The organism is Paenibacillus sp. J5C2022 (assembly GCF_025567625.1).
In the GTDB taxonomy this organism is placed as follows: Bacteria; Bacillota; Bacilli; order Paenibacillales; family Paenibacillaceae; genus Pristimantibacillus.
The window spans coordinates 1-57671 of sequence record NZ_JAOQJC010000035.1; the positions used below are offsets into that span (position 1 = coordinate 1).

51 protein-coding genes and 1 other annotated feature (1 of these 52 running past the window's edge) are annotated in these 57671 nt (G+C 52.3%); of the genes, 42 read left to right on the top strand and 9 right to left on the bottom strand.

All coding sequences use genetic code 11. The features are described 5' to 3' along the window. Positions 1–1048: 1048 nt before the first annotated feature. From M6D81_RS23095 to M6D81_RS23125, 7 genes are all read right to left on the bottom strand, one after another. Positions 1049–2059: a Gfo/Idh/MocA family protein gene (locus M6D81_RS23095; RefSeq protein WP_262679478.1), complete on the bottom strand. Its 1011-nt coding sequence runs from the start codon at positions 2057–2059 to the stop codon at positions 1049–1051. Positions 2060–2061: 2 nt separating this feature from the next. Next, positions 2062–3081 carry a Gfo/Idh/MocA family protein gene (locus M6D81_RS23100; protein WP_262679479.1) on the bottom strand — a complete coding sequence of 340 codons (1020 nt, stop codon included), beginning with the start codon at positions 3079–3081 and terminating at the stop codon, positions 2062–2064. A gap of 81 nt (positions 3082–3162) precedes the next feature. Beyond that, entirely contained in the window at positions 3163–4539 is a 1377-nt protein-coding gene (locus tag M6D81_RS23105) for an ABC transporter substrate-binding protein (protein ID WP_262679480.1), read from the bottom strand. Positions 4540–4651: 112 nt separating this feature from the next. Continuing rightward, entirely contained in the window at positions 4652–6265 is a 1614-nt protein-coding gene (locus M6D81_RS23110; protein ID WP_262679481.1) for a response regulator, read from the bottom strand. Next, entirely contained in the window at positions 6258–8042 is a 1785-nt protein-coding gene (locus M6D81_RS23115) for a sensor histidine kinase (protein ID WP_262679482.1), read from the bottom strand. Before M6D81_RS23115 ends, M6D81_RS23110 begins: the two co-directional genes overlap by 8 nt. 70 nt (positions 8043–8112) lie before the next feature. After that, the gene (locus M6D81_RS23120) at positions 8113–8946 is read right to left on the bottom strand and encodes a carbohydrate ABC transporter permease (RefSeq protein WP_262679483.1); all 834 of its coding nucleotides are present in this window, start codon (positions 8944–8946) and stop codon (positions 8113–8115) included. Continuing rightward, positions 8936–9838: a carbohydrate ABC transporter permease gene (locus tag M6D81_RS23125; RefSeq protein WP_262679484.1), complete on the bottom strand. Its 903-nt coding sequence runs from the start codon at positions 9836–9838 to the stop codon at positions 8936–8938. Before M6D81_RS23125 ends, M6D81_RS23120 begins: the two co-directional genes overlap by 11 nt. A gap of 351 nt (positions 9839–10189) precedes the next feature. On the opposite strand from M6D81_RS23125, the gene M6D81_RS23130 reads away from it, so the two are divergent. The 7 genes from M6D81_RS23130 to pssA all read left to right on the top strand — a co-directional run bounded on the left by M6D81_RS23130 (position 10190) and on the right by pssA (position 18300). Then, entirely contained in the window at positions 10190–10651 is a 462-nt protein-coding gene (locus M6D81_RS23130) for a CtsR family transcriptional regulator (RefSeq protein ID WP_262679485.1), read from the top strand. Between the two features lie 24 nt (positions 10652–10675). Then, a complete protein-coding gene (gene mcsA / locus M6D81_RS23135; protein WP_262679486.1) occupies positions 10676–11206 on the top strand; it encodes a protein-arginine kinase activator protein McsA in 531 nt (176 codons plus the stop codon). A 21-nt stretch (positions 11207–11227) separates the two neighbouring features. Continuing rightward, positions 11228–12328, top strand: coding sequence for a protein-arginine kinase McsB (gene mcsB, locus M6D81_RS23140; RefSeq protein ID WP_262679487.1), 1101 nt, complete (start codon positions 11228–11230; stop codon positions 12326–12328). After that, complete coding sequence (gene clpC / locus M6D81_RS23145; protein ID WP_262679488.1) at positions 12325–14769, top strand: ATP-dependent protease ATP-binding subunit ClpC; 2445 nt, start codon at positions 12325–12327, stop codon at positions 14767–14769. Before mcsB ends, clpC begins: the two co-directional genes overlap by 4 nt. A gap of 237 nt (positions 14770–15006) precedes the next feature. Beyond that, positions 15007–16374, top strand: a complete 1368-nt coding sequence (gene radA / locus M6D81_RS23150; protein ID WP_262679489.1) for a DNA repair protein RadA — start codon at positions 15007–15009, stop codon at positions 16372–16374. Positions 16375–16386: 12 nt separating this feature from the next. After that, on the top strand, positions 16387–17463 hold the full coding sequence (disA, locus tag M6D81_RS23155) for a DNA integrity scanning diadenylate cyclase DisA (protein ID WP_262679490.1): 1077 nt from the start codon (positions 16387–16389) through the stop codon (positions 17461–17463). Between the two features lie 87 nt (positions 17464–17550). Further along, positions 17551–18300 carry a CDP-diacylglycerol--serine O-phosphatidyltransferase gene (pssA, locus tag M6D81_RS23160; protein WP_262679491.1) on the top strand — a complete coding sequence of 250 codons (750 nt, stop codon included), beginning with the start codon at positions 17551–17553 and terminating at the stop codon, positions 18298–18300. Positions 18301–18506: 206 nt separating this feature from the next. On the opposite strand, the gene M6D81_RS23165 is transcribed toward pssA, so the two are convergent. Then, positions 18507–19466 carry a tyrosine-type recombinase/integrase gene (locus tag M6D81_RS23165; RefSeq protein WP_262679492.1) on the bottom strand — a complete coding sequence of 320 codons (960 nt, stop codon included), beginning with the start codon at positions 19464–19466 and terminating at the stop codon, positions 18507–18509. Positions 19467–19612: 146 nt separating this feature from the next. On the opposite strand from M6D81_RS23165, the gene M6D81_RS23170 reads away from it, so the two are divergent. Beyond that, positions 19613–20233 carry an HD-GYP domain-containing protein gene (locus tag M6D81_RS23170; protein ID WP_262679494.1) on the top strand — a complete coding sequence of 207 codons (621 nt, stop codon included), beginning with the start codon at positions 19613–19615 and terminating at the stop codon, positions 20231–20233. Between the two features lie 81 nt (positions 20234–20314). Here the strand turns inward: M6D81_RS23170 and M6D81_RS23175 are convergent, their stop codons facing one another. Then, positions 20315–20719, bottom strand: a complete 405-nt coding sequence (locus tag M6D81_RS23175) for a nucleoside triphosphate pyrophosphohydrolase family protein (protein ID WP_262679495.1) — start codon at positions 20717–20719, stop codon at positions 20315–20317. A 171-nt stretch (positions 20720–20890) separates the two neighbouring features. On the opposite strand from M6D81_RS23175, the gene M6D81_RS23180 reads away from it, so the two are divergent. The 34 genes from M6D81_RS23180 to rpsJ form a co-directional block, all read left to right on the top strand. Continuing rightward, complete coding sequence (locus tag M6D81_RS23180; protein WP_262679496.1) at positions 20891–21988, top strand: PIN/TRAM domain-containing protein; 1098 nt, start codon at positions 20891–20893, stop codon at positions 21986–21988. Positions 21989–22047: 59 nt separating this feature from the next. Continuing rightward, a complete protein-coding gene (ispD, locus tag M6D81_RS23185) occupies positions 22048–22752 on the top strand; it encodes a 2-C-methyl-D-erythritol 4-phosphate cytidylyltransferase (RefSeq protein WP_262679498.1) in 705 nt (234 codons plus the stop codon). 1 nt (position 22753) lies between these two features. Beyond that, on the top strand, positions 22754–23242 hold the full coding sequence (gene ispF / locus M6D81_RS23190) for a 2-C-methyl-D-erythritol 2,4-cyclodiphosphate synthase (RefSeq protein WP_262679499.1): 489 nt from the start codon (positions 22754–22756) through the stop codon (positions 23240–23242). Further along, on the top strand, positions 23239–24699 hold the full coding sequence (gene gltX / locus M6D81_RS23195) for a glutamate--tRNA ligase (RefSeq protein ID WP_262679500.1): 1461 nt from the start codon (positions 23239–23241) through the stop codon (positions 24697–24699). The genes ispF and gltX overlap by 4 nt, the downstream gene beginning before the upstream one ends. 528 nt (positions 24700–25227) lie before the next feature. Next, the gene (gene cysE / locus M6D81_RS23200; RefSeq protein WP_262679501.1) at positions 25228–25890 is read left to right on the top strand and encodes a serine O-acetyltransferase; all 663 of its coding nucleotides are present in this window, start codon (positions 25228–25230) and stop codon (positions 25888–25890) included. 4 nt (positions 25891–25894) lie between these two features. Further along, positions 25895–27310, top strand: coding sequence for a cysteine--tRNA ligase (cysS, locus tag M6D81_RS23205; RefSeq protein ID WP_262679502.1), 1416 nt, complete (start codon positions 25895–25897; stop codon positions 27308–27310). Next, a complete protein-coding gene (locus M6D81_RS23210; RefSeq protein WP_262679503.1) occupies positions 27307–27732 on the top strand; it encodes a Mini-ribonuclease 3 in 426 nt (141 codons plus the stop codon). The genes cysS and M6D81_RS23210 overlap by 4 nt, the downstream gene beginning before the upstream one ends. A 65-nt stretch (positions 27733–27797) precedes the next feature. Beyond that, the gene (rlmB, locus tag M6D81_RS23215; RefSeq protein WP_262679505.1) at positions 27798–28568 is read left to right on the top strand and encodes a 23S rRNA (guanosine(2251)-2'-O)-methyltransferase RlmB; all 771 of its coding nucleotides are present in this window, start codon (positions 27798–27800) and stop codon (positions 28566–28568) included. 2 nt (positions 28569–28570) lie between these two features. Further along, positions 28571–29107: an NYN domain-containing protein gene (locus M6D81_RS23220; RefSeq protein WP_262679506.1), complete on the top strand. Its 537-nt coding sequence runs from the start codon at positions 28571–28573 to the stop codon at positions 29105–29107. Positions 29108–29268: 161 nt separating this feature from the next. Further along, positions 29269–29925 (top strand): RNA polymerase sporulation sigma factor SigH, encoded by a 657-nt coding sequence (gene sigH, locus M6D81_RS23225; RefSeq protein WP_262679507.1) that lies wholly within the window; start codon positions 29269–29271, stop codon positions 29923–29925. A gap of 362 nt (positions 29926–30287) precedes the next feature. After that, the gene (rpmG, locus tag M6D81_RS23230; RefSeq protein ID WP_082967189.1) at positions 30288–30437 is read left to right on the top strand and encodes a 50S ribosomal protein L33; all 150 of its coding nucleotides are present in this window, start codon (positions 30288–30290) and stop codon (positions 30435–30437) included. A gap of 18 nt (positions 30438–30455) precedes the next feature. Further along, on the top strand, positions 30456–30665 hold the full coding sequence (secE, locus tag M6D81_RS23235; protein WP_262679508.1) for a preprotein translocase subunit SecE: 210 nt from the start codon (positions 30456–30458) through the stop codon (positions 30663–30665). 23 nt (positions 30666–30688) lie between these two features. Beyond that, on the top strand, positions 30689–31222 hold the full coding sequence (nusG, locus tag M6D81_RS23240) for a transcription termination/antitermination protein NusG (RefSeq protein ID WP_262679510.1): 534 nt from the start codon (positions 30689–30691) through the stop codon (positions 31220–31222). 67 nt (positions 31223–31289) lie between these two features. Beyond that, positions 31290–31715 (top strand): 50S ribosomal protein L11, encoded by a 426-nt coding sequence (gene rplK / locus M6D81_RS23245; RefSeq protein WP_262679511.1) that lies wholly within the window; start codon positions 31290–31292, stop codon positions 31713–31715. A gap of 146 nt (positions 31716–31861) precedes the next feature. Then, complete coding sequence (gene rplA / locus M6D81_RS23250) at positions 31862–32554, top strand: 50S ribosomal protein L1 (protein WP_262679512.1); 693 nt, start codon at positions 31862–31864, stop codon at positions 32552–32554. A gap of 22 nt (positions 32555–32576) precedes the next feature. Next, positions 32577–32735, top strand: a sequence feature (ribosomal protein L10 leader region). Positions 32736–32788: 53 nt separating this feature from the next. Continuing rightward, a complete protein-coding gene (rplJ, locus tag M6D81_RS23255) occupies positions 32789–33292 on the top strand; it encodes a 50S ribosomal protein L10 (RefSeq protein ID WP_262679513.1) in 504 nt (167 codons plus the stop codon). An 80-nt stretch (positions 33293–33372) separates the two neighbouring features. Further along, on the top strand, positions 33373–33741 hold the full coding sequence (rplL, locus tag M6D81_RS23260; protein WP_262679514.1) for a 50S ribosomal protein L7/L12: 369 nt from the start codon (positions 33373–33375) through the stop codon (positions 33739–33741). Positions 33742–33857: 116 nt separating this feature from the next. Further along, positions 33858–34454 (top strand): class I SAM-dependent methyltransferase, encoded by a 597-nt coding sequence (locus M6D81_RS23265; RefSeq protein WP_262679515.1) that lies wholly within the window; start codon positions 33858–33860, stop codon positions 34452–34454. A gap of 401 nt (positions 34455–34855) precedes the next feature. After that, positions 34856–38401, top strand: coding sequence for a DNA-directed RNA polymerase subunit beta (gene rpoB / locus M6D81_RS23270; protein ID WP_262679516.1), 3546 nt, complete (start codon positions 34856–34858; stop codon positions 38399–38401). A gap of 105 nt (positions 38402–38506) precedes the next feature. Beyond that, positions 38507–42136 (top strand): DNA-directed RNA polymerase subunit beta', encoded by a 3630-nt coding sequence (gene rpoC / locus M6D81_RS23275; RefSeq protein ID WP_317259161.1) that lies wholly within the window; start codon positions 38507–38509, stop codon positions 42134–42136. A gap of 161 nt (positions 42137–42297) precedes the next feature. Further along, positions 42298–43539, top strand: coding sequence for an ISL3 family transposase (locus M6D81_RS23280; protein ID WP_262679517.1), 1242 nt, complete (start codon positions 42298–42300; stop codon positions 43537–43539). Positions 43540–43783: 244 nt separating this feature from the next. Next, positions 43784–45529, top strand: a complete 1746-nt coding sequence (locus M6D81_RS23285; RefSeq protein ID WP_262679518.1) for an ABC transporter substrate-binding protein — start codon at positions 43784–43786, stop codon at positions 45527–45529. Between the two features lie 101 nt (positions 45530–45630). Further along, entirely contained in the window at positions 45631–46599 is a 969-nt protein-coding gene (locus M6D81_RS23290; RefSeq protein WP_262679519.1) for an ABC transporter permease, read from the top strand. Continuing rightward, positions 46596–47588: an ABC transporter permease gene (locus tag M6D81_RS23295; protein ID WP_262679520.1), complete on the top strand. Its 993-nt coding sequence runs from the start codon at positions 46596–46598 to the stop codon at positions 47586–47588. Before M6D81_RS23290 ends, M6D81_RS23295 begins: the two co-directional genes overlap by 4 nt. Next, positions 47555–48541 (top strand): ABC transporter ATP-binding protein, encoded by a 987-nt coding sequence (locus M6D81_RS23300; protein WP_262679522.1) that lies wholly within the window; start codon positions 47555–47557, stop codon positions 48539–48541. The genes M6D81_RS23295 and M6D81_RS23300 overlap by 34 nt, the downstream gene beginning before the upstream one ends. Then, the gene (locus tag M6D81_RS23305) at positions 48538–49512 is read left to right on the top strand and encodes an ABC transporter ATP-binding protein (protein WP_317259162.1); all 975 of its coding nucleotides are present in this window, start codon (positions 48538–48540) and stop codon (positions 49510–49512) included. Before M6D81_RS23300 ends, M6D81_RS23305 begins: the two co-directional genes overlap by 4 nt. A gap of 260 nt (positions 49513–49772) precedes the next feature. Then, positions 49773–50192 (top strand): 30S ribosomal protein S12, encoded by a 420-nt coding sequence (rpsL, locus tag M6D81_RS23310; RefSeq protein ID WP_262679523.1) that lies wholly within the window; start codon positions 49773–49775, stop codon positions 50190–50192. A 67-nt stretch (positions 50193–50259) separates the two neighbouring features. Beyond that, entirely contained in the window at positions 50260–50730 is a 471-nt protein-coding gene (gene rpsG, locus M6D81_RS23315; RefSeq protein WP_262679525.1) for a 30S ribosomal protein S7, read from the top strand. 30 nt (positions 50731–50760) lie between these two features. Further along, the gene (fusA, locus tag M6D81_RS23320) at positions 50761–52833 is read left to right on the top strand and encodes an elongation factor G (RefSeq protein WP_262679527.1); all 2073 of its coding nucleotides are present in this window, start codon (positions 50761–50763) and stop codon (positions 52831–52833) included. 108 nt (positions 52834–52941) lie between these two features. Then, positions 52942–54132 (top strand): elongation factor Tu, encoded by a 1191-nt coding sequence (gene tuf, locus M6D81_RS23325; RefSeq protein WP_262679529.1) that lies wholly within the window; start codon positions 52942–52944, stop codon positions 54130–54132. Between the two features lie 325 nt (positions 54133–54457). Next, positions 54458–55513 carry an ABC transporter substrate-binding protein gene (locus M6D81_RS23330; protein WP_262679531.1) on the top strand — a complete coding sequence of 352 codons (1056 nt, stop codon included), beginning with the start codon at positions 54458–54460 and terminating at the stop codon, positions 55511–55513. Between the two features lie 17 nt (positions 55514–55530). Further along, positions 55531–56445: an ABC transporter permease gene (locus tag M6D81_RS23335; protein ID WP_262679533.1), complete on the top strand. Its 915-nt coding sequence runs from the start codon at positions 55531–55533 to the stop codon at positions 56443–56445. Beyond that, positions 56445–57239, top strand: a complete 795-nt coding sequence (locus M6D81_RS23340) for an ABC transporter ATP-binding protein (protein WP_262679535.1) — start codon at positions 56445–56447, stop codon at positions 57237–57239. Before M6D81_RS23335 ends, M6D81_RS23340 begins: the two co-directional genes overlap by 1 nt. 242 nt (positions 57240–57481) lie before the next feature. Further along, positions 57482–57671, top strand: partial view of a 30S ribosomal protein S10 gene (rpsJ, locus tag M6D81_RS23345; RefSeq protein WP_006676490.1) — the 5' portion only. Its footprint extends 119 nt past the window's final position; only the first 190 of its 309 coding nucleotides appear in the window; the start codon lies at positions 57482–57484; the stop codon falls past the right edge of the window.

Genomic DNA, 57671 nt, shown 5'->3' on the forward strand with positions numbered 1-57671 from the left:
GAAGAAGCCTATCGCGAACAAGACGATAGGTTTTTTTGTGCATGTCATGCGACGCTCCTCTCCCGTTGGGAGAGTGTTTGAACCTCCGATCGAAGCAACACGAAGCAGCAGGCCCGGCCCTAGCGGAAGGTTCAAACGCCGACCTCGAAGCTATCTCAAGTAGCACACTCATCCGGTGCGGAATGGGCGTCGCCAAGCACAAAAGAAGCCTATCGTGAACAAGACGATAGTTTTTTTGTGTACGTCAAGTGAAGTCCCACTCCATTTGGGCTATAGCTAAACCTTGAAAAGTAACTAGCTGTGTACGAATAATCGTATAAAACTAACCTATATTTTGCTAGAAGCAATACTTTGATCGGACAATCGTACAAAGTGTCAGGATCGGGAGTAACTTGGCTACATTTGTGTGAAAAATCGTACAAAGTGGCAGGTTTAAGGAGTGGATTGGCTACATTTGTGTGAAAAATCGTACAAAGTGGCAGGTTTCGGGAGTGGATTGGCTACATTTGTGTGAAAAATCGTACAAAGTGTCAGGTTTAAGGAGTGGATTGGCTACATTTGTGTGAAAAATCGTACAAGTGTCAGTTTTCGGGAGTGGATTGGCTACATTTGTGTGAAAAATCGTACAAAGGCGTGTGAATCGCGGTCTGGATTGTGATGTTGAACGAAATTTCGTGAAAGTGGAAAGGAGGAGAGTGGAGACAAATAGTAGATGCAAGAAATGGTGTGTAGGAGTTTAGTGCAACTGGTAAGGGAACGAAATGGTGTGTAAGAGAGGAAGCGAATAGTGGTGGACAGAGTGGTGCGTAAGGGAGGAAGCGAATAGTGGTGGACAGAGTGGTGCGTAAGGGAGGAAGTGAATAGTGGTGCACAGAGTGGTGTGTAAGAGGAAAGAGAGGAAAGAGAGGAAAGAGAGGAAAGGGGAGGCAAGAGAAGATTGAGGGGCGAGATAGGTGGTGCGAAGGAAATAAATCAAGAAAGCAGCAGAGGCACTCCTAAACAGGTTCGCCTGCTGCTGCCATCAGAATGTACGTATTGCATAGTTCATTTACCTTAATGAAGCCAGTTCAATTTCCTGTCTCTGGTTGGAGGATGTATAAGTTCCCAAAATAATCTCCAATGCATGTACGCCGTCTTCTCCAGTCACATTCGGGGAGCGATCTTCGCGGATGGAAAGCGCCATGTCCCGAATCTGCATGCGATGGCCGTCGGGCAATACTTGAAACGGTTCGAAGGTCGGCAGTTGAACAGGTTCGCCATCAGCATGCAAGAGCGTGATCTGATCTTCCGTGTAGATGGCCGTTCCCCTCTCCCCATGAATTTCAATTCGTTGGCCCTGATCCGGATCGGCAGTCGTTGTGACCTCAAGCACTCCCATAGCATCATTCTCATATTGCAGTAAAGCAATTGCTGTATCTTCGACTTCGATCCGGCGCTGCTTGGCTTCCGCTCGCCCATACACCGTCTTAACCTCGCCAACGAGCCATTGCAGCAAATCGATTGTATGAATGCCTTGATTCATCATCGCACCGCCGCCGTCCATCTCCCATGTGCCTCTCCAGCCCGCACTGTCGTAATACTGCTGACTGCGATAGATTTTCACGAAGGCATTGCATAACGTCAGCTTTCCTAAACCGCCACCTGCGAGAAATGCCTTCAAGAACTGTGCGGCGGGCGACATGCGGCGCGGGAATACGGTAGTCAGCTTCACCCCATATTCGTGACAAGCGGCAATCATTCTTCTTGCGTCCTTCAGCTGAATGGCAATCGGCTTCTCGCAGATGACATGTTTGCCCGCTTGCGCAGCCAGAATTGTCTGGTCGGGATGCAGAGCACTCGGCGTGCAAATGTTCACGACTTCTACTTGATTGTCTGCAAGTAATGCCTCATAGCTAGTATAGTATGCAGCACCGTATTTATTAGCAAATGCTCTGCCCTTCTCCTCATCCGTATCATATACCGCAATAAGCTCAGCTTCTTCTACTGCCGCAATGCCAGCCGCATGGATATCCGCAATGATGCCGCAGCCAACTATGGCGTATTTTACAGGATTCTCCACGCTTATCCCTCCTTCATCTCGTGTAAAGCATAAGTTACAGTTGCATCCGCCTCGATGGAGGCGCTGCTGGCCTGTAGGATGGCTTCATGGGTAAGAAGGACGCTCTTGCCGGCAATCCGGGCCAGAAAGTCCTCCGTAATTGTAACGGCGGGCTTCTCAAGCGGTATGTCTCTCCACTCTTCCTGTTCCGTAATGACATGCAGCAGGGGGTTCTCTGTGGAAATGGCGGGATCTCCAGCCAAGCGCAGCTCGGCGCTGCCTTTCGTTCCGGTTATAAAGATGCGGCCGTCGCCCCAAGTCCAGCTTTTTGCAGGCGTATGCCAATCCGCATACAATTGCATAACGCATCCGTCCTCCATCACTACCTGAACTGCTGCCGTATTATAGAAGCTCGGATGTTGCGGTAATATATCCTTGCCGACGTAGCCTTCAGTGCGACTGATTTCTTTGCCTGTGAACCATCGCAGCAAGTCGAAGTCATGGGTAAGCAAGTCGATCAGAATACCGCCGCACCGCACCTTATCAAAAAACCAGTCGGGTCGCAACGAAGCATTCAATTTATGCGGCTTGCGCATCGTCACACTGACAATCTCGCCTAATGTGCCTGCAGCAATGAGCTGCTGCGCCTTATGAATCGCCGGATGAAACCGCTCGGTGAGCAGCATGCCGACCTGAATCCTGCCTCGCTCTACAACGCTGTTAAGGCGGGCCAGTCCCGCTGCGTCGACGACTGCCGGTTTATCGACCATGACAGATTTGCCATATTGCTCGCAAAGCTCGATGACATCGATTTTCTCACTATTGATGGAGGCGCAGCCGACTACTTCAACTGAATCGTCTAGTAATAGCTGCTGATCGTCGGCAAGAGGTATGCCGTACTTCCTGGCAATGGCGCCGGCCAAAGCGATATTCTCCGGTTCATAGATACCTGCACAGCTATGGCCCAACTCCCGCATCTCGGAGATAAATATTTCTATATGGGCATGCTGGCAGCCGATAATCGCGTATTTCATCTCTTCCATCTCCCATCCTGCTATCGGATAAAGTGCCGAATCGGCGGAAGCCCGCCTCACAGCGAGCTCCCATACGGTCTGCCTCATTCATTAGTTGTTTTTCTCGAAAATTTTATCCGCCTCTTGACGGAACTCCGTTATGACTTCATCGATGCTTGTTTTTTTGAATTGCTGTTTTTGAACCAGCTGCTCGAACAGCTTGGTCACTTCGCCCGCGCCTTTCGGACCGGGATCGTACCACGACGGATTGCTGTCGGCGACATGCTCCAGCATGGCAATCATATTACGGTCGCGGTCGGTGAATTTAGGATCAAGGTATTCGCGGATCTTCTTGTTCTCAGGCAGCCCGCGCTCTGTCTCCAGACTATCGGCCGCAGCTTCCTCATTCACCATGAAATCAATAAACATCGCCGCTTCTTTCGGATGCTTCGACTTCGCGGATGCCGACAGGAACATGGCCGTCTGCAACACGCTGCCTGCATGGTCGGCATGAGGATAAGAGATCATATCCACGTTCTCCTTCATAATATTCTCATAGGCCGGGAATGCGGCGACCCAAGTAGGTCCCATTATCGCTACGTTGCCCTTCAGTAGAGCGTCCTTGTTAGGATCTGCATTGCTAAGCGGCAGGAAGGAAGCGGTCATATTGGCTGTCGGCGCAATGCCTTCCTCGCGCGCATCTTCCCACATCTGCAGCCAAGCTCTTAAGTGATCGTCCTGATAGCCCAGACGATTGTCCTGGTATAGCGTGTCGCCTTTCGAGAACAAATAATACATGAAGGCTTCAAGGGAAGCGGAAGCATCGAAGATGCCGTATACACTGTCGCCGATCTTGCCTTTCAGCTCCCGCGATTTCGCGAATAGCTCGTCCCATGTAGAATCGATTGCCGGCGGCTCGACTCCCGCTTGATTGAACATCTCCCGATTAATGAGCAGGACGGACGCATTATCCGACATCGGAATGCCGGTCAGCTTGCCGCTTACCGTGCCCTGATTTTTCAATATGTCGGCGTTCAAGTCTTCGGTGCGCAGTTCATTGCCTGCAAACGCTGTCAAATCGCCAAGAACTCCGCGCTCGGAATATTCCTTAATGTAAAGAATACTCATCTGCATGATATCGGGTGCATTGGACGCTGCCACTTGCGTGGACAGCTTCTCCCAGTAGCCGTCCCAAGAGGAATATTCGGGCTTCACTGTAATGTTAGGATGCAGCGCATTGAATTTCTCGATAGCTTGTAAAGTCCGGTCATGCCGCCCTTGGCTTCCCCACCAGGAGAATCGAAGCTCGACGTTCTCGGCGTCTTCTTTTCCGCCGTCTGTGCTTGCGCCAGGATTGCTTGTCGCGCCTGTATCCGGCTTTTCCGAATTGGATGAATGGCTTTGGCCGCAGGCTGCAAGCAAGCTCATGATCAAGAGCACGGCCATTGCAATAGAGACGCTTTTAAATCGGTAAGAGCGATTGTTCATCTGCATGTCCCCCTATAATTTGTTTGCTTACACCCTTCATTATAGAAACTCTGGATTTGATTAAAATATCATGAATCTACAAAATATGTTGTTTATATATAGAGGTTGTCCATCAAGCGAAGTCTGAGGGGTTGCAGCCGGCATATTTTTTGAACTGTTGACTGAAATAAGCGTTGTTTTTGTAGCCGACCATAAGCGCGACCTCATAGAGCTTGTACTTCCCTGACAGCAGCAATTCTTTGGCCTTCTCCATACGGATGCGCGTTACATAGCTGTTGTAATTTTCACCGGTGACCTGCTTGAAGATCTGGCTCAAATAATTCCGTGTCAAAAACACCTTGTCCGCCATCACATCAAGCGTAATATCCTCATCATAATGGGCTTGTACGTACCGCTTCATATAATCGACGGTTTTCTTGTGCTTATGCGATCCCCGGCTGTTCATTTCCTCGCTTGCAGGCAGCATAACCTCCTGCAGCCAACTTTGAAAATCTTCCAACCCGCTTATTCGCTCCAGTTCCTTATATAGCAGCAACTGAGGGTGAATGTCTTCCAGCAGTACGCCTTGATCGAATAGGCCGATCGTCAGCATGCCGGTCAAATGAATCGCCATCTCGCGAAGGGCGGATACACTTGGCTTATGCTCCATATCCTCCAAATGCCGGATTAGCCGATCGATTCGTTCAAGCACGAGAGAGCTTTGCCCTTCCGTTACCGCCGCAATCAGATTCTGATAATGCTCCACCGGCCTTCTGGACGCCCCCATGACCGGCTTGACGTCTTCGAATTCCTCCGGACACAATATGAATTTCTCGCTAACGGTCTCGCGCTCTGCGAGCAGATTCATGGCCAACTGATAAGACCGATGGACATCGTGAACGGAATCTACGCTAGTGCCGATAGCGGCCCATACTTGCAGCTTTAACAGGGAGCCAATCGTGCTGACCAATTCTCCGGCCAGCCTTTTCACCCGGGCTCTGCTATGTTCATAGCGGACGTCAGAGGGGGTGGTAGCGATGAGGGTGACCACATTTTGCTGGACATCGGCCAGATATACGCCTCGCCAGCTTTCGGTCATTTCGTCCACGATATTTTTCACGGCGTAAGTGAATTTCGCAAGGTCGCTGCGCTTCACATCCAGGCGATCCCTTGTGACGACATATTCAAGCAGCACTACAGTCAGTACTTGTCCGTCGAACTTTAATTTCGTGCGTGCCGACGCCTTCTGGAAGAAGAGGGTATCGGAGAAGTACGGTTCAAGCAGCCCCTTCAATACAAGCTTGCGGGTCTCGGGCAGATGCGATTCAAGCAGTTCCCGAAGCTCTTGCTCTTCCCGGCTAGTCTTCATAGTTGCTCTGATCTTGTCCGCAGTCCCTTTGACCACCTCACAGATTTCATCGATTGTAGCGGGCTTGGATATATAGTCGCTCACATTTAATTTCACGGCCGACTGCGCATATTTGAAGTCTTCATAGCCGCTCAGTATAATAACCTCCGCCGTATTGCCCTCGCTTCGTATATGCTTCAGCATCTCGATTCCGTCCAGCACGGGCATATAAATATCGGTCAATATCAGCTCGGGCAGGTGCTTCTCGATAAGCGCGAGGCCTTCCTTGCCGTCTACAGCCGTGCCTGCCACCTCAATGCCGTACTTTTCCCACGGTACGGAACGCTCCAGACCGTTCAACGTAAGCGTGTCGTCATCGATAATAATCGCTTTAATCATGCGGCTTCTCCTCCTCCTCCAGTTGCTTGAATTCCGCCGGCTCCTGCAACAGCATAGGCAGGCTTAACATGATCTTTGTGCCCAGATCGGGAGTGCTCTCCACTCGCAAGCCGCAGTTCGGGCCGAAGTAGAGTCCGAATCTTTCCTTGATGTTGCGGAGCCCGTGATGCTCCCGGGATGAAGGAAGCTCCTTTGTGTTCATGCCATGTCCGTTGTCCTCTACACACAAGTACAGCGTATGCTCATTCTCATGCCCGCTAATTTTGATATATCCGCTTCGTCTGGAATGAAAGCCGTGAATAATGGCATTCTCCACCAAGGGCTGAAGCGTGAGCTTGGGTAACCAGTAGACGAGAAGTCGTTCATCCATGTCGACCTCGAACTTGATTTGCTGCTGATAGCGAATTCGTTGCAATTCGACATAGCACTTCAAGTGCTCCATCTCGCGTGCCAAGGGAATGAACGTTCCGCCGCCGGACAAGCCGATTCGCAGCATCTTGCCCAGCAGGGACAGCATGCGGCTAATATCGTTTGCCCCGGCATCTATGGCATGCCAATTCATAATATCGAGGGTATTGTACAGGAAATGCGGATTCATCTGCTCTTGCAGCACTTGCAGCTCCGCTTCGCGTTTGCTTTTATTTTGCTCGTTCAGCTGCACAATCAGTTCTTTAATATTTTTCGTCATTTCATTGAAATTTTGATTCAGATAACCGATTTCGTTCTCGTAATCGTTCTCGACCTGGGTAGCGAGCTGGCCCGTCTTGAAGCTGTTCATCGACTTCACGAGCTTGCGGATCGGCTTGACGAATTGCCTGCTCAGCACGTAAGCCATTACCACCGCGAAAATAACGCAAAGCACGGCAGCAATCATAATAATCGTCTGAATTCGCTTGCTTCCTTCTGTAATATAGTCCCATGGGATGATATCGACCGATATCCATTGCGTACGCTGCTGCTTGTTCCAAATGACAAGCTGCTTGTCCTTCCATGAAACAATTGCATGGTTCGTATCCAGATCATCCTGCTTTAAAGTATCCCTCAGCGGCTGTTCTATCGATTCATAAGCGAGCGGGTCGGCATTGCTTCTGTTGGATTCCACAATCAATCTGCGGTTCGTGTCCAGTATATACCGGCCACCTTCCGCCTTGTCTCCGGATATTAATTCGTACATATAAGACAGCTTGATATTAAAGACGAGTATGCCGACCTCTTCTCCGGATGAGGACAACACTTTGCGTACAAAGCTGATGACATTCTCCGGCGAGCCGATATAATCGCCAACTTCAAGGCCATGAGTGCCCAGCCATACGTAATCGGCATGCTGAATGCGTTCATAATAAGGTGAATTTTGCAGGAAATCATACGTAAATACTCCGTTAGCGCCTCTATATCTGCTTGTAAGGCTGTTTTTAACATACAGCTGAACGGAATGCACCGCTTCTTTCACATAGCTGTGCCGGCTTAACATATCAATAATCATATTATACTGGCCTACCCGTTCGAAGGAGTCTTCGGGCTGCTGCAAATATTGCTTCACTTGCGGATTGCTGGCGACAACGAGCGAATCGTACTCAATGGTCTGCAACTGCAGGTCGAGCTGCTTATTGATTTCGTCCAGCAGAAGAATGCGCGAAGAGATCGTCTTGTCGACGACCTCTTGATTGGTAATATAGTAGCCCGTAACGCCCAGCAGCGCGATCAAGACGCCGGACAGGATCATGAAGGAGACGAAAAACGTTGTTTGAAGCGAAAAGACTTTGAGTGGGTTTTTCATAGGCTCATCCTTCTTGTAGTCGGTTTACTTCTCAGCATATAGGACGCCGGGCGGGAGCTCAAGTCCATTATTAACCTTTAATGCCGGTCGTCGCAATTCCTTCTACAAAATACTTCTGCGATGACATGAAGATGACGAAGCAAGGGATGACAGACAGCAACGCCATCGCGTACATCGGCCCCCACGTGACGGCGGACGAATTATCCAGGAACAGCCGCAAGGCGAGCGGTACCGTATACTTCGAAGTGTCCGTCAAGTACAGAAGCTGCGCCAGGAAATCGTCCCATGTCCAGATAAAGCTGAATATGGCCGATGTGATCAGAGCCGGAGTGCATAGCGGCAAAATAATGCGAAATGCGATTCCGGGCACCGAACAGCCGTCGATCTTCGCCGATTCGTCCAAATCGCGCGGAATGCCGCGGATAAATTGCACGATGAGAAAGACGAAGAACGGACTTACCGCCAAATAATGCGGAACGATAAGCGGCAGCGATGTTCCGATCCAGTTAAAGTTCTTGAACAGAATATATTGCGGCACGAGCGTAACTTGGGTAGGCAGCATCAGCGTCAGCATCAATATGGCAAACCATAAGCTCTTCAACGGAAATTTCAAGCGGGCGAATCCGAAGGCGACGATGGCGCTTGAAGCGACCGTTCCAATAACGGAAAGAACCGAGATGAAGAAGGAGTTGTAGAAGAACGTTCCGAAAGTAAAGCCCGGGATCGCATGCCAGCCATCTACAAAATTCTCCCATCTGATTTCGCTGGGCAGCAGCTTGCCGCTAGCAAATTCTTCATTGGGCTTAAGTGCATTGCCGAGCAGTCCGAGAATGGGGTAGGCCATGAATATGCTTCCCAGGAGCAGCACGGCGTACCGTCCGAGTTGATTCATATTAGTTTTCATAATGCACCCACTTACGCGATGTAATAAAGATCAATGCCGTTGCGGCCGCAATCAGCAGCATCAAAATCCAGGCCAGACCGCTCGCATAACCCATCTCGAAGAAGACGAATGCTTTCTGATACAAATACAGTGCGTACACAAGCGTGGAATCGATCGGTCCGCCTTTCGTAATGACGAAAGCCTGGGTGAACATCTGGAAGCTGTTGATCGTCTGCATGACCAGGTTAAACAAGATGATGGGGGTCAGCATCGGTATGGTCACGCTGAAGAATGTTCTGATCTTGGAAGATCCGTCAACGGCCGCAGCTTCGTAGAGATCGTTCGGAATCTGCTTCAAGCCTGCCAGAAAAATAACCATCGCGGAGCCGAATTGCCATACGGCCAGTGCAATTAAGGTCGTTAATGAAGTGTCGGGCAGGTTGATCCAATCCATCGGCGCGACGCCGAAGAAGGCCAGCAGTTTATTCACGACGCCCTCCATGCCGAATATATTGCGCCATATCGCCGCGATTGCCAAGCTGCCGCCGATCAGGGACGGCAAGTAATAGATTGATCGGAATACAGACATGCCCTTTATCGATCGGTAGAGCAGCATGGCGACAAGCAATGCGAAGGCGAGCTTCAGCGGTACGGAGAAGAGGACGTAACGAAAGGTGACTCCGAGCGATTGTACAAATGTGTCGTCTTCAAGGAGAATCTCCTTGTAATTAGCCAGTCCCGTCCACTTCGGGGACTCCAGCAAATGGTATCGGGTCATAGACAAATACAACGATTGCAGCATGGGTCCAAGCGTCAACGCAAACAATCCGATTAACCACGGAGCGACAAAGACATATCCCCAGAACGCTTCCGATAAGCCGCTTCGCTTAGAAGCTTTGGTCAGCAATGCCATAGCGAAACTCCTCCTTTATTAGCCAGTCCACTTGATGATACTCACATTCTAGCCAGCGGAGCGGGCAAAAAAAATAATACAAATCTATAAAGTTTTACGGTTATATACAGAACAATGGAGAAGATGAGGGGAACGTTTCCTTGGCTAGAGGGTATAAAGAAGGAAAAATCGCGTTATGCTAAATAGTGTTGGACCAATTCGGCCTTTATCGTTGAATCGTCAGAAAATTTAAAATCCGTATCTTGACCTTTCATGAAAATCGCGTATAATAAGGTTAAAGTCAAAGAAAGTCAAAGTCAGTTGATTGCGTGACGCTGACCTTTCGATGGCCATATCAGGGAGGTTGCCGATATGCGAAACATATCCGATCTCATTGAACAGTATTTGAAGCAGATGCTGGACGGCAGCGACGAAGGCGCTGTGGAGATTCAGCGCAACGATCTGGCGGATCGCTTCTCGTGCGTGCCTTCTCAGATCAACTATGTCATCAGCACCCGGTTCACGATGGAGAAGGGATACATGGTGGAGAGCAAGCGCGGAGGAGGAGGTTATATCCGCATTCAACGGGTAGACCTTCCGGCGCTGAAGACGATCCGACACCACATCGAGCATACGATCGGCAATTGCGTTGATCAGAGTGCGGCGGAAGGGTTGATCTATCAGCTGCTGGAAGCGGCGCTGATTACGAAGCGGGAGGCGAACTTGCTCCGTTCGGCGGTTAGCCGCGACACGATTGCGCTTAATCTGCCGATGCGAGACGAGATGCGAGCCAGACTGCTGCGGTCTATGCTCATTTCATTACTGGTCAAGTAGGGATTTGAAAAGGAGGGATTAGCCTTGTATTGCCAGGAATGCGGCAAGAGGCCGGCTACACTTCATTTCACGAAAATAGTCAATGGCGACAAGACGGAATTTCACATCTGCGAAAGCTGCGCGCGGGAGAAAGGGGAAGGCATTCCCGGCTCGCCGAACAGCTTCTCCATTCACAGCTTGCTATCCGGCTTGCTGGACTTCCAATCTATGGGCGGCGCATCACCCGGCAGCTTGGGAGCCCCTCCTCAGTCGACGCGATGCGAGGAGTGCGGACTGACCTATGCACAGTTCAGCAAAATCGGGCGATTCGGCTGCAGCTCCTGCTATCAGCAATTCGCCGACCGGTTGGACCCCTTGTTGAAACGGGTGCACGGAAGCACGGTCCATAGCGGGAAAATACCGAAACGTTCCGGAGGGAAAATACAGCGGAAGCGGGAGATCGAGGAGCTGCGGGGAGATATGCAGAAGCATATCGAGAATGAGGAATTCGAACAGGCGGCTTCCTTGCGGGACCGCATCCGAGAGCTTGAGCGTCAAAATTCAAGCATGTCATAGAAGCGGAAGGAGTGAGCGTCCTTGAGCAAGCATCGATTCTCACAGCATGCGCTTAGCGATTGGATGAGGGGCACGGGTCCCGATTCCGATGTCGTCATTAGCAGCAGGGTGCGTCTCGCCCGCAATCTGCGAGAGCAGCCGTTCCCTATGCTGGCGACGAGCCAACAAGCGAACGAAGTGCTGAAGAAGTTGGCCGAAGTGAGCTTGTCCGCCCAACTGAAGGGCTTCGGCGAATTCGAGACCATTATGCTGTCGGAGATTAGCGAGCTGGATAAGCGGGTATTGGTAGAGAAGCATCTGATCAGCCCCAATCTGGCGAATGAATCCCGGGCCGGCGCCGTCGTACTGAGCGACAACGAAGCCGTCAGCATTATGATTAATGAAGAAGACCATCTGCGCATTCAATGTCTGTATCCGGGCTTTCAAGTGGAAGAGGCTTGGCGGCATGCCAGCGCAATTGACGATATATATGAAGAATCTGCCGACTATGCCTTCGATGAAGTGCGCGGCTACTTAACGACATGTCCGACGAATGTAGGCACCGGCATCAGAGCTTCGGTGATGATGCATCTGCCGGCGCTTGTGTTAACGCAGCAGATCAACCGCATACTGACGGCCGTTACGCAAGTAGGTCTGGCCGTACGGGGGCTGTACGGAGAAGGAAGCGAGGCGCTGGGCAATTTGTTCCAGATCTCCAATCAGATTACGCTCGGCCAATCGGAAGAGGAGATTATCGATAATTTGCATGGTGTAGCCAGACAGATTATCGAGCATGAACGGGCGGCGCGCAGACGTCTGGCGGAGGAATCCAGCGTTCGCATTGAAGACCGCGTCAAGCGCTCCTATGGCATTCTGTCCTACGCTTCCATCATGGATTCCAAGGAAGCGGCGCAGCGGCTATCCGATGTCAGGTTAGGCGCGGATCTGGGACTGCTGGACAATGTGTCGCCCGGCATTCTGAATGAATTGCTGGTCATGACGCAGCCAGGCTTCCTGCAGCAGACGTTCAGTGAGCAGCTGAGCGCGGAACAAAGGGATCAGAGAAGAGCCCAGCTGATTAGAATGCAATTAAGAGGAGAAGAAGATATCCATAATGGGGAAAATGGAGGTGCATCCATATGATGTTTGGCAGATTTACAGAACGGGCACAGAAGGTGTTGGCACTTGCACAGGAAGAAGCGGTACGGCTGGGGCATAACAATATCGGCACAGAGCATATTCTGCTCGGCCTCATCCGGGAAGGCGAAGGCATTGCCGCCAAAGCTCTGACGGGCTTGGGGCTTGGGCTGGAGAAGATTCAGGATGAAGTGGAAGCGTTGATTGGACGCGGACAGGAGCAGCCGAACAATATCGCTTACACGCCAAGAGCAAAGAAAGTCATCGAGTTGTCTATGGATGAAGCGAGAAAGCTGGGCCACACTTATGTGGGTACAGAGCATATCCTGCTTGGACTTATTCGCGAAGGCGAAGGGGTAGCGGCGCGTGTGCTGAACAATCTGGGCATCAGCTTGAACAAAGCGCGTCAGCAAGTGCTGCAGCTGCTTGGCAGCAGCGAGGCGGTGTCCAGCAGCCACGGCTCGCAATCGAATGTCAGTACGCCGACGCTGGACGGTCTGGCGCGCGATCTGACGGCTTATGCGAAGGAGGGCAATCTGGACCCCGTCATTGGCCGCAGCAAGGAGATAGAGCGGGTTATTCAGGTGCTCAGCCGCCGGACGAAGAACAATCCTGTCCTGATCGGCGAGCCTGGCGTCGGCAAGACCGCGATTGCGGAAGGTCTGGCGCAGAAGATTATCGCCAATGAAATACCGGAGACGCTTCGCGACAAGCGTGTCATGACGCTGGATATGGGATCGGTCGTTGCCGGTACGAAATATCGCGGTGAATTCGAAGATCGGCTGAAGAAGATCATGGATGAAATTCGTCAAGCGGGCAATATCATCTTGTTCATCGACGAGTTGCATACGCTGATCGGCGCAGGCGGCGCAGAAGGCGCCATCGACGCCTCGAACATTCTGAAGCCGGCGCTCGCGCGCGGCGAGCTGCAATGTATCGGCGCCACGACACTGGACGAATACCGCAAGTATATCGAGAAGGACGCCGCGCTGGAGCGCCGCTTCCAGCCAATTACGGTGGATCAGCCTTCTCCGGAAGAAGCGATTCAGATTCTGCACGGCTTGCGTGACCGCTATGAAGCGCATCATCGGGTGAAAATTACGGATGAATCTATCGAGCAAGCGGTGAAGCTGTCCGATCGCTATATTACGGACCGGTTCCTGCCGGATAAGGCGATCGATCTGATCGATGAAGCCAGCTCCCGAGTAAGACTCAAGTCGTATACGGTACCGCCGAATCTGAAGGAACTGGAGAGCCGTCTGGAGGATATCCGCAAGGAGAAGGATGCCGCGGTGCAAAGCCAGGAGTTCGAGAAGGCGGCGGCGCTTCGCGACACGGAACAGAAGATGCGCGAAGAGCTGGATGTGACGAAGAACCAATGGAAAGAAAAGCAAGGCCGCACCGATTCCGAAGTAACGCCGGAAGATATCGCGCAAGTTGTCGCCAGTTGGACCGGTATTCCGGTGAGCAAGCTGGCGGAGGAGGAAACAGAGCGTCTGCTGAAGATGGAGGATATTCTCCATGACCGCGTCATCGGTCAGGAGGAAGCGGTCAAGTCCGTATCCCGCGCCATCAGAAGGGCAAGAGCGGGTCTGAAAGATCCGAAGCGCCCGATCGGCTCCTTCATCTTCCTGGGACCGACTGGTGTAGGCAAGACCGAGCTGGCGCGCGCGCTGGCGGAAGCGATGTTCGGCGATGAGAATGCGGTCATCCGCATCGACATGTCGGAGTATATGGAGAAGCATGCCACATCCAGACTGGTCGGAGCCCCTCCGGGATACGTTGGCTACGAGGAAGGCGGTCAACTGACCGAGAAGGTGCGCCGCAAGCCGTATTCCGTCGTCCTGCTCGACGAGATCGAGAAGGCGCATCCGGAAGTGTTCAACATTCTGCTGCAAGTGCTGGAGGACGGCAGATTGACGGATTCCAAGGGCCGGGTTGTCGACTTCCGCAATACGCTAATCATTATGACTTCCAATGTCGGCGCCGACCAGATCAAGAAGAACTCCACACTCGGCTTTACAGCGGCGAATGATGCCGGCCGCGACTTCAACAATATGAAGGACAAAGTTATGGCAGAGCTGAAGAAGAGCTTCCGTCCGGAGTTCCTGAACCGGATCGATGAGACGATCGTATTCCACTCCTTGGGCCAAGAGCATATCGCGCAGATCGTGACGCTTATGTCCGACGAGCTGCGCAAGCGTCTGAAGGAGCAGGATGTGGACTTTACACTGACGGACTCCGCGAAGGCGTTCCTGGCGAAGGAAGGCTACGATCCGCAATACGGTGCGAGACCGCTGCGCCGCGCCATTCAGAAGCATATTGAAGATCGTCTGTCGGAAGATCTGCTGATGGGGCTCATCCAGAAGGGCGATACGTTCGTCATTGATGAGCAGGACGGCGCGCTTGTCGTCTCCAAGGCAGTGAAGCAATCGGCGAACAACTAATACGAATTCACCCCGCAATCGCGCCAACCGCAATTGCGGGGTTTTCGTGTCTTCGGGGAACAGAAGCATAGGGAGGGACGGAACAAGTAAAGCTACATCTAATAGGTCCTTTTGCCGATATAAAGAAGAAAGCGTATGAGCGCAAAGAATCATTTTTCAAGAGTGGGTCGGCTTGCTTTCTAAGATGGACATTAAATGGTAAACTTTAAGTAAGAGAGTTGTTAGAGGGAGCTTCACATGGCCAAAATAAAAACGAAATTCATATGTAAAGAGTGCGGGACGGAATCGCCGAAATGGATGGGCAAATGCCCCGGCTGCCATGAGTGGAATACGATGGTGGAAGAGAAAGAAACCGTTGTGAAAACAAAAGGCGTCGGATTATCGTCAATCCATGCGAAAGAAAAACCGCAATCGATCATACATATAGAAAGTGGGCAAGAACCGCGAATCGAGACGCGCATGGCGGAGCTGAACCGCGTGCTGGGCGGCGGAGTCGTGCCGGGCTCGCTCATTCTGGTGGGAGGCGATCCCGGTATCGGGAAGTCGACGCTGCTGCTGCAGACGTCCTATGCACTCTCCTCCAAAGGGCTCAAGGTGCTGTACATATCCGGCGAGGAATCCGTCAGGCAGACCAAGCTTCGAGCGGACCGGCTCGGCGCTCTCTCGGAGAACCTCTTCGTATTGTGCGAGACGAATATGGAGCATATCAACGATGCGATTGAAAGCGTCGAGCCCGACTTCCTGGTTATCGATTCCATTCAGACCGTATACGATCCCCGAGTGGAATCGGCTCCGGGCAGTGTATCCCAAGTCAGGGAATGCACGGCGCACTTCATGCGCACGGCCAAGGTGAAAGGGATTGCAACCGTGCTGGTGGGACACGTCACGAAGGAAGGGGCTATAGCGGGACCGCGGCTGCTGGAGCATATGGTGGATTGCGTACTGTACTTCGAAGGCGAGCGGCACCATACGTACAGGCTGCTGCGTGCCGTGAAGAATCGCTTCGGCTCCACGAACGAGATCGGCATATTCGAGATGGAGGAGTCGGGTCTGCGCGAAGTGTCCAATCCGTCCGAGCTGTTCTTGTCTGAACGTCCGCTGGGTGTGGCGGGTTCTACGGTTGTAGCAAGCATGGAGGGCACAAGGCCGGTGCTGGTCGAATTGCAGGCGCTGGTATCCACGACGAACTTCCCGTCGCCTCGCCGCATGTCTACGGGCATCGATCATCACCGGATGGCGCTCATTATTGCGGTGCTGGAGAAGCGCAACGGCATGTTCCTGCAGACGCAGGATGCATACTTGAATGTGGCGGGCGGCGTGAGGCTGGATGAACCGGCTGTCGACTTGGCCGCGGCCATCAGCCTTGCCTCCAGTCTTCGGGATGCGCCGACGAAGCCTTATGACGTCATCTTTGGTGAAGTGGGGCTGACAGGCGAGGTGCGGGCCGTCTCCAGAGCGGAACAGCGGGTGAAGGAAGCCGAGAAGCTGGGCTTCAAGCGGGTAATCATGCCCGAGAAGAGCTTGAAAGGCTGGACACCGCCGGCACATATAGAAATCATCGGCGTTAATACTGTGGCTGAAGCATTGAAAGCAGCGCTTGAATAGGGGGCATAACCATTGAAAGAACCGAACCAGCAAGAAGTCATGAATAAATTGTTGCAGCTTATTGCGCCAGGTACCCCTTTTCGGGATGGTATGGAGAACGTGCTTCGGGCCAAGACAGGCGCATTGATCGTGGTAGGATACAGTCCCGAGGTGATGGAAGTCGTGGATGGCGGCTTCTCGATCAACTGCGACTTCTCACCCAACTACCTGTATGAACTCGCCAAGATGGACGGCGCCATCATTATGAGCGAGGATATGCGCCGGATTCTGTATGCCAATACGCAGCTTATTCCGAACAGCTCCATTCCTTCCATTGAGACGGGAATTCGTCACCGTACAGCCGAGCGTGTAGCCAAGCAGACAGGCAAGCTTGTCGTATCCATCTCGCAACGGAGAAATATTATTACCTTATACCAGGGCAATCTGCGCTATTCCTTGAAGGATATGGGCGTCATCCTGACAAAGGCCAATCAGGCGATTCAGACGCTGGAGAAATATAAAGCGGTATTGAATCAGGCGTTCACGAATTTGTCCGCACTGGAATTCGAAGAGCTGGTCACCCTGCAAGAGGTGGCCCATGTCATTCAGCGCGTGGAGATGGTCCTGCGCATCAAGATGGAGATTAATCGATATGTGAACGAGCTTGGTACGGAAGGCCGCCTGATCAGCATGCAGATGGATGAGCTTGTCGGCGGAGTGGAGGAGGACGCTTGGTATCTGCTCAAGGATTATGCGAAGGACAATTCGGATGAGAAAATCCGGGAGATTCGGGCAGGTCTGAAGAAGCTGAGTTCTGAAGAACTGCTGGATGCTTCTCCGGTCGTACGCCTGATTGGCTATCCTCAGACGAACAATATGGCGGAGGAATCCGTGTCGCCGCGAGGATATCGTCTGCTCAATAAAATTCCAAGGCTTCCGCTAATCATTATGAACAATCTGGTTGAGCGGTTCCAGCATCTCCCTGTCATCCTGATGGCGACGATCGAGGAACTGGATGAGGTAGACGGCATCGGCGAGGTGCGTGCAAGGGCGATTAAAGACGGATTGAAGCGAATACAAGAGCAAATGTTCATTGACAGACAGATTTAAATCCCATACAATAGGTTGAATGTGTTCCAAACTTTAGGATGCGCAACGGTTGCGTCAATGGGGCATAGTAGAGAAGAGGTGGATAAGATGATTACAAAGTCGATACCGAGCCTTCTCACGGTGGGAAATTTATCACTCGGCATAATTGCCATCATTCTGGTGTTTAACGAGAAACCGGAGCTTGCAGCCATGATGGTCATTATCGCCATGCTGCTTGACGGCGTAGACGGGCGTGTCGCCCGAGCGCTTAATGCCCAGAGTGAATTCGGCAAAGAACTGGATTCGCTGTCCGATGTGATCTCGTTCGGTGTAGCCCCGGCATTCATTATGTATGTCGTTGCTTTCCAAGAGCTGAACCCTGCGCTAGGCTGGATTGTAACGGCTTTGTTCCCGATATGCGGAGCGCTTCGCCTGGCCAGATTCAATGTGGTATCAGGTTCTCCCGGTTACTTTATCGGATTGCCTATTCCGGCAGCCGGCGGAGTCTTGTCAACATTGGCCTTGTTCAAGAGCGACATTCCCGTGGTCGTGCTGATTGCGAGCACTGTTCTGCTCTCCGTCCTGATGGTAAGCACGATTCGTTACCCCAATTTCAAGAAAGTCGGCATTCCCCGCAGCGCTGTATGGGTCGTTCCCATCATTGTCGTTGTTTCCGTTATTCTGGGGATACTGTTTGAGCATCATTTATCGAAAATACTGTTTATCCCGCTGCTTCTATACGCTTTGTACGGACTAAAAAAAAACGTTGACCGTCGAGTGCTGAAGAAGCGTTCCCGCAAGAAGGGAGCGGTCGACGAGGACATGGAAGAGACCGTTCAGTCGGAGAAACCGGCTTAAACGATAAAAAAAACGTTTCCGAATATCGGAAACGTTTTTTATTTTGGGTATTTTATTGCATTGATAAAACAATACCATAATAATATAGCTAGTGGTGTCGCATAATTATAGTTATACGACATGCTGCGTCAGAAAATGAGTAATATTACACAATATTATATAACTATTTTCCCAAATTTACAAATATCCGGCCAGCTCCTGAAGTATTAAGGCAGATACTCGTTAATCATGTCGCTGACATAATCGGAGGCTGATTTTGTTAATTGCTCCACAGTATGCAAATATCGCTGAGTCGTATTGATATGTGCATGACCAAGCGTTTCTTGCACTTGTTGCAATGATGCGCCGTTCAACAACGCAAGCGTTGCATTCGTATGTCTGAGCCAGTGGGGAGTCACTTGCTTGTTTAAGCCGCTGTTTACACAGGAGGATTGAATGATGCGTTCCAACTGACGAGGAGACAGCGGAAAGACGCGGTCGCTTGGCTGCTGAAGATTTGGCTTGTATAAGCCTAATGTATGATACATCTGCCATAGCGTCGCCGGTACTTTAATATCCCTTGATTTTCCCCCTTTGCCCCTCTCTACTGTAAGCCAAATCGATGATTCCAGCGGATCTGTGTAAAAGTCGCTCCAACGTATGCCGCACAACTCCGATACGCGAAGCCCCAACAAGAGAAGTGTGAGGCAGATCAAGTAATCGCGCGGACTGTTCTGGCGCAAATACTGCAGCAGCTTGCCCACTTCGCTCTTCGTAAGAAAGTGTTTTTTGCTGTTAAGCGGGATAATCGGCATTTTAATATTCGTTGTCGGATTGTTTTGGAATAGACCGATATTGGGATCGTTTCCCCATTTATACAACGACTTCAACGGCGCGATTCTGGAGGCGATGCTTGCGGGCGCCAGCGGCTTTCCTGTTAATGGGCTCTTCGTATTCATGAGCATATATTTGTAAGCCTCAATTTCCCTCCAGGTGACTGCATTGAACATTCGATAAGCGATGAACTCCCTGAATCGTGTAATCGCTCTCATATAGCTTTTATAAGTATGGGATGAACCGCTTTTGCTGGATAGGAACATTTGTATTATTTGATCATCCGAGAAGCCTGGTGACTCTCGTCGTTCTACCGGCAGCGACGGTTCCATTTTCTGAAGCTTGACTCGCACTCGTATGCCCCCCTTGTTGTCGTATAACTATAATTATGCGACACCTCTTTTGTGAGTTTGGAACTATCCGTTAGTTCATAGTTACTAAAAAACTGCGATAAAATCAAATATTCAGTCTTTGGAGCAGCAGGGAGAGGCAAAACAAGATGATAAGTACGCACGCATACAATGAGCTATTCCGAACCGTGTCGTCCATGGATACCGTAAATTTGATGAACAGTTTAATGCTCAGAGATCCCGTTACGTATCAGCACAGCGTGAGAGTGGCCCTGCTTGCGGAGAAATTTGCCGATCAGCTGAAGCTGACGGAGGCCGGCAGGCGGCAGTTTACAAGAGGGTGCTTTCTTCATGATGTCGGGAAGCTCCTTATTCCTGAGCAGATTTTAATGAAATGCGGTAAGCTGAACAGTTGGGAATGGGGAGAGATGAAGAAGCATACACTGTATGGCGAAGGCCTGCTGTCTCATGAATTTCAATCGGATAGCGAAGTGATGAATATTGTCCGCTATCATCATGAGCGCTATGACGGCTTAGGTTATCCCTATGGACTTGCGGGCGATAACATTCCGCTGCTAGCCAGAGCGTGCAGCATTATCGACGCTTTCGACGCGATGGCTTACGGTCGCGCCTACCAGACCCGAAAGTCGCTGTCCGATATCTGGCATGAACTGGAAAGGAATGCCGGTACGCAATTCGACAGCGATCTCTTGCTGCAGTTCCTTGAAGCGGCTCCTCGGCTGCTGTATTTGTATCCGCATACGAACTGACAAGGAAGAAAGCTTCGCGCCGTAAGGCACGAAGCTTTCTTCCTTGTTCAATTCAAAAAATGCAAAGATTTTTACACTTGCTTATGTCATGTTGAACAGCCCTAACGTGGAGCACTTGTTGTATTCGTCAGATACGACTTCATCCAGTTGAATATTTAGCTGGTTGCATAATGCGGTCATGTAGAACAAATTGCGTCCAAGCTCATTGCGTACGATTTCGTGACAGTGCTCGCACAAGTCGCCGGAGACATGGCTTTTCAACGTTTCCTTGGCATCCTCCAGATTATGTTCGTCGGAATACTGCTGCTTGCGAGCATGCAGCTCAACACATCCGCAATCGGTTACAGCTTTCGTAACGGCGCGATTGACAGCTGCGCTGGATTGACCCAGCTTTGACATGACATCCAATACGCTGCGATGCCGGAGCAGCAGCTCAGATACTTGCTGTTGAAATTGTTCCAATGTTGGAGCATTTTTAGATCCCACCTTATTCACCCGCCTCTAGTGAAGTAATCTCTCTCTTATTATAATGCTACTGCTTCACAATGACAAAAGCAGATTGTTACGACTGAAGAAAAATAGCGACTTTGTTTTTTCGAGCCGCCTACGGTTAATGATCCATGAATTGGAACATAATTGTAATGGAGGTGAACCTAAATGGTTAAACGAATTATTCAGCTTATCGGTTTTTTCGTCGGAGCAATGGCAGGTGCGCAAGCTCATAGTTGGGTGAACGGCTCCAGCTTGTGGACCAGCTCTTCTATCGGGATGCTGCAGCAATCGGGCACTTATTACATGAATGTGGCGGTTGGCGCCCTCTTGGGGATGATTGCCGCTTCACTGGCAGCCGGTCCATTAATCCGATATATGAATAAAGGTGTGGAGCGAACCGCAGCCATGCCGCTGGGTCAGCTTCTGTCGGGAGCTGCGGGCCTGCTTGCCGGGCTATTGCTCGCCGTATTGCTGTATCCCGCTGTGGCGCGTCTGGAAGGCATCGGAAGCGTGCTGCCGGCGGTAATGTTGCTCTGCATGGGTTATGTCGGGCTGCGCATCGGACTTAGCAAGCAGGAAGAGCTGACCGCGGGTGTAGCCGCCTTGCTGGAAAGACAGCGCATCGTACCGGTGACGGAAGAGGCAAAAGGCTACGAAGAGCATAAAATATTGGACACCAGTGTCATTATTGACGGGCGGATCGCAGATATTTGCAAAACGGGTTTTATTGAAGGCACGCTCGTCATCCCGGAGTTCGTCCTGGAGGAACTGCAGCATATTGCGGACTCATCGGATCTGCTGAAGCGGAATCGCGGCAGAAGGGGGCTCGATATTCTGAACAAAATTCAGAAGGAGCTGGATGTGAAGGTACTGATCTATGAAGGAGACTTCGAGGAGATCAGCGAGGTCGACAGCAAGCTGGTGAAGTTGGCCAAGGCGCTTGGAGGCAAGGTCGTCACCAACGACTTCAATCTGAACAAAGTATGCGAGCTGCAGGGCGTATCCGTATTGAATATCAATGATCTGGCCAACGCCGTGAAGCCGGTCGTACTGCCGGGCGAAGAAATCATTGTTCAAGTGATCAAGGACGGCAAGGAGCATGGCCAAGGCGTGGCTTATCTGGACGACGGTACGATGATTGTCGTAGAGGGCGGCCGGGATTACATCGGGACGACGATGGAGGTGCTCGTTACGAGCGTGCTGCAGACTTCCGCGGGCAGAATGATATTCGCCAAGCCAAAGCTGTTGGAAAAAGCGCTGTAACAAGGTATGATAGTACTTATGTACATAATCGCTAAGGGCGCTTAAGGCAGGTTGGAAGCATGGGAGAAAAATGGGGTGTCGTTATAGTGGCTGCCGGCCGCGGCACGCGCATGGGGACGAAGGAAAGCAAACAGTATCTGCAGCTAGGAGACCGGCCAGTGCTCGTCCACACGCTGGAATTGTTCCAGCGACTGGCTATCGTCGACGAAATCGTGCTGGTCGTAGGTCAGGATGATGTTGGCCGGTGCTCGGAGTGGGTCGGCACGTACGGCATGAGCAAAGTAAATGCGATTGTGCCGGGCGGCGGCGAAAGGCAGCACTCCGTTCTGCTCGGCTTGCGCGCCATCGCGTCAGACTGGGTCATGGTGCATGACGGTGTGCGTCCGTTCGTCTCGGAAGCGGCGGTGGAGGGCTGCTGCCGGTCGGCGCAGAGCAGCGGCGCAGCTGTGCTTGCCGTGCCGGTCAAGGATACGATCAAGCAGGTGGATGGAGCGGGGACGATTGTGTCCACGCCGGACCGCAGAAGCTTGTGGGCGATTCAGACGCCGCAAGCTTTTCGTCGTGCAGAGCTTGTAGCCGCCCATGAGCAGGCGGAAGCGGAAGGCTATCTCGGCACCGATGATGCGATGGTGATGGAGCGGGCAGGTGCGCGCGTCATTGTAGCCAAGGGCGAGTATACCAATATAAAGATTACAACGCCGGATGATCTGCCGCTAGCGGAGTTTCTATTGCAGCAGCGCCGGTCGAAGAGGGGAGAAGAGTAACATGATTCGAGTCGGCCAAGGATTCGATGTGCATCAACTGGTTGAAGGTCGTCCATGCATAATCGGCGGCGTAACAATTCCTTATGAGAAAGGGCTGCTCGGCCATTCTGATGCCGATGTGCTCCTTCATGCCGTAACCGATGCGATACTGGGAGCGCTCGGACTGGGCGATATCGGCAAGCACTTCCCGGATACCGACGAGGCCTATAAGGATGCGGATAGCCTGAAGCTGTTGAAGGCCGTATGGGCAATGGCTGGGGAGCGGGGGTATGCGCTGGGCAATCTGGATGCGACCATTATCGCCCAGAAGCCGAAGATGCTTCCTTACATCCCGCAGATGGCGGAGATTATTGCGGGAGCGCTCGGAGCGGAGGTATCGCAAGTGAACGTGAAAGCGACGACTACGGAGAAGCTCGGCTTCGCAGGCAGGGGCGAGGGCATCGCCGCGCAATGCGTATGTCTCATACATAGAGGAGGAAATGAAGGATGACAGCAGAAGTACGGGTAAGATACGCACCGTCACCGACGGGGCATCTTCATATTGGCAATGCCAGAACGGCCTTATTCAATTATTTATTCGCCAGAAATCAAGGCGGTAAATTCATTATTCGCGTCGAGGATACGGATATGAAGCGCAATGTGGAGGGCGGAGAAGAGAACCAGCTTAAATATTTGAAGTGGCTGGGCATCGACTGGGACGAAAGCACGGATATCGGCGGCGGCTACGGACCGTACCGTCAGTCGGAGCGGCTGGATATTTACCGTGAATACTGGCAGGATCTGCTGGACCGCGGCTTGGCTTACCGCTGCTACTGCACGGAAGAAGAGCTGGAAGCGGAGCGGGAGGAGCAGATGGCGCGAGGCGAGACGCCGCGTTATTCCGGCAAGCACCGCGAATTGACGACGGAGCAGCAGCAGGCTTTCGAAGCGGAAGGACGAGTGGCGAGCATTCGCTTCCGGGTGCCGGAAGGACGTACGTACACATTCGACGATATGGTGAAAGGGCCGATTACGTTCGATACGGCGGAGACGGGCGATTTCGTAATTGTGAAGAAGGACGGTATCCCGACTTACAACTTCGCCGTGGTGCTGGACGATCATCTGATGCGCATCAGCCACGTGCTTCGCGGCGAGGACCATATCTCCAATACGCCGCGGCAATTGATGATCTATGAAGCGTTCGGCTGGGATCCGCCAATATTCGCCCATATGACGCTTATTGTCAATGAGCAGAAGAAGAAGCTGAGCAAGCGCGACGAATCCATCATTCAATTTATCGAGCAATATGATCGTCTGGGCTATCTGCCGGAAGCCATGTTCAATTTCATCGCCCTGCTTGGCTGGTCTCCGGAAGGCGAGCAGGAGATGTTCACCCGCGATGAGCTGATTCAGGTGTTCGCTGCCAATCGCCTGAGCAAGAGCCCTGCCGTATTCGATACGAACAAGCTGAGCTGGATGAACAACGAGTACCTGAAGAATGCGGACGTAGCCCGTGTAGTGGATCTCTGCTTGCCGCATCTGCAGGAAGCGGGACGCATTGCCGACGTGTTGGACGAGGCGGGAAGAGAATGGATTACCGCACTCGTGGCGCTGCATCAGGACAAGCTTCGTTGCGCTTCGGATATCGTACCGGTAACGGAGTTGTTCTTCCGCGATTCCGTCGTGGACGAGGCGGAAGCGGCGGAGGTGCTGGCGGAAGAGACGGTTCCCGCTGTCCTAAGTGCCTTCCTGGAACGAATTGAGGCGGACGGAGCTTCGTTCGATGTGGAGGGCATCAAGGCGATGATCAAGGAAGTGCAGAAGGAGACGGGCTGCAAGGGCAAGGCGTTGTTCATGCCGATCCGTGCGGCGTTAACCGGTCAGACGCATGGACCGGATCTCAATCAGTCCATCGTGCTGCTGGGCAAGGAGAAGGTTGCGGCGCGTCTGCGGGAGCGGCTGGCATAACGTATTTGTTGCGGTTGTCTCTTGTCACTCCATGTCGGATTGAGTATACTAGATTTCATTAGAATAGATCGGCTGAGAACAGGAGAAGTACGCCAGGCTACAGGATGCACAGAGAGAACAACCGATATTTCGCGGCTTGCTGTATACAAGCGACGCAGCGGCGGAATGGGGCTGAAAGTTGTATCATCCACGATGGCGGAACATGCACCTGGGAGCTTTGCTCCGATCCGTTGGCGCCGAAGCTGGCACCATCCTTGCATGATCAGGGATGGCGAAGCTTCCGGTGCAACGGGGTAGGCGGCAACGTATTTCCCGCGTTAAGGGAACAGTAGATGCTCGAGTGGCGCAACGGTTCCATGTTGCTGCCGCAATGAGCAAGCAGAGTGGAACCGCGTCAAGCACGCCTCTGCAGCATGTCATCATGCTGCGGAGGTTTTTTCTTTTTTATCACAGTTATGCGGCTGCGGCAGATCTCGAACGATATGAGCAGGCATGGCGGATGACGCATACGCTGGAGGGGGGATTCCTATGTTCAGTCAGTTTCGTTCAGATATTCAGACGGTATTCGAGAACGACCCCGCTGCTCGCAGCAGATTCGAGGTCGTATTCACCTATTCGGGACTTCACGCGATCTGGGCGCACCGCATCGCACACCGGCTGTACCGCGGAGGGTGGTTCACGACGGCACGTATTATATCCCAGGCAAGCCGGTTCATGACGGGAATCGAGATACATCCCGGTGCGACGATCGGGAAGCGGCTATTCATTGATCATGGCATGGGCGTAGTGATTGGGGAGACATGCGAGATTGGAGACGATGTCGTTATCTATCAGGGCGTCACGCTGGGCGGGACGGGCAAGGAGAAGGGGAAGCGGCATCCCACGATTGGCAATAATGTCGTCATCGGCTCCGGTTCGAAGGTATTGGGTTCCTTCAGTGTCGGGGGTAATTCCAATATCGGTTCCAACGCCGTCGTGCTTCGGGAAGTGCCGGACAACTGCACCGTGGTGGGCAATCCCGGACGTGTCGTTCGGCGCAATGGCGAGCGCGTCGGTGATCGTCTGGACCATACGAACTTGCCTGACCCGATTATCGAGATGTTCCGGGCGATGGGCAAAGAGATTGAAGGACTGAAGAAGGAGCTCGCGGATATGCGGGAGCTCCAACAAACAAGCTATAAAGGGGAGTAGCGTTATGAGCATTAAAATATACAATTCCATGTCGCGATCCAAGGAGGAGTTCCGGCCGCAGCAGCCGGGGAAGGCGAGCATCTACGTATGCGGACCGACCGTGTACGATTACATTCACATAGGCAACGCCCGTCCGGCGATTTTCTTCGATGTGGTGCGCCGGTATATGGAATATGCGGGATACGAGGTCCAGTATGTAGTGAACTTTACCGATGTAGACGACAAGCTGATTCGGCGGGCTGCGGAGATAGGCAGCACCGTGCCGGACGTCTCTGCGCGCTTCATCGACGCTTTCCATAGCGATACGGCGGCGCTGGGCGTTCGGGAGGCGAGTCTGAATCCCCGAGTAACGGAACATCTGCCGGAGATTATCGACTTTATTAGCGGACTGGTCGCAGGCGGGCATGCCTATGCCAGCGAAGGGGATGTGTACTTCCGCACGTCGTCCTTCAAGGATTACGGGAAGCTGTCGCATCAGAACATTGAGGAGCTGCAATTCGGCATCCGCGTCGAGGTCGACGATCGCAAGGAGAGTGCCGGCGATTTCGTATTATGGAAGGGTGCGAAGCCCGGCGAGATCAGCTGGGACAGCCCTTGGGGGCCAGGGCGACCGGGCTGGCATATCGAATGCTCGGCGATGGCGCGCAAATATTTGGGTGATACGATAGATATTCACGGCGGCGGAACCGACCTGCAGTTCCCCCATCACGAGTGCGAGGTGGCCCAGTCGGAGTCGCTGACGGGCAAGCCGCTGGCGAATTACTGGATGCATAACGGCTACATTAATATTGACAATGAGAAGATGTCGAAGTCGCTTGGCAATGGCATCACCGTGCACGAGTTGGTGAAGCGCGTGAAGCCGGAAGCGATTCGCTACTTCATGCTGGCGGCGCATTACCGCGGTCCGCTTAATTTCAGCGACGATGCGATCGCGCAAGCGGAGAACAGCGTGGAGAGGATCAATAATTTCGCCGGCAATCTGAAGCACAGGCTGGCGGCCGCTGACCTTGCAGAGGCGCTTGAAGATGGGCAGCATGAGGAGCTGCAGGAGAAAGTTGCTGGAATCGAGCGGTTGTTCCAGGCGAAGATGAACGATGATTTCAATACGCCGGATGCGATTACTGCCCTGTTCGAATTAGTGATGGCAGGGAATCAATATATGCAAGGGAAGAGCGTGGATGCGAGAGGGCTGAGCTTGCTGCAGGATGCGCTGAGATGCATGGATGACGTATTGGGGCTGCTGTACGCGCAGGAAGGCGATGAGCTGCTGGACGAGGAGATCGATCGTCTTATTGAGGAGCGGACGGAAGCGCGCATGGCGAAAAACTGGGCGAGGGCCGATGAAATACGGGATCTGCTGGCAGAGCGCAATATTGTGCTTGAGGATACGCCGCAAGGCATCCGCTGGCGGCGCAAATGATGGTAAATGCGATGAATCCCCTGGCACTTCATGCGTTGCCGAAGAAGACGGGATTAATGAATCCGGTCGCTCTCGCATATATGGGAGATGCGGTGTTCGAGCTGCTGGTCCGCCAATATCTGCTCTCCCTTCCCAACCATAAGTCGCATCATCTGCATCAAGAGGCAACCAAGCTGGTATCGGCGAAGGCGCAGAGGCTATTGCTGGAGCGGGTGCAGCCTTTGCTGACGGAGGAAGAGGCGGATATCGTGCGCAGAGGGCGCAATGCGAAGTCGGGCGCTCCGCCGAAGAACGCTGATCCGGCGGATTACCGGCAAGCGACGGCGCTTGAGTGTCTGGTCGGTTATTTGTACTATGAGGGGCGATTCGACCGCCTGGCGGTATTCATGGACGCCGCGGTAGGCAATGAGGTTGCGGAGTAGCCGATGGGCAGGGCTGCGGTGATAACCGGCACAATTGTCAGGATGAACAATATAGAGGAGGATGTATGATGTCTCGAGGCACTGGCGGCGAGAATGGAAGCGATGAATTGATTGTAGGGAAGCACCCGGTCTTGGAGGCGCTGCGCTCCGGCAGGGAAATCAATAAAATATGGATGGCGGATGGGGCGCAGAAAAATGCAGCGGGTCCTATCGCGGCGGAAGCAAAAAAGCAGGGAATCGTCATTCAGTTCGTGGACAAGCGCAAACTGGACGGCATGGCGCCCGGCTTGGTGCATCAAGGAGTTGTGGCGCAAGCTGCGGCCTTCGCGTACGCCGAAGTGGAGGAACTGCTGGAAGTCGCAAAGCAGCGCGGCGAGACTCCGTTCCTGCTGCTGCTGGATGAAATCGAAGACCCGCATAACCTGGGCTCCATTCTGAGGACGGCGGAGTGCACGGGGGTGCACGGAGTCATTATTCCGAAGCGGCGTTCGGCGGGCTTGACGGCGACGGTGCTGAAGACATCGGCGGGTGCGGCGGAACATGTGGCTGTGGCGAGAGTGACGAATCTGGCGCAGACGATCGACGGACTGAAGGATGCGGGACTATGGATTGCCGGAACGGACGTGGCGGCGTCCGATGAAGTGTACGATATGAAGCTGGATATGCCGCTCGCGGTCGTGATCGGGAATGAGAATAAAGGGATGGGGCGTCTCATTAAGGACAAGTGCGACTTCCTCGTGAAGCTTCCGATGCGCGGACGCCTGAACTCCTTGAATGCTTCTGTTGCCGCCGGCGTGCTGATGTACGAGGTTGTACGGCAGCGCAGGCCTCTCTAGCGATGAACCGCAAGAACGACGTCTTGCTTGTAGACGGCTACAATATGATCGGCGGCTGGCCGGAGCTGGCGAAGCTGAAGGAGAACGATCTGGAAGCGGCGCGGGACAAGCTGCTCGATATGCTCGCGGAATACCAGGGCTTCACGGGCAGGAGCGTGTACGTCATATTCGACGCGCATCAGGTGCCGGGGCTGGGGGCGACGTACAAGCAGCATAAGCTGACAATTCTGTACACGAAGGAGAAGGAGACGGCGGACGAATGTATCGAGCGGCTCTGTACGGAATTGTATGCCAGAAGGAGGCATATCTACGTCGCGACCTCTGATATGATCGAGCAGCATGTCGTATTCGGTCAGGGAGCGCTCCGCTTGTCCGCGCGCGAGCTTCTGACCGAGATCGCCCAGAACAAGCACGGCATTCAGCAGGCTATTCGCGACAACAGGCAGGGCAAACGGAATACGCTGGATGAGAATGTCAGTCTGGATGTGTGGACGAAGCTCGAGATGATGAGGCGCGGCAATAAACCACCGAAGTCTTGAGCGGTTCGCAGCTCTACCACTAAGTTACAAAATTGCTAGAATATCAACAACATTCGAGGGGGCAATCGGTTGACGCTGTAAGGTTTCTTCATGTATACTGACTCTATATTTCAAGGTTATAAATCTAGCGGTGTACGCCTTGCAGGCCGGAGGGATAGTGTGTGAGTATCGACCTCAAAGAATGGAGTACGCTCGAATATGATCGCAGCTTGGACGAAGACATTGTGGAAGCGGTCCGTAATGGCGACAGCATGGCGCTGGAATACCTGATCAACAAGTATAAGAACTTCGTGAGGGCGAAGGCTCGTTCCTACTTTCTGATCGGAGCGGATCGCGAAGATATCGTGCAAGAAGGCATGATCGGGCTGTACAAGGCGATTCGGGACTTCAAGGGAGACAAGCTTGCAAGCTTTAAAGCCTTTGCCGAACTATGCATTACCAGGCAGATTATTACCGCAATCAAGACGGCCACCCGCCAGAAGCATATTCCCCTCAATTCCTACGTTTCGCTGGACAAGCCCATCTACGACGAAGAGTCTGACCGGACGCTGCTGGACGTCATATGCGGCACAAGGGTATCTGATCCTGAAGAGCTTATTATAAATCAGGAAGAGTTCGTCGGTCTGGAAGACAAGATGTCCGAGATTCTCAGCGATCTGGAGCGCAAGGTGCTTATGCTCTACCTGGACGGAAGATCCTATCAGGAGATAGCGGTTGACCTGGACAGGCACGTGAAGTCTATCGACAACGCGCTGCAGCGCGTGAAGCGCAAGCTGGAACGTTATCTTGAAGTGCGGGATATTGGCGGTTCCCTCTAAGGGATCACATTCATTTGTATAGCGTAAAGTGTCTAATCGACAATGGACTGTCTTTTCTGTCTGACGGTTTTCAGGCAGTGAAGAGGGTCCATTGGTTTTAAAAAGGGATATATTCGCCTATACTGATAGAATCCGAGAAGAGGGAGATTTTGTATTGTCCTGAAGCGGAACGGGAATATGCGGATGCGTCCAAAAATTGCACGCCCGAACCGGTTGTTTTGCGTTGACATGAATGGGCCCGTGTGATAAAGTGTTTAGGTAGGCCTGAAATCGAGGTTTTTTTCGTTGTGGGAAAGGCGTCGATGGATAGAAGTTAGAGTTTTACGCAACGCATTTTGCAGCAGTTCGGGAGGTGTATTAAGGTGCGGGTTATCATCACGTTGGCATGTACAAACTGCAAACAGAGAAACTATGCGACCACAAAGAACAAACGCAATCACCCCGACCGCATCGAGTTGAAGAAGTTTTGCAAGTTCTGTAACGAGCAGACTCCTCATCGCGAGACGAGATAGTGAATTGGAGGTGTGACCGTGGCATTTTTGGCGAAACTGAAGCAAGGCTTTGGTACGACGTTCAGCTTTTTTGCCGACAGCTGGGCGGAACTGAAGAAGGTCCGCTGGCCGAATCGCAAGGAGTTGACGAGTTATTCCATCGTCGTATTGTTGACGGTTGTGGCTGTAACGATTTACTTCTGGCTTCTTGACATCGGGATCTCGTCTCTGGTAGAACTGATCGTTTAGAAGGGTCCAAAGGTGGATTGGTAATGGAAAAAAGATGGTACGTCGTGCATACCTATTCCGGGTATGAGAACAAAGTGAAAACGAATCTGGAGCGTCGCGTGGAATCCATGGGCATGGAAGACAAGATCTTCCGGGTGCTCGTTCCGATGGAGGACGAAGTAGTGGAGAAGGACGGCAAGAAGAAAACCGTCCAACGCAAGGTCTACCCCGGCTATGTCCTCGTAGAGATGATTCAGACAGACGATTCCTGGTATGTCGTGCGCAATACGCCTGGCGTTACGGGATTCGTAGGGTCGACGGGCTCCGGCTCGAAGCCGACTCCGTTGCTGCCTGATGAAGTGGAACAGATTCTGAAGCATATGGGCATGGAAGAGCCTAAGCCGAAGATTGAGTTTGAGCTGAAAGAGACGGTTCGCGTCAAGGTAGGTCCTTTCGCAGATTTTGTCGGTTCGGTAGAAGAAATTCTGCTGGACAAGGCGAAGCTGAAGGTCCACGTCAACATGTTCGGCAGAGAAACCCCGCTTGAGCTGGATTACACGCAAGTGGAGAAGATATAATAATCCGGTTTCTCATGAAGCAGGCGCATACCCGGCGCTTGTATAACAGGGTAAGGAGGTGTGAGTCATGGCAAAGAAGGTCATCAAGTTAGTTAAGCTGCAGGTTCCTGCAGGCAAAGCGAATCCGGCGCCTCCAATCGGTCCGGCACTGGGTCAAGCAGGCGTTAACATCATGGCGTTCTGTAAGGAGTTTAACGCGCGTACTGCGGATCAGGCTGGATTGGTCATTCCGGTTGTTCTCACTGTATTCGAGGATCGTTCCTTCACATTCGAGACCAAGACGCCGCCAGCGGCTGTATTGCTTCGCGTAGCAGCGGGAATCGAGAAGGGTTCCGGTGAGCCTAACAAGAAGAAAGTCGCTACTGTGAAGCGTGACAAAGTTCGCGAAATTGCAGAGAGCAAAATGCAAGACCTTAACGCAGCTTCCGTCGAGGCCGCTATGCGTATGGTAGAAGGTACTGCCCGCAGCATGGGTATTACGATTGCTGACTAATCGGCGTTTCTCGTCCGGACGGGACGAGATTACACGCAAGGATGTCGGATGACATCTCGCTAAGCGAAGCGCGGCTTCGCTGGTGGGAGGATCATCTCCTGCATGCAGGAGGATGCTCCGTTTAACCACATAAGGAGGTAAGATCAATGGCAAAACACGGCAAGAAATATGTTGAAGCTGCCAAGCTGATTGACAGCGAAGCAAGCTATGAGCCTTTGGAAGCGATCGAGCTCGTGAAAAAAGGCGCTACAGCAAAGTTCGATGAGTCCGTCGAAGCGGCGGTTCGTCTGGGTGTAGACCCTCGTAAACAAGACCAAGCGGTTCGCGGCGTAGTCGTTCTTCCGCATGGCACAGGCAAGACAAAACGCGTTCTCGTTTTCGCTAAAGGCGAAAAAGTGAAGGAAGCGGAAGCTGCAGGCGCTGACTATGTCGGCGATGCGGACATGATCAACAAAATCCAACAGGGCTGGTTCGAATTCGACGTCTGCGTAGCGACGCCGGACATGATGGCTGAAGTTGGTAAGCTCGGCCGTATCCTCGGCGGTAAAGGCTTGATGCCGAATCCGAAAGCGGGTACTGTAACGTTCGACGTTGCGAAGGCCGTTCAAGAAATTAAAGCAGGTAAGATCGAGTACCGTCTGGATAAAGCGGGTCAAATCCACGCTCCTATCGGCAAGGCTTCGTTCGACGCTGAGAAGCTGAACGAAAACCTGAAAGCTCTGATCGACGCTCTGGTTCGCGCCAAGCCGGCTGCAGCCAAAGGCGTATACCTGAAAAACATTGCCGTTTCTTCCACGATGGGCCCTGGTGTCCGCGTATCCACAGCGACTTATCGCTAAGGATTGCTGAAGAGACGCAGCTAACATTCGAATACGCATACCGTAGACAGTAGGTGCCCATAGGGGCTTAATTTCCTACCGAGGTGTTATGATAAACGTTAACATCAGCCCGGATGATGATCCGGACTGGAACGACATCATGGCCTTCGCTTCGTCTGCGAAGGCCTTTCTCATGCATCGAGGCCGGGAATCGTCTTAGACACGGGATGTAACAATTTACGGGAGGTGTACAGTTTGGCTAACGCTAAGATCATCCAAGAGAAACAGGAAGCAGTGAAGGTCATTGCGGATAAGCTTGCGAGCAGCCCGTCAGCGATCGTTGCCGACTATCGCGGACTGAACGTTGCTCAAGTAACGGAACTGCGCAAGCAGCTTCGTGAAGCGGGCATCGAATTCCAAGTTCTGAAGAACTCGCTCGTTCGCCGCGCAACTGAAGGTACGGAGATGGCGTCTCTGAATGACGTATTGTCCGGACCTACAGCTGTAGCATTCGGTGGAGAAGACGTTGTCGCTCCAGCGAAAATCCTGAACGACTTCGCCAAGAAGAACGAAGCGCTGAAACTGAAAGGCGGCGTTCTGGAAGGTCAAGTTGTCGACGTTGCACAAATCAAGGCTCTTGCAGAGCTTCCTTCTCGCGAAGGCTTGCTCTCCATGCTCCTCAGCGTGCTTCAAGCTCCTATGCGCAACTTCGCGCTTGCGGTTAAAGCCGTTGGAGAGAAGAAAGAAGCTGAAGCTTAAGTTTTATCGCATCTTGTATGCATAACGCATGATCAATTTTTGCAACATCAAACCAATAAACTAATTTCGGAGGTAATACCATGTCTAAAGAGCAAATCTTGGAAGCTATCAAAGGTATGTCCGTTCTTGAACTGAACGATCTTGTTAAAGCAATTGAAGAAGAATTCGGCGTAACTGCTGCAGCTCCTGTTGCAGTTATGGGCGGAGCAGCAGGCGGCGACGCTGGCGCAGCAGCTCAAACTGAGTTCGACGTAATCCTGACAAGCCCTGGCGCTTCCAAAATCAACGTTATCAAAGTCGTTCGCGAAATTACAGGTCTTGGCCTGAAAGAAGCGAAAGAAGTTGTTGACAACGCTCCTAAAGCAATCAAAGAAAAAGTTAGCCAAGAAGAGGCTGACGCTGTTAAAGCTAAGCTTGAAGAAGCTGGCGCTTCCGTAGAAGTGAAGTAATAAAGCTTTGGTATGAAGCTGGCGTGGCGGCTATTGCAGCCGCCGGGCCGACAAACCCCTTGAAACGTAAGGTTTCAAGGGGTTTGTTGCATACTAAAGAGAGGGAGGTATCTGTGATGAGCAATCATTATTATTCCAAAAGCCAAGATGCCGCGCACGAGCGAAAAACGCATCAGACGACACTTAGAGGCAAAATGTTCAAGTTCGTGACAGATTCCGGCGTTTTCTCCAAGACGGGTGTCGACTTCGGCAGCCGTGTATTAATAGAAGCGATGGAATTTCCACGTACCTCTGAGGTGTTGGATGTCGGCTGTGGTTACGGGCCGATTGGACTGGCTGCTGCTACGCTGGCGGACCAAGGGCGTGTCACCATGATTGATATCAATGAAAGAGCGGTGCAACTTGCAACGGAGAATGCAGTTGTGAACGGCATGCAGAATGTGGACGTTCGCCAGAGTGATGTGTATGAAGCTGTACGCGGCATGGAATTTGATGTCATCTTGACGAATCCTCCTATACGCGCAGGCAAAGCGACGGTGCACCGCATATTCGAGGAAGGCTGCGGATTGCTGCGGGACGGCGGCAGCATGTGGGTTGTTATTCAGAAGAAGCAAGGCGCCCCTTCCGCGAAGGAGAAGCTGGAACAATTATTCGGCGATGTAGAAGAGGTCACGAAGGAGAAAGGGTACCGTATATTTCGGGCGACAAAATAGCAGCTGACTGCTCGATTTTCCTTTTGTTGAGCAATGGCGATGAAATGGATGAAAATCCAGATAAAAGATTTGACTTGACTTTTTGGATATGATAATATTATAAAATGTCAGCATAAAATTGCTTGAAATCTCTTTAGTCAACTAAAATGTCAAGTGTGAATTTTCAGCGCGGCATGCATACTTTTGAAGCATTTGACGTATAATGTTTACATTTTGGGCAAAATTACTTGATATGGGCCTGTCGCGCCCGCGCTGCGACTGGTAAGCTGCCGGAACATGCTCTTTTTTCGAACCTATTCGATAAGGGCTTTTATTTATTTTTCTGATAGACGGTTCTCACTGTCTTGACGATAAGCAGTGAGTATCGATGCTGTGAGACAGACATGAGGGGTGAGGTTAAGTTGGCAGGACAACTTGTTCAGTATGGTCGGCGGACGCGGAGAAGCTACGCCCGGATCAAAGAGGTGCTGGAAGTCCCTAACCTGATTGAAATTCAACAAAAATCTTATCAGAAGTTTCTTGATAACGATTTGATTGAATTGTTTCAGGATATTTCTCCGATTACGGACTTCACGGGCAATCTATCACTTGAATTTATCGACTACAGCTTAGGTGAGCCTAAGTATTCAGTCGATGAGTCGAAAGAGCGCGACGTGACGTATGCGGCTCCTTTGCGCGTAAAGGTGCGTTTGATCAACAAGGAGACAGGCGAAGTTAAGGAACAAGAAGTCTTCATGGGCGATTTCCCGTTAATGACGGAGACCGGCACGTTTATTATAAACGGAGCTGAGCGCGTTATTGTCAGCCAATTGGTTCGCTCCCCAAGTGTGTACTTCAGCACGAAGGTTGATAAGAATGCGAAGAAAACCTATACGGCAACTGTCATTCCGAACCGCGGAGCGTGGCTCGAGCTGGAGACGGATGCCAAGGATATCATCTATGTCCGCATCGACCGTACCCGGAAAATTCCTGTAACGGTGCTATTGCGCGCACTGGGCTTTGGCACGGATGCAGAGATTCTGGATTTGCTCGGTCATGACGAATATATTCGCAATACGCTGGACAAGGACAGCACGGATTCCACGGAGAAAGCGCTGATTGAGATTTACGAGCGCTTGCGTCCGGGCGAGCCGCCTACCTTGGATAATGCGAAGAGCTTGCTTGTCGCTCGATTCTTCGATCCGAAGCGTTACGATCTGGCCAATGTGGGCCGTTACAAAATAAACAAAAAGCTTCATATTAAAAACCGGTTGTTCAATCAACGGTTAGCCGAGAATTTGATCGATCCCGCAACGGGCGAAATTATCGCCGAAACGGGCCAAATGATCGATCGCCGATTGCTTGACGAGATACTGGATAAGTTGGAAAGCGACGTGGGCTTCAAGACTTACCATGTAGCTAACGGCGTGCTGGATGCTGATAGTATTCCACTGCAGGGCATAAGTGTATTCTCGCCTCTTGACGAAAATAAAATCATCAAGATTATTGCCAACGGCATTATCGATAAGAGCGTAAAGCATATTACGCCTGCCGATATTATCGCATCCATCAATTATTTCATTAATCTGCTGCACGGAGTGGGCAGCACGGATGACATCGACCATCTGGGCAACCGTCGTCTCCGTTCCGTCGGCGAGCTGTTGCAGAATCAATTCCGCATCGGTTTGTCCCGTATGGAGCGCGTCGTTCGTGAGCGGATGTCGATTCAGGACGCCAATGCGATTACGCCACAAGCGCTGATCAATATTCGTCCCGTTATCGCATCCATTAAGGAGTTCTTCGGTTCGTCCCAGTTGTCCCAGTTCATGGATCAGACGAATCCGCTCGCAGAGCTGACGCACAAGCGTCGTCTGTCCGCGCTGGGACCGGGCGGTCTGACGAGGGAGCGCGCTGGCTTCGAAGTGCGGGACGTCCATCATTCCCACTATGGCCGGATGTGTCCAATCGAGACGCCGGAGGGACCGAACATCGGTCTGATCAACTCCTTGTCTACATTCGCCCGCATTAACGAATATGGCTTCATTGAAGCGCCATATCGCTGGGTAGACCCCAAGACGGGTGTCGTAACGGAGCAGATCGCTTATCTGACAGCCGACGAAGAGGATAACTACGTTATCGCCCAGGCGAATGCCGAGCTGAACGAGGATTCCACGTTCAAGGATGAGCATACGATCGTGCGTTACAACAAGCAAGCGGACAACATCCTGACCATGCCAAGCGATCGAGTGGATTACATGGACGTTTCTCCGAAGCAGGTTGTATCCGTTGCGACTGCGCTTATTCCGTTCCTGGAGAACGATGACTCCAACCGTGCGCTCATGGGCTCCAACATGCAACGGCAAGCCGTTCCGCTGCTTATTCCGAAAGCTCCGTTCGTTGGTACGGGCATGGAGCACAAGGCGGCGAAGGATTCCGGCGTATGTATCGTGTCCAAGTACGATGGCGTCATTGAACGTTCCTCCGCTAATGAAATCTGGCTGCGTCGCGTAGAGACGGTTGACGGCAAACAGGTCACAGGTGATCTGATTAAGCATAAGCTTCACAAGTTCATGCGTTCCAACCAAGGAACTTGCATTAACCAGCGTCCGCTCGTCCGCAAAGGCGATGTGATCAAACGCGGGGATATTCTTGCCGACGGTCCTTCCACAGAGATGGGCGAATTGGCACTGGGACGCAACGTCGTCGTTGCTTTCATGACGTGGGAGGGCTACAACTACGAGGATGCGATCCTGCTCAGCGAGAAGCTGGTGAAGGAAGATGTCTACACATCTATTCATATTGAAGAATACGAGTCCGAGGCGCGCGATACGAAGCTAGGGCCGGAGGAGATTACTCGCGATATTCCTAACGTGGGTGAAGAAGCTCTCCGCAACCTGGATGAGCGCGGCATCATCCGCGTAGGCGCAGAAATTAGCGCCGGCGACATTCTGGTAGGTAAAGTTACGCCGAAGGGTGTGACGGAGCTTACGGCAGAGGAACGCCTGCTGCATGCGATCTTCGGTGAGAAGGCGCGCGAAGTCCGCGATACTTCGCTGCGTGTGCCGCATGGTACGGACGGCATCGTCGTAGATGTTAAAGTATTCACGCGCGAGAACGGCGACGAGCTGCCGCCGGGCGTTAATCAACTGGTTCGCGTCTATCTGGCGCAGAAGCGTAAAATCTCCGAAGGCGATAAGATGGCGGGACGCCATGGTAACAAAGGTGTTATCGCACGCATTATGCCTGAGGAAGATATGCCGTTCCTGCCGGACGGCACACCAGTCGAGGTTGTCCTCAACCCGCTGGGCGTTCCGTCACGGATGAACATCGGTCAGGCGCTTGAAGTTCACCTTGGCATGGCCTGCAAGCATCTCGGTATTCATGCGGCTACGCCGGTATTCGACGGCGCTCGTGAGAACGACGTATTCGACACGATGGAAGAATCCGGCATGCAGCGGAACGGCAAGACGAGACTGTATGACGGGCGCACAGGCGAAGCGTTCGAACGCGAAGTTACAGTAGGCGTCATGTATATGATCAAGCTGGCGCACATGGTTGACGACAAGATCCATGCACGCTCTACCGGCCCTTACTCGCTTGTTACTCAGCAACCGCTGGGCGGTAAAGCGCAGTTCGGCGGTCAGCGCTTCGGCGAGATGGAGGTATGGGCACTGGAGGCGTACGGCGCCGCCTATACGCTGCAAGAGATTCTTACCGTCAAATCGGATGATGTGGTCGGTCGCGTGAAGACGTACGAATCCATCGTCAAGGGAGAGAACGTGCCTGAGCCAGGAGTTCCAGAGTCGTTCAAAGTATTGATCAAGGAGCTTCAAAGCTTGGGTATGGACGTGAAGATCCTGACTGAGAATGAAGAAGAGATCGAGATGAAGGAAATCGACGATGAAGACGAGGCTACCGGCGACAAGCTGAACCTCAATCTGGAAGGCGCAGAAGCAGGAGTAGAATAAGATGTTGGCTGAGCTTCAGTCCGGGTATGCAGCATGCATAGACATCCGGGTTGAAGTTCAGCTTCTGATAAGACATAGTCATACATGACGAAGGAGGGTTGCTCCTTGTTGGACGTGAACAACTTCGAGTATATGAAAATTGGTCTGGCATCGCCGGATAAAATTCGCTCATGGTCCCGCGGAGAGGTCAAAAAACCGGAAACGATCAACTATAGGACGCTGAAACCGGAAAAAGAAGGTCTGTTCTGCGAAAAGATATTCGGTCCTACGAAGGACTGGGAATGTCATTGCGGCAAATATAAGCGTGTCCGTTACAAAGGCGTCGTCTGCGATCGCTGCGGCGTAGAGGTAACTCGCGCGAAGGTGCGTCGCGAGCGCATGGGCCACATTGAACTGGCAGCGCCTGTATCGCATATTTGGTATTTCAAAGGCATTCCTAGCCGCATGGGTCTGGCGCTGGATATGTCTCCCCGCTCACTGGAGGAGATCATTTACTTCGCCTCTTATGTGGTAACGGACCCTGGCGACACGCCGCTGGAGAAGAAGCAGCTGCTGTCGGAGAAGGAATATCGGAGCTATCGCGAGAAGTACGGTTACGGATTCCAGGCCGGTATGGGCGCGGAAGCCGTGAAGAAGCTGCTTCAGGATATCGACGTCGAGCGCGAGCTGGAGATGCTGAAGGAAGAATTGCGCACAGCGCAAGGCCAACGCCGCAATCGTGCGATCAAGCGTCTTGAAGTTGTCGAGGCATTCCGTAATTCGGGCAATTCACCAGACTGGATGATTATGGATGTGCTTCCTGTCATCCCGCCAGAGCTTCGTCCGATGGTTCAGCTTGACGGCGGACGCTTCGCTACGTCCGACTTGAACGATCTCTACCGCCGCGTGATTAACCGCAATAACCGTCTGAAGCGGCTGCTGGATCTGGGAGCGCCCGATATTATCGTTCAGAACGAGAAGCGGATGCTGCAGGAAGCGGTAGATGCGTTGATCGACAACGGCCGCCGTGGCCGTCCCGTTACCGGGCCGGGCAATCGCCCGCTGAAGTCGCTTAGTCACATGCTGAAGGGCAAGCAAGGACGCTTCCGTCAGAACTTGCTCGGCAAGCGTGTCGACTACTCTGGCCGTTCCGTTATCGTCGTCGGACCGAACTTGAAGATCTTCCAGTGTGGACTTCCGAAGGAGATGGCGCTGGAGCTGTTCAAGCCGTTCGTCATGAAGGAACTGGTGAACAAGGGACTGGCTCACAACATTAAGAGCGCGAAGCGCAAAGTTGAGCGGGTTAGCCCGGAAGTATGGGATGTGCTGGAGGAAGTCATCAAAGAGCATCCTGTTCTGCTTAACCGCGCCCCCACATTGCACAGACTGGGCATTCAAGCTTTCGAGCCGATTCTGGTGGAAGGCAAGGCGATCAAGCTTCATCCGCTCGTATGTACGGCTTACAATGCCGACTTCGACGGCGACCAGATGGCGGTGCACGTTCCGCTATCCGCAGAAGCGCAAGCGGAAGCCCGTCTGCTCATGCTTGCATCAGGCAATATCCTGAATCCGAAGGACGGCAAGCCGGTCGTTACACCTTCACAGGATATGGTGCTTGGCAGCTACTATCTGACGATGGACAACAAGGAAGCTCAGGGCAGCGGCTCCATATTCGCCAATGTGAATGAAGCCGTCTCCGCTTATCAGCGGGGCATCGTTTCCCTGCACGCGAGAGTGGTCATCCCTGTCAGCGTGCTGAAGAAAACATGCTTTACAGAAGCACAGCAGAAGTCTCTGCTCATGACGACTGTAGGCAAAATTATTTTCAATGAAATTCTGCCCGAGCAGTTCCCGTATATCAACGAGGCTTCGAAAGAAAACTTGTTGAACGGAACGCCGGATAAATATTTTGTATATGACAAAGGTACGGACCTGCTGAAGGCGATGAACGATCTGCCGGTTGCGGGAGCGGTAGGCAAGGACTATCTCGGCCAAATCATTGCTGAGTGCTTCCGTCAATATCATACGACGCTGACAGCGGTCATTCTCGATCGGATCAAGCAGCTTGGCTTCACTTATTCCACGAAGGCGGGAATTACGATCGGCGTCTCCGACGTTATCGTTCCGAAGGAAAAAGCGGAGATTATGAAGAACTCCGACGAGAAGGTCGCAATGGTCATGAACCAATATCGTCGCGGTCTGATTACGAATGACGAGCGTTACGACCGTATCATTGGCATCTGGAGCAAGTGTAAAGACGAGATTACGGATGTGCTGATGAAGTCGATGGACCGCTATAACAACATCATGCTTATGGTGGATTCCAAGGCGCGGGGTAACAAATCGCAGATTACACAGCTCGGCGGTATGCGCGGTCTGATGGCGAATCCGTCCGGACGTATTATCGAATTGCCAATCAAGTCCAACTTCCGTGAAGGACTGACGGTTCTGGAGTACTTTATCTCCACGCACGGCGCGCGGAAAGGTCTGGCCGATACGGCGCTTCGTACGGCGGACTCCGGTTACCTTACCCGCCGTCTGGTCGACGTCGCACAGGATGTAATCGTGCGCGAGGACGATTGCGGCACGGATAAAGGCTTCACCGTCAGCAAAATTCAAGACGGCAAAGAAGTAATCGAGGATCTGTACGATCGTATCGAAGGACGTTATGCGTTCGAGACGGTCAGACATCCGAAGACTGGCGAAGTTATCGTCAACAAGAGCGAGCTGATTGACTCCAGCAAAGCGGATGAAATTATCGGCGCAGGCGTCGAGAAGCTGCAAATTCGTTCCGTACTGAGCTGCCGGGCTCGTCACGGAGTATGTAAAATCTGTTACGGACGGAATCTGGCGACAGGCAAGCATGTGGAGATCGGGGAAGCGGTTGGCATCATCGCCGCGCAATCGATCGGGGAGCCCGGAACCCAGCTGACGATGCGTACATTCCATACCGGCGGCGTTGCCGGAGACGATATTACGCAAGGTCTTCCGCGTATTCAGGAGCTGTTCGAGGCTCGTAATCCGAAGGGTCAAGCGATCATCACGGAGCTGGATGGCGTCGTGAAGGAGATTCGTGAAGCGAAGGACCGTCGCGAGATCGAGGTGCAAGGCGAAGCCGAGACGAAGGTATACTCTGTCACTTACGGTTCGCGTATCCGTGTAACGGAAGGACAGCACATCGAAGCCGGCGACGAGTTGACCGACGGCTCCATCGATCCGAAGGATATGCTGCGCATTAAAGGCATCCGCGGCGTACAGAACTACATTCTGCAAGAAGTGCAGCGTGTATACCGTAACCAAGGCGTTGAGATCAACGACAAGCACGTCGAGGTTATGATCAAGCAGATGCTACGCAAGATCCGCATCGTAGATGCCGGCGATACGACACTGCTGCCGGGTTCCTTCGTAGACATTCATGAATATGAAGCGGCGAACTCCGAAGCGATCTTCGCCGACAAGGAGCCTGCTGTTGCCAAGCCGGTATTGCTCGGTATTACGAAGGCTTCTCTGGAGACGGACTCCTTCTTGTCTGCGGCATCGTTCCAGGAGACGACTCGTGTCCTGACGGATGCAGCGATCAAGGGCAAGATTGACCAGTTGCTTGGTCTGAAGGAGAATGTCATTATCGGTAAACTGATTCCTGCCGGTACCGGCATGCAGCGTTATCGCAACATCCGGTTCGCAGGTCTGGAGGAAGAGGTTGTTGAGCTGACGGAAGCTGATGAAGTAGCGGAAGAGGCTGTAGCAATCGAATAGCATAGCGGCAATAGCGAGGATGGAGCAGTTGGCTCCATCCTCATTTTTTGGCTCAAAACCGAAATCAGTGCTTGACGAAATAATCCAAGGTTGAAAATGGAAAAACATCTGCTAATCCTGTAATGTTGAAAGTCCTACCAATCAACAAAAGGAATAGACAGATGCAAACCCAGTATATCAATGAACTGCTCAACTTGCCAGAGCTAAAGATTCACCAGATTCTGTCCATTGAATCCGATGAACTTCACATAGAAGCCTTACCACTCAGCGACAGGCAATGCTGTCCATGCTGTGGGTCCGATCAAAACGTCATCCGAAAGGGAAGCAATGACATGCGGACCGTCCGGCATCTTTCCGTATTTGAGAAGAAAACCTATCTGCACGTGCCGTCCATTCGGATGTATTGCACACGTTGCGAAGCTGGTTTTGTTTGGGCGTACGAATTCGTCGGATCCAAGCAGCGCTACAGCAGGCTCTTTCGTTCCCATACCGTCGAACAAGCGCTTGGGTCCACGGCCGCGCATAGCGCTCGGATGCAGCAAGCGCCAGCCAGTACGGTACAGCGCATGCATAATGAGGCGGTTCCGGCTGAGTGCGAGCGGATCTATGAACGCGTCTGGGAAGAAGCGAAAGAAACGGCAGGATTAGTTCTGGGTGTCGACGACTTTGCTATAAAGAAAGGTCATACGTATAACACCGGCATTCACAACCTCAAAGGCGAGACGATGCTGGACTTGCTGCCGGGCAGAAAGCTGGAGGAGCTGCGGGCGTATGCCAAAGAGCACCCGGGATTCCTTCTGCTTAACCCGAAAGCCGTAGTCATGGATTTAGCTCAGGCGTATCACACATGGATCAGCGAGTGTTTTCCGAAAGCGATTCGCATCGCAGATCGATTTCATGTTCACGGTTATGTAATCGAAAGCGTACAGGAGGTTCGCAAAACCGTCCAGCAGACGCTGTCACCGCGGGCGAAGGCCTATCTGAAAGCCAATCATCGCTTGCTGAATCCTCCTGCGGATACATTGAGTGAGGAGAGTAAAAAGCGACTTGAAGCGCTACTGAACTATTCTCCGCTTCTTCGAAGTGTGTGGGATTGGAAAGAAGCGTTCGCGACTTGGTATGACTGCTCACCAAGCTTTGGCGTTGCTAAACTAGGATTTGAACGTTGGTGTAAACAAGGAGATCAAATCGATCACGCCGCCGTCCAAAGCACCCTTAGAACGATGCAAAATTGGAAAGAAGAAATCATGAACTACCATCAATGCCGATGGACAAATGCAACCGTAGAAGGTCGCCATAATCGCATTAAAGCTTTTCAGCGCCGCCATTACTTTACGCGAAATCGCAGTCGCTATAAAGCAGGCATTCTCATCGAATGCAACCGCCATCGGATGTTAGACTAACAGTCAAGCACTGATTATGAGGTTGAGCCCATTTTTTTGCATTAATTGTGCAACCAGGTTTGTCATACAGGTGTTAATAGTAAAAACATACATTTTTAAAGGGTATAAATTATCATCAGCAACGATGCAATTGTCAATAGATTTATTTGAAATAATATTTAGAAAATTCTGAATACAAACCTTCCAATCCTGATAATAAGTGGTATAATTTACTTTATCCTGATAATCGAGGGAGGTATGTGGAATGGAAATAAGAAAAAAATGGTTTGTACTCATTTTATGTATGATGTTAGTTGGAGGGCTGTTAGCGGCGTGCACTTCGAAAAATAACAATGACACGCTACCGGCATCGACGGAAACGCCAAAAGAAACGGAAAAGCCGGATAGTACGAAAGAACCGGAAGCTACACCCGATCCCAACACCCCTGTAGTCGGCGGAGCCATCACGTTCAGCACCTTCAGTGATATCGTTGCACTCAACCCTATCTACATTCAGGACACTTCATCAGGCGATGTCGCCAACTTCGTTCTAGCTAAAATCTACGATTTCGACCGTGCGGGCAATGTGGTTGCCGAGCCTTGGTCTCTCGCCTCTGAGAAAGCGCAAATCTCCGAAGATGGACTTACATACACGATCAAACTGAAAAGCAACGCCAAGTGGAGCGACGGTCAGCCCGTCACAGCCGACGATATCATCTATACGTTCGAGACGATTATGAACAAGGATACAGGCGCTCCAGGCATTAGCAGCTTCGATAAAGTGGAAGCGATTACGAGAGTGGACGATCATACGGTCGATATCAAGCTGCAACAAGTATTCGCTCCTTTCGAGTATGTGCTTGTCACGGAAATTGTTCCCGCCCATATTCTGAAGGATGTGCCTCCGACGGAATTGAAGGACCATGCCTACGGTAAAGATCCCGCCAAGACGGTTACGAACGGGCCTTGGAAATGGTCGGAATGGAAGCAAGGGCAATACCTGACATTCGATGCGAACCCGGACTACTGGGGAGAGACGAAGCCGAATATTCAGAAGGTGACCTTTAAAATATATGCAGATCAAAATACAGAAGTTCAGGCGTTGCTGAAAGGCGATATCGACAGTACTCAGGCCATTCCGTTGACGCAAGTGGAAGCGGTAAAGAAAGACGGCAATATTCGTGTCGGCTCCAAGCCTGGCCCGACGTACGAGTTCATCTCCATGAACTACGACAAAGCCAATTATCCTGACGAATATGTCCTGTTCCAGGGACAGAAAACAAGACAAGCGATAGCAACCGCGCTAAACCGCCAAGGGATGGTAGACAAAGTGCTGAAAGGCACGGGCGCGCTCATGAATGCGCCGTTCCTGCCGGGCTCATGGGCTGATCCTGGCGATGCCGCCGTCAATTATCAGTACAATGTGGACGAAGCCAAGAAGCTGCTGGCAGATGATGGCTGGGTGCCTGGAGACGACGGCATATTGGTGAAGGACGGTCATCGCTTCTCCTTCGAGCTGCAGTACAACACGGGCAATAGCCGGCGCGAGCAAGTATCGCTCATTATTCAGCAGAATCTGAAAGATGTGGGCATTGAAGCGACGCCGAAAGGCATTGACTTCGCATCTTGGGTAGAGCAGAATCTGGTACCGGGCAAGTATCAGGCGGTGCTGTTGGGCTGGTCGCTTAGCAATCCCGACCCGGATAGCGAAAGCATATTTTCCTCCAAGTATTTCCCGCCGAACGGACAAAATATGGGCTGGTACAAAAACGAAAAGCTGGATCAGCTGTGGGTAAACGGATATTCTACAGTCGACAGAGAAGAACGGAAAGCGATCTACAAGGAGATCGGGAAAGAAATCTCTACAGATCTGCCTTACGTATTCCTGTATCAATACTCATTGCCGCAAGGCATTGGCCCACGTGTACACTTCGCAGAAGAGGATGCGCCAGAGCCTACGCTTCCATACGGCTCCTTCTTCCGTGTCATCAAATGGTGGGTGAGCGATTAAGTTAAGCCGGCATGTGAACAGTATGCAGGCAGTGAAGGGGAAGGAGCTGCTCCTTTCCCTTTTTTGCAGGCAATTACTTGACTGGAGGAGGGAGCTGCCTCATGACGGAGTACTTGATACGACGTGTCGCCCAATCGGCGCTTGTGTTATTTCTTGTATCGATTGCGACGTTCGCGCTTATTCATGCGGCGCCTGGCGGGCCGACACAGATGATGATCGCTCCGGGACTTTCACCGGAAGCGATGGAGGTGCAGAAGCGGAATTTGGGCCTTGACCAGCCGGTTTATGTGCAATATGGCAAATGGGTAGGCGGACTGCTGCAAGGCGATCTGGGCCATACGTTTAAAAATCACGTACCTGTTGGCGATATATTGTGGCCGACCATTAAAAATACATTTATTCTGATGGGAGCCGCATGGCTGCTATCCTTGATTATCGCAATTCCCTGGGGCATCTATAATAGCACAAGAGAATACGGACTGTCGGATCAGACGGCTTCGTTCATCGTTTATTTGGGATTTGCAATGCCCAGCTTCTGGTTCGGCATCATCTTGCAGCAGCAGTTCTCTCTGAAGCTGGATTGGCTGCCGTTGTCCGATATGTATACGATGGGCAAGGAAGGCGATCCCGTCGACCTGTTGCTCCATCTCATATTGCCTGTGACGGTGCTTTCGCTTGGCTTTCTTGCCGCTTATGTGAAGTATTCGCGGTCCAGCATGCTGGAGGTGCTTAATCAGGATTACATTCGCACCGCACGGGCGAAGGGTGTGAAGGAACGGGGAGTCATCTTCCGCCATGCGCTGCGCAATGCGCTAATACCTGTTATTACGGTGCTGGGCATGGATCTTCCGATATTGGTATCTGGCGCGGCTCTGACGGAGAATGTGTTCAACTGGCCCGGCATGGGGCGATTATTCGTTCAGATGGCCTTCTCTCGCGAGTACTCCGTACTGATGTCGATTACGATCGTAACGGCCGTATTTGTCATCATCGGTAATCTGATCGCCGATATTTTGTATGCATTGGTGGACCCTAGAGTGCAGCTTGGCAAAGGAGGCGGGCGAAGATGAGCGAAAATCGGCAAAGTCAAACGGAAGTGGCTGTAAAGCCGGTTGTTCCGAACAATAGGGGGATGAGGCGTGCCGCGTTGAAAAGCCCCAATGGGCCAATGCGAATGGCCTGGGGGAGATTCCGCAGGAACCCTTACGCCATGAGCGGATTGATCGTTCTGGCATTTTATGTACTGGTCGCCTTACTCGCCCATTGGATTGCTCCCTTCGACCCGGCCGAGATCGATTTGTTCCGCACGGATTTGCCGCCGGGAACGGAAAATCATTTGCTAGGTACGGATGAAGTGGGAAGAGATATTTTCTCTCGGCTGGTCTTTAGTACAAGAGTCTCGCTTATGGTAGGATTTGCGGTAGCGTTGGCTGCAGTTCTCATCGGAACTATTATAGGAGCAGTATCCGGTTACTTCGGGGGATGGATCGACACGGTGTGCATGCGATTGGTTGACGTCATGAATGCGCTTCCATTGCTATTCCTGAACATTCTGGTGCTTGCTATATTCGGAAGCAAATTCGAATACATGATCATCATACTGGCTCTAACGGGCTGGATGGGGGTAGCCAGACTTGTCCGAGGCAACTTCCTGCAATTGCGGGAAATGCAATATGTGGAGGCAGCTAGGGCGATCGGCGTATCCAATTGGGGCATTATCTTCCGTCATCTGCTGCGCAATGCGAGTTATCCCATTATCGTTACCGCTACATTAATGATAGGCGGCGCCATCTTGAGCGAATCCGCGCTCTCTTATTTGGGACTAGGCATTCAAGCGCCCGCGACAAGCTGGGGTCTTATGCTGAGCAACGCCCAGGAATTCATGCTCGTCAATCCCATGCTGGCACTGTATCCGGGGCTCTGTATTCTAACGCTGGTACTGGCTGTCAACTTCATTGGCGACGGCATTCAGCATGCGCTTAATCCCAGAAGCGATAAAGGCCTGACGGCGAGGAGGATGAAGCAATGGCGCAAAAAGTTCTCGAAATCAACGGTTTAACGACCGGCTTCCTGGCGGAGAAGGAAATCGTGAAGGCGACCGATCGCGTCAACCTGCAATTGGAGAAAGGGAAGACGTTATGTCTTGTAGGCGAATCAGGCAGCGGCAAGAGCGTGACCTCGCTGGCGATCATGCGTTTGATCGAATTTTCGGGAGGGCGTATTCTGGAAGGCAGCATTGCGTTCCAGAAGCAGGACTTGGCCAAGAAGACGCAGGAAGAGATGCTACATATTCGAGGCAACAAGATCGCGATGATCTTCCAGGACCCTATGACGGCGCTTAACCCGGTATTTACGGTAGGTGAACAAATAGCGGAAAGCTTGCGGCTCCATCAAGGTATGAAGAAGGAGAAAGCGTGGACGGAAGCGATCAAGCTGCTGCGGCTGGTCGGCATTCCTTCGCCGGAGCTGAGGGTGAAGCAATATCCGCATGAACTGTCCGGCGGCATGTGCCAGCGGGTCGTCATTGCCATCGCGCTTGCCTGCAGGCCGGATGTGCTCATCGCCGACGAGCCGACGACGGCGCTGGATGTGACGGTGCAGGCGCAGATCCTGGATCTGCTCAGAAGTCTGCAGAAGGAGATTGGCATGTCCATCTTGCTCATTACCCATGACATGGGGGTAGCCGCCGAAATGGCGGATCGCATCGCCGTTATGTATGCCGGCGCGATCGTGGAGGAAGGAGATGCGACTGCGATATTCGACAAGCCCAGCCATCCCTATACGACCGGATTGCTGCAGTCCATTCCGGGACTGGAGGGGGAACGGGGCCATGAGCTGTATACGATTGCGGGTACGATTCCGCCGCTCAGCGCGTTGCCGTCCGGCTGCCGTTTTCACCCCAGATGCCCTCACGTGATGGACAAGTGCAGAGCGGTGTCGCCTCCGTCCATGACCGTGGGCGATCGTCATACGAGTGCATGCTGGCTGTATGAGGAGGGGGAGCGAGCGTGAAGACAGATGCGATTATTGAAGCGAGAAGGGTGAAGAAGTACTTTCCTATCAAGAAAGGGCTGTTCAATCGGGTAGCAGGTTATGTGAAAGCGGTGGATGACGTGAGTTTCTCCATAAAAGGGGGAGAAACGTTCGGACTGGTCGGCGAATCCGGCTGCGGCAAGTCGACGCTGGGCCGGGTGCTGCTGCAGTTGCAGCAGGCAACTGGGGGCGAGGTAATCTTCCGCGGCCAATCCATTCACGCTCTCCACGGCGGCGGGCTGAAGGCGGTGCGCAGGGACATGCAGATCATCTTCCAGGACCCCTATGGATCGCTCAATCCGCGCATTCAGGTACGGGATATTATCGGCGAGCCGTTGCGCGTTCATCTGAATACGAAGCGGAGCGAGATGGATAAGCGTGTCGTCGAGCTGATGGAGCTTGTCGGTCTGGATGCGAACAGACGCTACCGCTATCCGCATGAATTCTCTGGAGGTCAGCGTCAGCGAATTGGCATCGCTAGGGCGATTGCACTGAATCCGAAGTTCATAGTCGCCGATGAGGCGGTATCCGCTCTTGACGTATCAGTACAGTCGCAGGTGCTGAACCTGCTCAAGAAGCTGCAGAAGGAGCTGGGGTTGACGCTGCTGTTCATCGCGCACGGGCTTCACGTCGTCAGACACATATCCGATCGGATAGGCGTCATGTACTTGGGCAAGCTCGTGGAGATATCGCCTACCGACGAGCTGTTTCAGAAACCTCTGCACCCTTACACGGCAGCGCTGCTAAGCTCTATTCCGACACCTGATCCGCGCAGGAAGAGAGAGCGGATCATTCTGCAGGGGGACGTTCCGTCGCCTGCATATCCGCCGTCGGGCTGCCGCTTCCATCCGCGCTGTCCCATGGCCCAGCCGCGATGCGGAGTCGAAGAACCCGTATTGCAGTCGGCGGAAGAAGGGCGGCAAGTTGCCTGCCATTTTCCGCTTCTGTAACATACCCCTTTCAGGGATTTGTTCCGCGCCTTTAGCAGAGAACGGATCCCTTTTTTGTGCGTGAATGGATGATGGAAATAAGAGAAGGAATATGTACTTGACATCGGTATGTCGTAGGTGATAATATATCGAAGTGTGCCTAATGACCAGGTTTGAGTTACTGTGTGCTTTGTTATGAACCGCCTGGATCTGTGGGCTTAAATAATGGGTGATATGTCTACCAATATAAATGACATGACTATGGGGAAGGGGGTGGCAACATGCCAACAATTAACCAGCTCGTTCGCAAAGGTCGTCAAGCGAAAGTCGTCAAATCGAAATCGCCAGCTCTGCAAAGAGGCTTCAACGCGCTCAAGCGTGAGGCTACGGACATCAGCTCTCCACAAAAACGCGGTGTCTGCACTCGTGTAGGTACAATGACTCCGAAGAAGCCGAACTCCGCACTTCGTAAATATGCGCGTGTACGTCTGACTAACCGTGTCGAGGTTACAGCATACATCGGCGGTATCGGTCACAACCTGCAAGAGCACAGCGTTGTTCTTATCCGTGGAGGCCGTGTTAAAGACCTTCCGGGTGTACGTTATCACATCGTTCGCGGTGCGCTTGATACTGCAGGCGTGAACAACCGTATGCAAGCTCGTTCCAAGTACGGTACGAAGCGTCCTAAAGCTAAGAAATAAGAGGTATAACTCCATAGAGTTCATACCACGCTAGAACAATGACTACTAGAGGAAAGGGGGACTTCTCATGCCACGCAAAGGTCCTGTAACGAAACGTGATGTGCTGCCGGATCCGGTGTATAACAGCAAGCTGGTTACGCGCCTGATCAACCGTATCATGATCGACGGTAAGAGAGGCGTTGCACAAACGCTGTTGTATGATGCTTTCAAGCTGATTCAAGAGCGCACAGGCAATGACCCGATGGAAGTTTTTGAAACAGCTTTGAAAAACATTATGCCCGTACTTGAGGTTAAAGCACGCCGCGTAGGCGGTGCCAACTATCAAGTGCCAATCGAGGTGAAACCAGAACGCCGTACGGCTCTGGCGCTTCGCTGGCTGGTAAACTATTCGCGCAATCGCGGCGAGAAGACGATGCAAGAGCGTCTGGCTGCCGAGATTATCGATGCTTCCAACAACACTGGCGCATCCGTGAAGAAGCGTGAAGACACGCACAAAATGGCAGAAGCGAACAAAGCATTCGCTCACTACCGTTGGTAGAATGACCATATTAGAGAGGAGACAGACATTATGGCAAGAGAGTTCTCCTTGAAAAATACGCGTAACATCGGGATTATGGCGCATATTGACGCTGGTAAAACCACAACCACTGAACGGATTCTGTTCTACACTGGCCGTACGCATAAAATCGGTGAGGTGCATGAAGGCGCCGCAACGATGGACTGGATGGAGCAGGAGCAGGAGCGCGGTATTACAATTACGTCTGCCGCAACGACCGCACAATGGGATGGACACCGCATTAATATTATCGACACCCCGGGACACGTTGACTTCACGGTTGAAGTTGAACGTTCCCTGCGCGTATTGGACGGGGCCGTTGGCGTATTCAGTGCAAAGGAAGGCGTTGAGCCGCAGTCTGAGACTGTATGGCGTCAAGCTGACCGTTATGGCGTTCCTCGGATCGCCTATATCAACAAGATGGACATCATTGGCGCGGACTTCCTGAATGTCGTAGCTGACATGCGCGAGCGTCTTCAAGCCAATGCCGTTGCCATCCAAATGCCGATTGGCGCCGAGAATGAATTCAAAGGCGTAATCGATATTATTGAAGGCGTAGCTTATGTCTACAAAGACGATCTGGGTAAAGACCCGGAGAAGGTCGACATTCCTGCAGAATATGCGGATAAAGTAGAAGAGCTGCGCAACGAGCTTGTAGAAAAGGTTGCCGAGCTGGACGAAGAGCTGATGATGAAGTATCTGGAAGGCGAAGAAATCACTATTCCGGAACTGAAAGCCGCTCTGCGCAAAGGCGTATGCGAAGTGAAAATCTTCCCGGTAATCGCAGGCTCCTCCTACCGCAATAAAGGCGTTCAAATGATGCTTGACGCAGTAGTAGCTTACCTGCCGTCCCCTCTGGATGTTGCCGACATTAAAGGTACGCTGGAAGACGGTGAGGAGACAATTCGTCATTCTTCCGACGAAGAGCCGTTCGCATCCCTTGCGTTCAAGATCATGACGGACCCTTATGTAGGTAAGCTGACATTCTTCCGCGTCTACTCCGGCGTACTGAAGTCCGGTTCCTACGTTCTGAATGCCACAAAAGGCAAGCGCGAGCGTATCGGCCGTATTCTTCAGATGCATGCGAACAGCCGTGAAGAAATCAGCGAGGTGTATGCAGGCGATATCGCTGCTGCGGTAGGCCTGAAAGACACCGTTACAGGCGACACGCTTTGCGACGAGAAAAATCCGGTTATTCTGGAGTCCATGAACTTCCCTGAGCCGGTAATCGAAGTTGCAATCGAGCCTAAAACGAAAGCTGACCAAGACAAGCTGGGTGTGGCGATCTCCAAGCTGGCTGAAGAAGATCCGACATTCCGTGCCTACACGAATGAAGAAACTGGCCAAACGATCATCGCAGGTATGGGTGAGCTTCACCTTGACGTCCTCGTAGACCGTATGCGCCGTGAATTCAAAGTAGAGACGAATGTAGGTAATCCTCAGGTTGCTTACCGTGAGACATTCCGCGCCTCGGCCAAGGTTGAAGGCAAGTTCGTTCGTCAGTCCGGCGGTAAAGGCCAGTTCGGTCATTGTTGGGTTGAGTTCGAACCGCTTGAGCCGGGTTCCGGCTTCGTATTCGAGAGCAAAATCGTGGGCGGCTCCATCCCTCGCGAATATATCGCTCCGATCCAGGCGGGTATCGAAGAATCGATGCAGAACGGTGTCGTGGCGGGCTATCCGCTGGTTGACCTGAAAGCAACAGTATTCGACGGTTCCTACCATGACGTCGACTCCTCGGAGATGGCGTTCAAGATTGCCGGTTCCATGGCGCTTAAAGCTGCCAAGGACAAGTGTAATCCAGTCATCCTGGAGCCGATCATGAAAGTAGAAGTTACCGTTCCTGAAGAGTACATGGGTGACGTAATGGGTATGTTGAACTCCCGTCGCGGTCGCATCGAAGGTATGGACGCGCGCTCCGGCGCTCAGATCATCCGTGCCAAGGTGCCTCTGTCCGAGATGTTCGGCTACTCCACGACACTTCGCTCCGGTACGCAAGGTCGCGGCGTGTTCTCCATGGAGCTGTCTCACTACGAGGAAGTTCCGAAGTCCATCGCCGAAGATATCATTGCGAAGAGCAAAGGCTAACACCTAACGCAAGGAATTTCTTGGTGTCGGCCGTCATCAGGTATGTTACTATTCTAGGTGTCGGCCCCCACATAAAAAATCAAGTGAAATTGAGGAGGTTCAAGTTCAATGGCTAAGGCAAAATTTGAACGTAATAAACCGCATGTTAACATCGGTACAATCGGTCACGTTGACCATGGTAAAACAACTCTGACTGCTGCAATCACAACTGTACTTTCCAAAACTTACGGTGGTGCTGCAGTAGCATTCGACCAAATCGACAAAGCTCCGGAAGAGCGCGAGCGCGGTATCACGATCTCCACAGCTCACGTTGAGTACGAGACTCCTAACCGTCACTATGCTCACGTTGACTGCCCAGGTCACGCCGACTACGTTAAAAACATGATCACTGGTGCTGCTCAAATGGACGGCGCTATCCTGGTTGTATCCGCAACTGACGGCCCTATGCCGCAAACTCGCGAGCACATCCTGCTGTCCCGCCAAGTAGGGGTTCCATACATCGTTGTATTCATGAACAAATGCGACATGGTTGAAGACGAAGAGCTTCTGGAACTGGTTGAAATGGAAGTTCGCGACCTTCTGTCCGAGTACGACTTCCCTGGCGACGACACGCCAGTAATCAAGGGTTCCGCTCGTGAAGCGCTGATGAATCCTGATGGCGACTGGGCTAAGAAAGTCGTTGAAATGTTCGAGATCATCGACACTTACATCCCTAACCCAGAGCGCGACACTGACAAGCCGTTCCTGATGCCTGTCGAGGACGTGTTCACAATCACTGGTCGCGGTACAGTTGCTACTGGCCGCGTTGAGCGTGGTGCCGTTAAAGTCGGCGACGAGATCGAAATCATCGGTCTTCAAGAAGAAACCCGCAAATGCGTTGTTACTGGCGTAGAGATGTTCCGCAAATTGCTGGACTACGCTGAAGCTGGCGACAACATCGGTGCTCTTCTTCGCGGTGTAGATCGTAAAGACATCGAGCGTGGACAAGTATTGGCTAAGCCGGGTTCCGTTAAGCCTCATACAAAATTCACAGCTCAAGTATACGTTCTGACTAAAGAAGAGGGTGGCCGTCATAAGCCATTCTTCACTGGATACCGTCCTCAGTTCTACTTCCGTACAACTGACGTAACAGGTATCATCAACCTGCCAGAAGGTACTGAAATGGTTATGCCTGGCGACAACATCACAGTTACTGTCGAGCTGATCGCTCCAATCGCGGTTGAGCTTGGTACGAAGTTCTCCATCCGTGAGGGCGGCCGTACAGTTGGCGCTGGTTCCGTAGCTACAATCGAAGCGTAAGCTTACAGCGGCGATAGCCGCTTATATAAGGAAGCTGCTCCCGAGTCATGGTTTCATGACTGGGCGCAGCTTCTTTTTGTGTATGAACATGACCATCCTCTTCTTGCCAACTACGCGATTAGCAGCATTTAAGGATTGACTCGTTGGCGATAGTCACTTTAATATAGTGAAATAGCTAATTGCTTGTCCAGCGGCATATGCGTAGATGGTCAGCTCCTTCCGCTTTAGCGGGAAGCTGTGAAAAAGCGGAAAAGCGTTGCCGTACGCAGGTTATAACGCATTGTGACAAGTAAGCATTCCAAGATCAGGGAGAGGGGCAGTCTAAATGAAAAAGAAAATGTGGCTAGGTCTTGCGCTTGCGGCCGTTATGGTTGTCATGACAGCATGCGGCGGGGGGAACGCGGGGAAAACAGATGGCAGCAACGTCAAGAGCGGCTCGGAGTCGGGCAATGAGCAAGCGGAAAAAGAAAAGACGTATACTGTGGCCATCTCGCAAATCATCGAGCATCCATCGCTGGATGCGACGCGCGACGGATTCCTTGCAGCGTTAGCCGATGCAGGATTCGAACAGGGCAAAAACTTGAAGATAGATTACAACAACGCGCAAGGCGAGGCGTCCAACGTGAAATCGATCTCGGAGAAAATTGCTGCTTCCAAAGCTGACCTTGCCTTCGGCATCGCTACCCCGACCACGCAAGGGCTGGTGGACGAAGTGAAGGATAAGCCTATTCTGTTCGCGGCGGTTACCGATCCGGTAGATGCTGGCATCGTAGAAGCGCTTCAGGCAACTGGCGGCAACGTGACTGGCGCGGCGGATACGAATCCGGACGCGATCGTGAAGACAATGGATTTCATTGCGGCTGAGCTTCCGGACGTGAAGAAAGTGGGAATTATTCTGAATGAAGGCGAGCCGAACGCCGTCGTCATGAGCTCCATCGCAGAGGAGGCGCTCGCTGCTCACGATATTGAATTGGTGAAGGCACCGGTCGTCAACAGCTCCGACATTCAACAAGCGGCGCAGTCGTTGGTGGGCCGTGTGGACGCCATCTATATTACGCTGGACAATATGGTCGTGACGGGAGCCGACGCCATCATCGAAGTGGCCAATGAGCAGGATATTCCGTTCTTCTCCGCTGACCGTGATACAGTCGAGAAAGGCGCGTTCGCAACTGTCGGATTCAAGTACTACGATCATGGTTATGAAGCCGGTCAGATGGCAGTGGAAATATTGAACGGCAAAGACCCTGGCGAGATGGATGTGACGATGCCGCAAAAACTGGATTTCATTATCAATCTGAAGGCTGCTGCAGAGCAGGGGATTGAAGTGACAGATGCGATGAAAGCACACGTGAAGGACCCTGCCAACAACATTATTGAGTAGCTTAGGAGGCGGATAGCATGCTGATATCCCTGCAGGGCGGCGTAGAACTTGGCTTGCTCTATGCGCTTATGGCGCTGGGCGTATACATCACATTCCGTATACTGGACTTCCCGGATTTGACGGTGGACGGAAGCTTTACGACAGGCGCAGCCATTGCGACCGTCATGACGATCGGAGGCACGCCGCCAGGGCTGGCCGTCATCTGCGCATTCTTCGGCGGGGCTGCGGCTGGCGTATGCACGGGGCTGTTGCACACGAAGGGGAAAATAAACGGATTGCTGTCCGGCATCATTATGATGATCGCTCTGTACTCCATTAATCTTCGCATATTGGGCAAGCCGAACGTCTCGCTTCGCGGACATGAGGACTTGTTCGAGAAGATTCCCGTTCTTGTATTGGCCATTATTCTGGTCATTGTCGTGAAGCTGCTCCTGGACGTGTTCTTCAAGACGGATCTGGGCTTAAGCTTGCGAGCGACCGGGGATAACAGCCGCATGGTCAGCAGCTTCGGGGCCAATACGAACTGGACGACGATTCTCGGCATTGCGCTGTCCAATGCGCTGGTGGCATGTTCCGGAGCTCTGGTCGCTCAACATCAGGGGTATGCGGATCAGAGCATGGGTATCGGCATGATCGTTATCGGCCTCGCTTCTGTCATTATCGGAGAAGCCATCATCGGAGCCAGGAACATATTCTGGGCTACGTTCGCTGCTGTATGCGGCGCGATCATCTATCGTATCATTTATGCTGTGGCGTTACGGGTGGAGTGGCTGGATGCGCAAGATATGAAGCTGATTACGGCTGTTATAATCATCTGCGCGCTTGTCATTCCAACCGTACGAAGAGCACTCATGCAGAAGATGATTGCCAAGAGGCGGACGGAAGAGATGCTGGCGGCAATGTCGCAAGCGAAGAGCGGAGGTGACCGTTGATGCTGGTTATAGATGGTGTATCGAAGCTGTTCAATCCCGGCACCGTAGATGAGAAGGTAGCGCTTATGGATGCCCATCTTCAATTGAAGCCTGGTGATTTCGTCACAGTTATCGGCAGCAACGGCGCGGGCAAGTCGACGCTTATGAATATTATATCCGGGGTGCTGAAGCCGGATGCGGGAGATATTCATATCGACGGCAATCGGGTGAGCGCCTTGTCGGAGCATCAACGGAGCCGCTGGATCGGCCGGGTGTTCCAGGACCCCATGGCGGGTACGGCGCCGCGCATGACGATTGAAGAGAACCTGGCGATCGCATACAAGCGTGGACAATCCCGGGGATTGACACTCGGGGTGGGACGGAAGACCCGCAATCTGTTCCGCAATGAGCTGTCCCGCCTCGGCATCGGTCTCGAGAATCGTCTCAGCGCCAAGGTGGGGCTGTTGTCAGGAGGAGAGCGGCAGGCGCTCAGCTTGCTGATGGCGACATTTACACGGCCGCAGATCCTTCTGCTGGATGAACATACGGCAGCGCTCGACCCCGCCCGTGCAGAGCTGGTGACAAGTCTGACGGAGCAGATTGTCCGGGAGCTGGAATTGACAACGCTGATGGTCACTCATAATATGGAGCAAGCGATTCAACTGGGCAATCGGCTTATTATGATGGACAAGGGCCGGATTATTCTCCAGGTGGACGAGCATCGCAAGAAGCAGTTGACGGTGGAGCGATTGCTAGGCGAATTTGAACGGATTAGCGGCAAGAAGATGGCTGACGATAGAGTCGTACTAGGCTGATGCTGCTTGCTAGAATGAAGAAGCAGGGGGAACTTGACCCCTTGCTTTTTTTCTTGTAAAAAAAGTTTAAATACTAGTTGCATTGGCCCGCCTACTTCGGTATAATATTGACTGTTGGTCTGACGTTGCGTTGATGTGAGAGGTTGCCGACACACCCGGCTCCTTTGCCATGGAGCTAGTGAAGGGTTTTCTCACGGAGTATGTCCGATTAAAAAAATTGGGCGATAGAAGGAGGGACTTATATGGCAAAGCAAAAGATTCGTATCCGCTTGAAAGCATACGATCACAGAATTCTTGATCAATCCGCAGAGAAAATCGTGGAAACTGCAAAACGTTCCGGTGCTGGAGTATCCGGGCCGATTCCGTTGCCGACGGAAAAGCAAGTCATCACCATTCTCCGTGCGGTGCACAAGTACAAGGATTCCCGTGAGC

Excerpts from the sequence above, each read along its gene's own strand:
- M6D81_RS23100 (WP_262679479.1), bottom strand. The coding sequence starts at position 3,081 with ATGGAAGAGATGAAATACGCGATTATCGGCTGCCAGCATGCCCATATA.
- M6D81_RS23105 (WP_262679480.1), bottom strand. The coding sequence starts at position 4,539 with ATGAACAATCGCTCTTACCGATTTAAAAGCGTCTCTATTGCAATGGCC.
- M6D81_RS23110 (WP_262679481.1), bottom strand. The coding sequence starts at position 6,265 with ATGATTAAAGCGATTATTATCGATGACGACACGCTTACGTTGAACGGT.
- M6D81_RS23115 (WP_262679482.1), bottom strand. The coding sequence starts at position 8,042 with ATGAAAAACCCACTCAAAGTCTTTTCGCTTCAAACAACGTTTTTCGTC.
- M6D81_RS23120 (WP_262679483.1), bottom strand. The coding sequence starts at position 8,946 with ATGAAAACTAATATGAATCAACTCGGACGGTACGCCGTGCTGCTCCTG.
- M6D81_RS23125 (WP_262679484.1), bottom strand. The coding sequence starts at position 9,838 with ATGGCATTGCTGACCAAAGCTTCTAAGCGAAGCGGCTTATCGGAAGCG.
- M6D81_RS23130 (WP_262679485.1), top strand. The coding sequence starts at position 10,190 with ATGCGAAACATATCCGATCTCATTGAACAGTATTTGAAGCAGATGCTG.
- clpC (WP_262679488.1), top strand. The coding sequence starts at position 12,325 with ATGATGTTTGGCAGATTTACAGAACGGGCACAGAAGGTGTTGGCACTT.
- radA (WP_262679489.1), top strand. The coding sequence starts at position 15,007 with ATGGCCAAAATAAAAACGAAATTCATATGTAAAGAGTGCGGGACGGAA.
- pssA (WP_262679491.1), top strand. The coding sequence starts at position 17,551 with ATGATTACAAAGTCGATACCGAGCCTTCTCACGGTGGGAAATTTATCA.
- M6D81_RS23170 (WP_262679494.1), top strand. The coding sequence starts at position 19,613 with ATGATAAGTACGCACGCATACAATGAGCTATTCCGAACCGTGTCGTCC.
- M6D81_RS23180 (WP_262679496.1), top strand. The coding sequence starts at position 20,891 with ATGGTTAAACGAATTATTCAGCTTATCGGTTTTTTCGTCGGAGCAATG.
- ispD (WP_262679498.1), top strand. The coding sequence starts at position 22,048 with ATGGGAGAAAAATGGGGTGTCGTTATAGTGGCTGCCGGCCGCGGCACG.
- ispF (WP_262679499.1), top strand. The coding sequence starts at position 22,754 with ATGATTCGAGTCGGCCAAGGATTCGATGTGCATCAACTGGTTGAAGGT.
- gltX (WP_262679500.1), top strand. The coding sequence starts at position 23,239 with ATGACAGCAGAAGTACGGGTAAGATACGCACCGTCACCGACGGGGCAT.
- cysE (WP_262679501.1), top strand. The coding sequence starts at position 25,228 with ATGTTCAGTCAGTTTCGTTCAGATATTCAGACGGTATTCGAGAACGAC.
- cysS (WP_262679502.1), top strand. The coding sequence starts at position 25,895 with ATGAGCATTAAAATATACAATTCCATGTCGCGATCCAAGGAGGAGTTC.
- M6D81_RS23210 (WP_262679503.1), top strand. The coding sequence starts at position 27,307 with ATGATGGTAAATGCGATGAATCCCCTGGCACTTCATGCGTTGCCGAAG.
- rlmB (WP_262679505.1), top strand. The coding sequence starts at position 27,798 with ATGATGTCTCGAGGCACTGGCGGCGAGAATGGAAGCGATGAATTGATT.
- M6D81_RS23220 (WP_262679506.1), top strand. The coding sequence starts at position 28,571 with ATGAACCGCAAGAACGACGTCTTGCTTGTAGACGGCTACAATATGATC.
- nusG (WP_262679510.1), top strand. The coding sequence starts at position 30,689 with ATGGAAAAAAGATGGTACGTCGTGCATACCTATTCCGGGTATGAGAAC.
- rplK (WP_262679511.1), top strand. The coding sequence starts at position 31,290 with ATGGCAAAGAAGGTCATCAAGTTAGTTAAGCTGCAGGTTCCTGCAGGC.
- rplA (WP_262679512.1), top strand. The coding sequence starts at position 31,862 with ATGGCAAAACACGGCAAGAAATATGTTGAAGCTGCCAAGCTGATTGAC.
- rplL (WP_262679514.1), top strand. The coding sequence starts at position 33,373 with ATGTCTAAAGAGCAAATCTTGGAAGCTATCAAAGGTATGTCCGTTCTT.
- M6D81_RS23265 (WP_262679515.1), top strand. The coding sequence starts at position 33,858 with ATGAGCAATCATTATTATTCCAAAAGCCAAGATGCCGCGCACGAGCGA.
- M6D81_RS23280 (WP_262679517.1), top strand. The coding sequence starts at position 42,298 with ATGCAAACCCAGTATATCAATGAACTGCTCAACTTGCCAGAGCTAAAG.
- M6D81_RS23285 (WP_262679518.1), top strand. The coding sequence starts at position 43,784 with ATGGAAATAAGAAAAAAATGGTTTGTACTCATTTTATGTATGATGTTA.
- M6D81_RS23290 (WP_262679519.1), top strand. The coding sequence starts at position 45,631 with ATGACGGAGTACTTGATACGACGTGTCGCCCAATCGGCGCTTGTGTTA.
- M6D81_RS23295 (WP_262679520.1), top strand. The coding sequence starts at position 46,596 with ATGAGCGAAAATCGGCAAAGTCAAACGGAAGTGGCTGTAAAGCCGGTT.
- M6D81_RS23300 (WP_262679522.1), top strand. The coding sequence starts at position 47,555 with ATGGCGCAAAAAGTTCTCGAAATCAACGGTTTAACGACCGGCTTCCTG.
- rpsL (WP_262679523.1), top strand. The coding sequence starts at position 49,773 with ATGCCAACAATTAACCAGCTCGTTCGCAAAGGTCGTCAAGCGAAAGTC.
- rpsG (WP_262679525.1), top strand. The coding sequence starts at position 50,260 with ATGCCACGCAAAGGTCCTGTAACGAAACGTGATGTGCTGCCGGATCCG.
- fusA (WP_262679527.1), top strand. The coding sequence starts at position 50,761 with ATGGCAAGAGAGTTCTCCTTGAAAAATACGCGTAACATCGGGATTATG.
- tuf (WP_262679529.1), top strand. The coding sequence starts at position 52,942 with ATGGCTAAGGCAAAATTTGAACGTAATAAACCGCATGTTAACATCGGT.
- M6D81_RS23330 (WP_262679531.1), top strand. The coding sequence starts at position 54,458 with ATGAAAAAGAAAATGTGGCTAGGTCTTGCGCTTGCGGCCGTTATGGTT.
- M6D81_RS23335 (WP_262679533.1), top strand. The coding sequence starts at position 55,531 with ATGCTGATATCCCTGCAGGGCGGCGTAGAACTTGGCTTGCTCTATGCG.
- M6D81_RS23340 (WP_262679535.1), top strand. The coding sequence starts at position 56,445 with ATGCTGGTTATAGATGGTGTATCGAAGCTGTTCAATCCCGGCACCGTA.